Annotated in this window: 48 protein-coding genes and 3 pseudogenes (1 of these 51 cut by a window edge); 29 read left to right on the top strand and 22 right to left on the bottom strand. The window is 73.2% G+C overall.

All coding sequences use genetic code 11. From position 1 onward, the window contains the following. The first annotated feature begins 55 nt into the window (after positions 1-55). Positions 56-562 carry a hypothetical protein gene (locus ACN9M0_RS32300; protein WP_366040333.1) on the top strand — a complete coding sequence of 169 codons (507 nt, stop codon included), beginning with the start codon at positions 56-58 and terminating at the stop codon, positions 560-562. A gap of 25 nt (positions 563-587) precedes the next feature. Here the strand turns inward: ACN9M0_RS32300 and ACN9M0_RS32295 are convergent, their stop codons facing one another. The 3 genes from ACN9M0_RS32295 to xylB all read right to left on the bottom strand — a co-directional run bounded on the left by ACN9M0_RS32295 (position 588) and on the right by xylB (position 2981). After that, a complete protein-coding gene (locus ACN9M0_RS32295; protein WP_366040332.1) occupies positions 588-1085 on the bottom strand; it encodes a DUF1877 family protein in 498 nt (165 codons plus the stop codon). Positions 1086-1189: 104 nt separating this feature from the next. Further along, positions 1190-1417 (bottom strand): hypothetical protein, encoded by a 228-nt coding sequence (locus ACN9M0_RS32290; RefSeq protein ID WP_366040331.1) that lies wholly within the window; start codon positions 1415-1417, stop codon positions 1190-1192. Between the two features lie 85 nt (positions 1418-1502). Next, positions 1503-2981, bottom strand: a complete 1479-nt coding sequence (gene xylB / locus ACN9M0_RS32285) for a xylulokinase (RefSeq protein ID WP_366040330.1) — start codon at positions 2979-2981, stop codon at positions 1503-1505. Positions 2982-3131: 150 nt separating this feature from the next. Here xylB and xylA point away from each other — a divergent pair, with 150 nt between their 5' ends. After that, positions 3132-4298, top strand: coding sequence for a xylose isomerase (gene xylA, locus ACN9M0_RS32280; protein ID WP_426404669.1), 1167 nt, complete (start codon positions 3132-3134; stop codon positions 4296-4298). A 10-nt stretch (positions 4299-4308) separates the two neighbouring features. Here xylA and ACN9M0_RS32275 read toward each other — a convergent pair whose 3' ends face one another. Further along, positions 4309-5379, bottom strand: coding sequence for a LacI family DNA-binding transcriptional regulator (locus tag ACN9M0_RS32275; protein ID WP_426404668.1), 1071 nt, complete (start codon positions 5377-5379; stop codon positions 4309-4311). Between the two features lie 93 nt (positions 5380-5472). Then, positions 5473-5808, bottom strand: a complete 336-nt coding sequence (locus ACN9M0_RS32270) for an L-rhamnose mutarotase (RefSeq protein ID WP_366040327.1) — start codon at positions 5806-5808, stop codon at positions 5473-5475. A gap of 149 nt (positions 5809-5957) precedes the next feature. Between ACN9M0_RS32270 and rhaI the strand changes: the two genes are divergently transcribed. From rhaI to ACN9M0_RS32240, 6 genes are all read left to right on the top strand, one after another. Continuing rightward, complete coding sequence (gene rhaI / locus ACN9M0_RS32265) at positions 5958-7124, top strand: L-rhamnose isomerase (protein ID WP_426404667.1); 1167 nt, start codon at positions 5958-5960, stop codon at positions 7122-7124. Positions 7125-7327: 203 nt separating this feature from the next. Further along, a complete protein-coding gene (locus ACN9M0_RS32260; RefSeq protein WP_426404666.1) occupies positions 7328-9373 on the top strand; it encodes a bifunctional aldolase/short-chain dehydrogenase in 2046 nt (681 codons plus the stop codon). After that, the gene (locus ACN9M0_RS32255) at positions 9370-10869 is read left to right on the top strand and encodes a rhamnulokinase (RefSeq protein ID WP_426404665.1); all 1500 of its coding nucleotides are present in this window, start codon (positions 9370-9372) and stop codon (positions 10867-10869) included. The genes ACN9M0_RS32260 and ACN9M0_RS32255 overlap by 4 nt, the downstream gene beginning before the upstream one ends. Continuing rightward, the gene (locus tag ACN9M0_RS32250; RefSeq protein WP_426404664.1) at positions 10869-11585 is read left to right on the top strand and encodes a (Fe-S)-binding protein; all 717 of its coding nucleotides are present in this window, start codon (positions 10869-10871) and stop codon (positions 11583-11585) included. Before ACN9M0_RS32255 ends, ACN9M0_RS32250 begins: the two co-directional genes overlap by 1 nt. Further along, positions 11582-13006 (top strand): LutB/LldF family L-lactate oxidation iron-sulfur protein, encoded by a 1425-nt coding sequence (locus ACN9M0_RS32245; RefSeq protein ID WP_366040322.1) that lies wholly within the window; start codon positions 11582-11584, stop codon positions 13004-13006. Before ACN9M0_RS32250 ends, ACN9M0_RS32245 begins: the two co-directional genes overlap by 4 nt. Positions 13007-13067: 61 nt before the next feature. Next, on the top strand, positions 13068-13703 hold the full coding sequence (locus tag ACN9M0_RS32240; protein ID WP_366040321.1) for a LutC/YkgG family protein: 636 nt from the start codon (positions 13068-13070) through the stop codon (positions 13701-13703). Positions 13704-13753: 50 nt separating this feature from the next. Here ACN9M0_RS32240 and ACN9M0_RS32235 read toward each other — a convergent pair whose 3' ends face one another. Genes ACN9M0_RS32235 through ACN9M0_RS32220 form a run of 4 tightly spaced genes read right to left on the bottom strand, consistent with a single transcriptional unit; the run spans position 13754 to position 17965 of the window. Beyond that, the gene (locus ACN9M0_RS32235; protein ID WP_426404663.1) at positions 13754-14779 is read right to left on the bottom strand and encodes a LacI family DNA-binding transcriptional regulator; all 1026 of its coding nucleotides are present in this window, start codon (positions 14777-14779) and stop codon (positions 13754-13756) included. A 29-nt stretch (positions 14780-14808) separates the two neighbouring features. Beyond that, complete coding sequence (locus tag ACN9M0_RS32230) at positions 14809-15723, bottom strand: carbohydrate ABC transporter permease (protein WP_366040319.1); 915 nt, start codon at positions 15721-15723, stop codon at positions 14809-14811. Beyond that, the gene (locus ACN9M0_RS32225; protein ID WP_366040318.1) at positions 15720-16652 is read right to left on the bottom strand and encodes a carbohydrate ABC transporter permease; all 933 of its coding nucleotides are present in this window, start codon (positions 16650-16652) and stop codon (positions 15720-15722) included. Before ACN9M0_RS32225 ends, ACN9M0_RS32230 begins: the two co-directional genes overlap by 4 nt. Next, positions 16649-17965, bottom strand: coding sequence for an ABC transporter substrate-binding protein (locus tag ACN9M0_RS32220; RefSeq protein ID WP_426404662.1), 1317 nt, complete (start codon positions 17963-17965; stop codon positions 16649-16651). The genes ACN9M0_RS32225 and ACN9M0_RS32220 overlap by 4 nt, the downstream gene beginning before the upstream one ends. A 209-nt stretch (positions 17966-18174) precedes the next feature. On the opposite strand from ACN9M0_RS32220, the gene ACN9M0_RS32215 reads away from it, so the two are divergent. Together ACN9M0_RS32215 and ACN9M0_RS32210 are read left to right on the top strand one after the other, a co-directional pair. Next, positions 18175-20208, top strand: coding sequence for a beta-galactosidase (locus ACN9M0_RS32215; RefSeq protein ID WP_426404661.1), 2034 nt, complete (start codon positions 18175-18177; stop codon positions 20206-20208). A gap of 171 nt (positions 20209-20379) precedes the next feature. After that, positions 20380-21963, top strand: coding sequence for an arabinogalactan endo-beta-1,4-galactanase (locus ACN9M0_RS32210; protein ID WP_399701747.1), 1584 nt, complete (start codon positions 20380-20382; stop codon positions 21961-21963). Positions 21964-22019: 56 nt separating this feature from the next. Here the strand turns inward: ACN9M0_RS32210 and dgoD are convergent, their stop codons facing one another. The 5 genes from dgoD to ACN9M0_RS32185 form a co-directional block, all read right to left on the bottom strand. Continuing rightward, complete coding sequence (gene dgoD, locus ACN9M0_RS32205) at positions 22020-23165, bottom strand: galactonate dehydratase (protein ID WP_366042580.1); 1146 nt, start codon at positions 23163-23165, stop codon at positions 22020-22022. Beyond that, positions 23162-23914: an SDR family NAD(P)-dependent oxidoreductase gene (locus tag ACN9M0_RS32200; protein WP_399701744.1), complete on the bottom strand. Its 753-nt coding sequence runs from the start codon at positions 23912-23914 to the stop codon at positions 23162-23164. The genes dgoD and ACN9M0_RS32200 overlap by 4 nt, the downstream gene beginning before the upstream one ends. Before the next feature lie 37 nt (positions 23915-23951). Continuing rightward, positions 23952-24938: a sugar kinase gene (locus tag ACN9M0_RS32195; protein WP_366042578.1), complete on the bottom strand. Its 987-nt coding sequence runs from the start codon at positions 24936-24938 to the stop codon at positions 23952-23954. Then, entirely contained in the window at positions 24935-25609 is a 675-nt protein-coding gene (locus ACN9M0_RS32190) for a bifunctional 4-hydroxy-2-oxoglutarate aldolase/2-dehydro-3-deoxy-phosphogluconate aldolase (RefSeq protein ID WP_366042577.1), read from the bottom strand. Before ACN9M0_RS32190 ends, ACN9M0_RS32195 begins: the two co-directional genes overlap by 4 nt. A 151-nt stretch (positions 25610-25760) precedes the next feature. Then, positions 25761-26720 (bottom strand): SMP-30/gluconolactonase/LRE family protein, encoded by a 960-nt coding sequence (locus ACN9M0_RS32185; protein WP_426404660.1) that lies wholly within the window; start codon positions 26718-26720, stop codon positions 25761-25763. 152 nt (positions 26721-26872) lie between these two features. Here ACN9M0_RS32185 and ACN9M0_RS32180 point away from each other — a divergent pair, with 152 nt between their 5' ends. Continuing rightward, positions 26873-28147, top strand: coding sequence for an ROK family protein (locus ACN9M0_RS32180; protein ID WP_426404659.1), 1275 nt, complete (start codon positions 26873-26875; stop codon positions 28145-28147). Positions 28148-28310: 163 nt separating this feature from the next. Here the strand turns inward: ACN9M0_RS32180 and ACN9M0_RS32175 are convergent, their stop codons facing one another. Continuing rightward, positions 28311-29084 carry an IclR family transcriptional regulator gene (locus ACN9M0_RS32175; RefSeq protein ID WP_366042574.1) on the bottom strand — a complete coding sequence of 258 codons (774 nt, stop codon included), beginning with the start codon at positions 29082-29084 and terminating at the stop codon, positions 28311-28313. A 163-nt stretch (positions 29085-29247) separates the two neighbouring features. On the opposite strand from ACN9M0_RS32175, the gene ACN9M0_RS32170 reads away from it, so the two are divergent. Together ACN9M0_RS32170 and ACN9M0_RS32165 are read left to right on the top strand one after the other, a co-directional pair. Continuing rightward, positions 29248-30402, top strand: a complete 1155-nt coding sequence (locus tag ACN9M0_RS32170) for a mandelate racemase/muconate lactonizing enzyme family protein (RefSeq protein WP_426404658.1) — start codon at positions 29248-29250, stop codon at positions 30400-30402. Next, positions 30399-31433, top strand: coding sequence for a zinc-dependent alcohol dehydrogenase (locus ACN9M0_RS32165; RefSeq protein ID WP_426404657.1), 1035 nt, complete (start codon positions 30399-30401; stop codon positions 31431-31433). The genes ACN9M0_RS32170 and ACN9M0_RS32165 overlap by 4 nt, the downstream gene beginning before the upstream one ends. A gap of 101 nt (positions 31434-31534) precedes the next feature. Here ACN9M0_RS32165 and ACN9M0_RS32160 read toward each other — a convergent pair whose 3' ends face one another. After that, on the bottom strand, positions 31535-31837 hold the full coding sequence (locus ACN9M0_RS32160) for an antibiotic biosynthesis monooxygenase family protein (RefSeq protein ID WP_366042571.1): 303 nt from the start codon (positions 31835-31837) through the stop codon (positions 31535-31537). 136 nt (positions 31838-31973) lie between these two features. Between ACN9M0_RS32160 and ACN9M0_RS32155 the strand changes: the two genes are divergently transcribed. Continuing rightward, positions 31974-32207, top strand: a complete 234-nt coding sequence (locus ACN9M0_RS32155; RefSeq protein ID WP_426404656.1) for a substrate-binding domain-containing protein — start codon at positions 31974-31976, stop codon at positions 32205-32207. Here ACN9M0_RS32155 and ACN9M0_RS32150 read toward each other — a convergent pair. Continuing rightward, a complete protein-coding gene (locus ACN9M0_RS32150; RefSeq protein WP_426404655.1) occupies positions 32197-34407 on the bottom strand; it encodes a glycosyl hydrolase family 95 catalytic domain-containing protein in 2211 nt (736 codons plus the stop codon). The two genes, ACN9M0_RS32155 and ACN9M0_RS32150, sit on opposite strands and share 11 nt — an antisense overlap. Before the next feature lie 383 nt (positions 34408-34790). Here ACN9M0_RS32150 and ACN9M0_RS32145 point away from each other — a divergent pair. Both ACN9M0_RS32145 and ACN9M0_RS32140 read left to right on the top strand, forming a co-directional pair. Continuing rightward, a pseudogene (locus ACN9M0_RS32145) lies at positions 34791-37648 on the top strand (glycoside hydrolase family 3 C-terminal domain-containing protein). Between the two features lie 61 nt (positions 37649-37709). Next, complete coding sequence (locus ACN9M0_RS32140) at positions 37710-37853, top strand: nuclear transport factor 2 family protein (protein WP_426404654.1); 144 nt, start codon at positions 37710-37712, stop codon at positions 37851-37853. 2 nt (positions 37854-37855) lie between these two features. On the opposite strand, the gene ACN9M0_RS32135 is transcribed toward ACN9M0_RS32140, so the two are convergent. Together ACN9M0_RS32135 and ACN9M0_RS32130 are read right to left on the bottom strand one after the other, a co-directional pair. Beyond that, positions 37856-38323, bottom strand: coding sequence for a pyridoxamine 5'-phosphate oxidase family protein (locus ACN9M0_RS32135; protein WP_426404653.1), 468 nt, complete (start codon positions 38321-38323; stop codon positions 37856-37858). A gap of 29 nt (positions 38324-38352) precedes the next feature. After that, positions 38353-38628: pseudogene (locus ACN9M0_RS32130) on the bottom strand (Cmx/CmrA family chloramphenicol efflux MFS transporter); the annotation flags it as partial. Here ACN9M0_RS32130 and ACN9M0_RS32125 point away from each other — a divergent pair. Then, the gene (locus tag ACN9M0_RS32125; protein WP_426404652.1) at positions 38531-39226 is read left to right on the top strand and encodes an MBL fold metallo-hydrolase; all 696 of its coding nucleotides are present in this window, start codon (positions 38531-38533) and stop codon (positions 39224-39226) included. The pseudogene ACN9M0_RS32130 and the gene ACN9M0_RS32125 overlap by 98 nt on opposite strands. 115 nt (positions 39227-39341) lie before the next feature. Here the strand turns inward: ACN9M0_RS32125 and ACN9M0_RS32120 are convergent. After that, positions 39342-39605 (bottom strand): annotated as a pseudogene (locus ACN9M0_RS32120) (alpha-xylosidase); the annotation flags it as partial. 130 nt (positions 39606-39735) lie between these two features. Here ACN9M0_RS32120 and ACN9M0_RS32115 point away from each other — a divergent pair. From ACN9M0_RS32115 to ACN9M0_RS32060, 12 genes are all read left to right on the top strand, one after another. After that, entirely contained in the window at positions 39736-40386 is a 651-nt protein-coding gene (locus tag ACN9M0_RS32115; protein WP_426404651.1) for a GntR family transcriptional regulator, read from the top strand. A gap of 2 nt (positions 40387-40388) precedes the next feature. Next, positions 40389-41291, top strand: coding sequence for a dihydrodipicolinate synthase family protein (locus ACN9M0_RS32110; protein ID WP_366038980.1), 903 nt, complete (start codon positions 40389-40391; stop codon positions 41289-41291). Between the two features lie 50 nt (positions 41292-41341). Further along, on the top strand, positions 41342-43072 hold the full coding sequence (gene araD / locus ACN9M0_RS32105; protein ID WP_426405357.1) for an L-arabinonate dehydratase: 1731 nt from the start codon (positions 41342-41344) through the stop codon (positions 43070-43072). A gap of 81 nt (positions 43073-43153) precedes the next feature. Beyond that, on the top strand, positions 43154-44050 hold the full coding sequence (locus ACN9M0_RS32100) for a carbohydrate ABC transporter permease (RefSeq protein ID WP_366038979.1): 897 nt from the start codon (positions 43154-43156) through the stop codon (positions 44048-44050). Beyond that, on the top strand, positions 44047-44961 hold the full coding sequence (locus ACN9M0_RS32095) for a carbohydrate ABC transporter permease (protein ID WP_366038978.1): 915 nt from the start codon (positions 44047-44049) through the stop codon (positions 44959-44961). Before ACN9M0_RS32100 ends, ACN9M0_RS32095 begins: the two co-directional genes overlap by 4 nt. A 26-nt stretch (positions 44962-44987) precedes the next feature. Next, positions 44988-46178 (top strand): Gfo/Idh/MocA family protein, encoded by a 1191-nt coding sequence (locus tag ACN9M0_RS32090; RefSeq protein ID WP_426404650.1) that lies wholly within the window; start codon positions 44988-44990, stop codon positions 46176-46178. After that, a complete protein-coding gene (locus tag ACN9M0_RS32085) occupies positions 46175-47095 on the top strand; it encodes a PmoA family protein (RefSeq protein WP_426404649.1) in 921 nt (306 codons plus the stop codon). Before ACN9M0_RS32090 ends, ACN9M0_RS32085 begins: the two co-directional genes overlap by 4 nt. Beyond that, positions 47092-48639: a family 43 glycosylhydrolase gene (locus ACN9M0_RS32080; RefSeq protein ID WP_426404648.1), complete on the top strand. Its 1548-nt coding sequence runs from the start codon at positions 47092-47094 to the stop codon at positions 48637-48639. The genes ACN9M0_RS32085 and ACN9M0_RS32080 overlap by 4 nt, the downstream gene beginning before the upstream one ends. A gap of 61 nt (positions 48640-48700) precedes the next feature. Beyond that, positions 48701-50041 (top strand): ABC transporter substrate-binding protein, encoded by a 1341-nt coding sequence (locus tag ACN9M0_RS32075; protein WP_399697068.1) that lies wholly within the window; start codon positions 48701-48703, stop codon positions 50039-50041. After that, positions 50038-50844 (top strand): rhamnogalacturonan acetylesterase, encoded by an 807-nt coding sequence (locus tag ACN9M0_RS32070; protein ID WP_366038971.1) that lies wholly within the window; start codon positions 50038-50040, stop codon positions 50842-50844. The genes ACN9M0_RS32075 and ACN9M0_RS32070 overlap by 4 nt, the downstream gene beginning before the upstream one ends. After that, positions 50841-52139, top strand: coding sequence for a pectate lyase family protein (locus ACN9M0_RS32065; RefSeq protein WP_426404647.1), 1299 nt, complete (start codon positions 50841-50843; stop codon positions 52137-52139). The genes ACN9M0_RS32070 and ACN9M0_RS32065 overlap by 4 nt, the downstream gene beginning before the upstream one ends. 19 nt (positions 52140-52158) lie before the next feature. Then, positions 52159-53286, top strand: coding sequence for a pectinesterase family protein (locus ACN9M0_RS32060; RefSeq protein ID WP_399697064.1), 1128 nt, complete (start codon positions 52159-52161; stop codon positions 53284-53286). Between the two features lie 16 nt (positions 53287-53302). On the opposite strand, the gene ACN9M0_RS32055 is transcribed toward ACN9M0_RS32060, so the two are convergent. Then, positions 53303-54805, bottom strand: a complete 1503-nt coding sequence (locus ACN9M0_RS32055; RefSeq protein ID WP_426404646.1) for a carboxylesterase/lipase family protein — start codon at positions 54803-54805, stop codon at positions 53303-53305. Between the two features lie 91 nt (positions 54806-54896). Then, positions 54897-56091 carry the 3' portion of a rhamnogalacturonan lyase B N-terminal domain-containing protein gene (locus ACN9M0_RS32050; RefSeq protein ID WP_426404645.1) on the bottom strand. It continues 473 nt past the right edge of the window, so the window shows 1195 of its 1668 coding nt (coding positions 474-1668); its start codon lies beyond the right edge, outside the window; it ends in the stop codon at positions 54897-54899.

The raw sequence follows: 56091 nt of genomic DNA, 5'->3' as shown, positions 1-56091 counted from the left end.
CGGTGCGGCCGTCCGGACGACGTCGGGGCCCCGGTGCGGCGGCAGGCTGGACGGCATGATGAAGCTCAAGGCCCTTCCGGGTGTCCCCCGTTGGGCCGCCGTCGCCGCCCACGCCGTTCCGCTGATCGTCCTGCCGTCCGGCCTCTGGCGCGTCGCCCTGACGTTCGGCGCGCCGGTGGCCCGCCTGGAAGACCCCAGTCTCGGCCTGGACGTCTACATGCTCGGGCTGACCGCGCTCGCCGAGCTGCTCGCCTTCCTGACGCTCGGCCTGGTCCGCGAGTGGGGCGAGGTGTTCCCCCGCCGGCTGCCGTTCGTCGGCGGCCGCCCGGTCGGCGCCCGGGGCGCGACCTTCGCCGCACTGTCCGGGGCGTTCGGACTCGTGGCCCTCACCTGCTGGTTCGTGTACGTGGCGTACGCGGGCGGCGAGAAATCCCCCGTCAGCCACACCGACAGCCCCCTCCAGCAGACCCTGCTCTACGTCTGCTACGTCCCGCTCGTCGCCTGGGCTCCGCTGCTCACGGCGGTGGCGGTCGCGTACCACCGTCGCCGCGCGGCCCGTTGAGGGAGCCCCGGCAGGTGATGACGTTTCACGCCCACACCACCTTGACCACGGCGTGACCCGATGAAGCCGCCCGCGTGTAGAACCCCTGAAGGGACTCGTGACGGTCGAGGTACTCCTTCCTGAAGAGCGCCTCGTCCGGGCCGCGGAACCCGAGTCTCGTACCGGCGGCGTTCCACAGCTGGCCGAAGGAGACCGCCGCGAGGAAGTCCGCTGCCCGTGACACCTCGGGCGGGTCCATGAAGATCATGGGCGGGTCGGAGAGGTCGGCGTCGGCGCTGTGGGCCACGGGGCGGCCGCCGTAGATCGGCAGCGACCAGGGGCCGTCGGCGTCTGTACCCACGGGATCGGCTGCGGCGTAGAGGTCGTTGACGGAGTTCCAGGACTTCGAGATCGCGTCGGCGACACCTGCCGCGTACTCGTCCTCCAGGTTGTCCCAGGCCTCGGACATGTACGCCGTGAGCCAGGTGTGGTCGTCCTGGATCTCGGATTCCGCGACGGCGCGGAAGTGTAGGTAGATGCTCACCGCTGCAAGTCCCCTGGTTCGACGGCCCGGTGGTCGGACCGAACGGACCGAACCTAGGGGCCGACACTGACAGCGAGCCTCCCTGCCACGGCGGGCAAGGCTCCTCAGGGCCGGCCGTTCCGGCGGACGTAGTTGTCGCTCGCCGTCGGCGGGGAGTTGTGCGCGCCCAGGCCGAAGGAGACCCGGTCGGTCTTGGCCTGGCGCAGGGCTTCCTGTTCCTGGCGCATGCCGTCGACCGTGTCCGCGCGGCCGCCGCCCCTGCGGAGGAGGGTGACGGTCAACAGCACCCCGATGCCGCCCAGTACGCCGAACAGGACCAGTAGAGCGATCATGATGTCTCCCCCGTCGTTCTCCGCAGGGTAACCCGGGGATCGCGGGCGGCACAGGGCTTCGCGGGTCGTATGTCGGGGCTCGTCGTCAGCTCAGCAACGCCGGCGTCGCCGCCGCGAGTACGGACGCGATCCGGTCCCAGGCCTTTTCGTCGCGAGGGACCGGCGGCAGGAGCGTGCCCCCGCCCGTGCCCCAGGTGGTGGCCAGGGCCACCGGGTCGGCGCCGGTGACGGCGCCCGCCGCGAGGGCGGCGGCGCCCAGGGCGACGAGTTCGTCGGCCGCGGGGACGACCAACGGGCGGCCGGAGAGCCTGCGGACGGTCTCGGTCCAGGCCCGGCCGCGCGCGCCGCCGCCGATGAGGCGCAGCGGGCGGTCCCGTACGGCGGGCTCGGTGGGATCGAGGCCGCAGGCGGCGAGGAGTTCGTCGAGGGCCCGGAGCACGGTGAAGGCAGCGCCCTCGTAGGCCGCGCCGAGGACCGCCCGGGGGTCGGTGTCGTGCCGGAGGCCGGTGACGAGTCCGGCGGCGTGCGGGAGGTCGGGGGTGCGTTCGCCGTCGAGGTACGGCAGGACGACGACCTCCCCGCCGGGTGCGGCGTCCTCGCGGTCGAGGCCGAGGAGCGTGGCGAACCGGTCCACGGCGAGCGTGCAGTTGAGGGTGCAGCCGAGCGGGAGGTACGTGCCGTCGGTGGCGGCGAAGCCGGCGAGTCCGGGTGCGGCGGGGCGGGCGCGGGTCGCGGCGAAGACGGTGCCGGAGGTGCCGAGGCTGACGACGGGGTGGTCGAGGAGGCCCGCGCCGCCGAGCCCGAGGCCGACGGCGGCGGCCATGTTGTCGCCGGTGCCGGCGGCGACGGCGACCGTGCGGGGCAGGCCGAGGGCCTCGGCGGCGGCCGGGGTGAGGGTGCCGACGCGGGTGGCGCCGGAGGGGGCGACGGCCGGCAGGAGGGCCGGGTCCAGGCCGATGAGGTCGAGGACGTCCGGGTCGTAGGCGCCCGTGGCGGTCCCGTACCAGCAGGTGCCGGAGGCGTCCCCGGGGTCGGTGACGGCGACTCCGGAGAGGCGTTCGGTGAGGTGGTCGTGCGGGAGGCGGACGCCGGTCGTCGCGTCGGCGTGGTGCGGCTCGTGCTCGCGCAGCCACTGCCATTTGGCGGCGGTCATGGAGGCGACGGGGACCGAGCCGGTCCGCGCCGGCCAGGACGCGGGACCTCCGAGGCCTGCCGCGAGGGCGGCCGCCTGGGGCGCGGAGCGGGTGTCGTTCCAGAGGAGCGCGGGGCGGACGGGGCCGCCGTCGTCGCCGAGGGTGACGAGGCCGTGCTGCTGGCCGGCGACCGCGATGCCGGTGACGGAGGCCGCCGGGACGCCCGCGTCCCGTACGGCCGCGCGGACGGCCGCGGCCAGGGCGGTCCACCACTCCCCGGGGTCGCTCTCGCGCGCCCCGGCGGAGCCGGTGACGGTGTGCGGGGCGCGGCCGAGACCGAGGAGCTCGCCGGTGTCGGCGTCGACGGCGGCGGCCTTGGTGGACTGCGTGGAGCTGTCCACGCCGATCACGACGTTGCGGCTCGCGGGCATGCCCTTACCTCATCTCCCGATCGCTGGGCGCGATCTCTCGGCTCGATGTCTCGGCTCGATGTCTCAGCTCGTGGGACTGGCGCCGGGCGGCCCCGTCCCGTATTAGTTATCTCAGAAAACAAATCCGACTGCCAGTAGCAGGGAGACGCCATGACGGACTTCTCACCCACCCCCGAGGACCGCTTCACCTTCGGCCTGTGGACCGTCGGCTGGCAGGGCCGCGACCCCTTCGGCGAGGCGACCCGGCCCGCCCTCGACCCCGTGGAGTCCGTCGAGCGGCTCGCCGCCCTCGGCGCGTACGGCATCACCTTCCACGACGACGACCTGATCCCCTTCGGGTCGCCCGACGGCGAGCGCGACGCGATCGTCAAGCGCTTCCGGGCCGCCCTGGACCGCACCGGCCTCGTGGTCCCCATGGCGACCACGAACCTCTTCACGCACCCCGTCTTCAAGGACGGCGCCTTCACCGCCAACGACCGGGACGTGCGCCGTTTCGCGCTGCGCAAGACCCTCCGGAACATCGATCTGGCCGTCGAGCTCGGCGCCACCACCTACGTCGCCTGGGGCGGCCGGGAGGGTGCCGAGTCCGGCGCCGCGAAGGACGTGCAGGTCGCGCTGGACCGGATGAAGGAGGCCTTCGACCTGCTCGGCCAGTACGTCACCGAGCAGGGCTACGACCTGCGCTTCGCGATCGAGCCCAAGCCGAACGAGCCGCGCGGCGACATCCTGCTGCCCACCATCGGGCACGCGCTCGCCTTCATCGAGCGCCTGGAGCGCCCCGAGCTCGTCGGCGTGAACCCGGAGACGGGCCACGAGCAGATGGCCGGGCTGAACTTCCCGCACGGCATCGCGCAGGCGCTCTGGGCCGGCAAGCTGTTCCACATCGACCTGAACGGCCAGTCGGGCATCAAGTACGACCAGGACTTCCGCTTCGGCGCGGGCGACCTGCGCCAGGCGTTCTGGCTGGTGGACCTGCTGGAGACGGCCGGATACGCGGGCCCGCGCCACTTCGACTTCAAGCCGGTGCGCACCGACGGCTTCGACGGGGTGTGGGAGTCCGCGAAGAACTGCATGCGGAACTACCTGATCCTCAAGGAGCGCGCGGCCGCCTTCCGGGCCGACCCGGACGTCGTGGCGGCGCTCGCCGCCTCCCGGCTGCCCGAGCTCGCCGTGCCCACGGCCGCCGACGGTCTCGCGGGGCTGCTCGCCGACCCCACGGCGTACGAGACGTTCGACCCGGACGCGGCGGCGGCGCGCTCGATGGCCTTCGAGCACCTGGACCAGCTGGCCCTGGAGCACCTGCTCGGGGTCCGCTGATCCGCCGGTTTCAGCGCCCCGCGAGTGTCGAGCGGCGGACGACCAGTTCCGGCTGGAGCACCACGTGCTCGTGCAGGTGGTCGGCCGCCCGCTCGCCGGTCTCCGCCAGGAGCAGTTCGGCGGCCTTCGCCCCGAGGGTCAGCGCCGGCTGCCGTACGGAGGTCAGGGGTACGGTCGCGGCCGCGGCGAACTCGATGTCGTCGTAGCCGACGATCGCCATGTCCTCCGGCACCCGCACCCCCGCCGCGTACAGCGCCTGGAGCACGCCCAGGGCGAGCAGGTCGTTGGCGCAGAAGACGGCCGTCGGGCGGTCGGCGAGCCCGAGCAGCCGCGACCCGGCGTCCCGTCCGGAGGCCACGTCGAGGCGCTCGGCCGGGAGTTCCCGGAGCGCCGAGGCGGGCAGCCCGGCCTCGGCGAGCGCGAGCAGGGCCCCTTCGCGCCGGTCGCGGACCTGCTGGAGGTGGGCGGGGCCGCTGACGTACGCGAAGGAGCGGTGGCCGGTCGCGGTGAGGTGCCGGATCGCGAGGGAGCCGCCGACGACGTCGTCGACGGAGACCGAGCAGCCGGCGTCGTCGCCCGCCACCCGGTCGACGAGCACGGACGGAATGCCGTGGCGGCGGAACGCGCGGAGGTTGTCCCCGCTGGGGTCGGCGGGGGTGACCAGGACGCCGCGGACGCGCTGTTCGGCGAAGAGGGAGAGGTAGTCGGCCTCGTCGGCGGGGTTCTGGTCGCTGTTGCAGACCATGACGCCCAGGCCGGCCGCCCGGGCGGTGCGCTCGGCGCCCCGGGCGATGTCGACGAAGAAGGGGTTGCCCATGTCGAGGACGAGCAGCGCCATGATGCGGCTGCGGCCCGCCCTGAGCTGGCGGGCGGACTCGCTGCGCACGTAGCCGAGGCGTGCGATGACCGCCTGCACGTGCCCGCGCGTGGCGGGTGAGACCCGGTCGGGCTGGTTGATCACGTTGGAGACGGTGCCGACGGAGACGCCCGCCTCGCGCGCCACGTCCTTGATGCCGACGACACCTGTGCCGCCGGCCCCCGCACCGCCGCCGTGCCCGCTCGTCCGCGCGGTGTCCGTCATCCGTCCCACCTGGTCCGTCCTGCCCCTGCCGCCCTGTCCGGGCGGGGTCCCGCCCCGTGATTTCATCCTATGCGCCCGGTCTCCCGCGGCCTTTCACGCGAGGTGGAACACCTCGGTCAGCGGCCGCATGGCGGCATCCGGCGCCCGTCCGTCGAGCTCCTCGAAGAACTCCGCCATCTCGGCCTGCCACCGGGCGTTGACCTCGGCGGCCTCCATCGCGGCGCGGGCCCGGTCGAAGTCCGGGGTCTCCAGGTAGCCGACGAGCAGCCCGTCCTCGCGGAGGAAGAGGGAGTAGTTGTGCCAGCCGGCGGCGGTGAGCGCCGCGAGCATGTCGGCCCAGACGTGCCGGTGGCGTTCCCGGTACTCCTCGATCCGCTCGGCCCGGACCTTCAGCAGGAAGCAGACCCGCTGGGTGTTCGCCGTCGCCATCCGGCCCCCTCGACTGAAATGTTTCATTTCCGTGGACCCGGACGCTAGGTCGCGAGCGCTCGCCCGGTCAAGAGTCTTGACGACACCCTGCACGATGGCTAGCTTCCAGCGTTGACTGAATCGATTCATTTCAAGGCTCCGAGGTGGACATGACCGACATCGCTGCCGTGAAGGCCGCGCTCGCCGCCCAGCGGATCGAGACGCCCTCCTGGGGCTACGGGAACTCCGGGACCCGGTTCAAGGTGTTCGCGCAGCCGGGCGTGCCCCGGAACCCGTACGAGAAGCTCGACGACGCGGCGCAGGTCCACGCCCACACCGGCGTCGCCCCGCGGGTGTCGCTGCACATCCCCTGGGACCGGGTCGACGACTACGCCGCACTCGCCGCGTACGCGAAGGAGCGCGGCGTCGAACTGGGCGCGATCAACTCCAACACCTTCCAGGACGACGACTACCGGCTGGGGAGCGTCTGCCACCCCGACCCGGCCGTGCGCCGCCGGGCCGTGGACCACCTGCTCGACTGCGTCGACATCATGGACGCGACCGGCTCGGCGGATCTGAAGCTCTGGTTCGCGGACGGCACCAACTACCCCGGGCAGGACGACGTCACCGCCCGGCAGGAGCGGCTCGCGGAGTCCCTGGCCGAGGTGTACGCGCGGCTCGGCGAGGGGCAGCGGATGCTCCTGGAGTACAAGTTCTTCGAGCCCGCCTTCTACACCACGGACGTGCCGGACTGGGGCACCGCCTACGCGCACTGCCTCAAGCTCGGCCCGAAGGCGCGGGTCGTGGTGGACACCGGCCACCACGCGCCGGGCACCAACATCGAGTTCATCGTCGCGCTGCTCCTGCGGGAGGGCAGGCTCGGCGGCTTCGACTTCAACTCCCGCTTCTACGCGGACGACGACCTGATGGCCGGCGCCGCCGACCCCTTCCAGCTCTTCCGGATCATGCACGAGGTCGTCCGGAACGGCGGCCTGGATCCCGCCACGGACGTCGCCTTCATGCTCGACCAGTGCCACAACGTCGAGGCGAAGGTCCCGGCGGTGATCCGCTCGGTCATGAACGTCCAGGAGGCCACCGCCAAGGCGCTCCTCGTCGACACCGACGCACTCGCCGTCGCCCAGCGGTCCGGGGACGTGCTCGCCGCCCACGCCGTCCTGATGGACGCCTACGACACCGACGTACGCCCCCTGTTGCGCGCGCTGCGCGAGGAGCGGGGACTCGACCCCGATCCGGTCGCCGCCTACCTGCGCTCCGGACGACAGGAACGCATCGCCGCCGAACGCGTCGGCGGCGCCCAGGCCGGCTGGGGCGCGTAGGGCCTGTCCGGCGGATCAGGGTCGGCCAGGCCGCGGCGTCTGGTGCGGTACATCGCAAGGCGCCGGAGCGCCTCGATAGCGGAGCTATTGGGGCGTTTCAGCAATGCGGCGAGGTGCCGTGCCAGGCGTCGCGGACCCGGCCGTGATCCGCCGGACAGGCCCCAACCGCTCCCCCACACATTCCGACCCCCCGAAGGAACTCCATGACCTCCGCCACCCCTCCCGAAGTCACCGCCCTCCTGGACAGGGCCCACCGGCTCGGCTCCGATCCCCGCACCACCAACTACGCGGGCGGCAACGCCTCCGCCAAGGGCACCGTCACCGACCCCGTGACCGGGGGCGAGACCACCCTCATGTGGGTCAAGGGCTCCGGCGGCGACCTCGGCACCCTCACCGAGGACGGCCTCGCCGTGCTCCGCCTCGACCGCCTGCGCGCACTCGCCGAGGTCTACCCCGGGGTGGAACGCGAGGACGAGATGGTCGCGGCCTTCGACCACTGTCTGTACGGCAAGGGCGGCGCGGCCCCGTCCATCGACACCGCCATGCACGGCCTGGTGGACGCGCCCCACGTCGACCATCTGCACCCGGACGCGGGGATCGCGCTCGCCTGCGCCGCCGACGGCGAGAAGCTGACGGCCGACTGCTTCGGCGACACGGTCGTGTGGGTGCCGTGGCGGCGGCCCGGTTTCCAGCTGGGCCTGGACATCGCCGACGCCCAGCAGGCCCACCCCACGGCGATCGGCTGCGTCCTGGGCGGGCACGGGATCACCGCCTGGGGCGGCAGCTCGGAGGAGTGCGAGCGCAACGCGCTGCACATCATCCGTACCGCCGAGGCCTTCCTCGCCGTGCGGGGCGGGCCAGAGCCGTTCGGGCCGGTGGTCGAGGGGTACGGTCCGCTGCCCGAGGCCGAGCGGCGGAAGCGGGCCGCCGCGCTCGCCCCGTACGTCCGCGCCCTCGCCTCCCAGGACCACCCGCAGGTCGGCCACTTCACCGACTCGGGGCCGGTGCTCGACTTCCTCTCCCGCGCCGAGCACCCCCGGCTCGCCGCCCTCGGGACCTCCTGCCCCGACCACTTCCTGCGGACCAAGGTCCGGCCGCTGGTCCTGGACCTTCCGCCGGGCGCGCCCCTCGACCGGGCGGTCGACCGGCTGCGGGAGCTGCACACCGCCTACCGAGAGGAGTACGCCGCCTACTACGCCCGGCACGCCACCGGGGACTCCCCCGCGATGCGCGGCGCCGACCCGGCGATCGTGCTCGTGCCCGGCGTGGGCATGTTCTCCTTCGGCCGGGACAAGCAGACCGCCCGCGTGGCGGGCGAGTTCTACGTCAACGCGATCCAGGTGATGCGAGGCGCCGAGGCGGTCTCCTCGTACGCGCCGATCGAGGAGTCGGAGAAGTTCCGCATCGAGTACTGGGAGCTGGAGGAGGCCAAGCTGCGGCGGATGCCGAAGACCCGGCCGCTCGCGACCCGGGTTGCTCTCGTGACGGGAGCGGGCAGCGGCATCGGCCGGGCGATCGCGCACCGGCTCGCCGCCGAGGGGGCCTGCGTGGTGGTCGCCGATCTGAACGCGGCGAGCGCGGAGGCGGTGGCGGAGGAACTGGGCGGACCCGACCGGGCGGTGGCCGTCGCCGTGGACGTCACGTCGGAGGAGCAGATCGTCGCGGCGTTCCGGACGGCGCTGCTCGCCTTCGGCGGGGTGGACCTGGTCGTCAACAACGCCGGCGTCTCGATCTCCAAGCCGCTCCTCGACACCACCGCGAAGGACTGGGACGTCCAGCACGCCATCATGGCCCGGGGCTCGTTCCTGGTCTCCCGGGAGGCGGCGCGGGTCATGACGGCCCAGGGACTCGGCGGCGACATCGTCTACATCGCCTCCAAGAACGCCGTCTTCGCAGGCCCGAACAACATCGCCTACTCCGCCACCAAGGCCGACCAGGCACACCAAGTGCGGCTGCTCGCCGCCGAGTTGGGTGAGCACGGCATCCGGGTCAACGGCGTCAACCCGGACGGCGTGGTGCGGGGCTCGGGCATCTTCTCCGGGGGCTGGGGTGCGCAGCGGGCGGCCACGTACGGCATCGAGGAGGACCAGCTCGGCGCGTTCTACGCGGGGCGGACTCTGCTCAAGCGGGAGGTGCTGCCCGAGCACGTGGCCAACGCGGTGTTCGCGCTGACCGGCGGCGACCTCAGCCACACGACCGGCCTGCACGTCCCGGTCGACGCGGGCGTCGCCGCGGCCTTCCTGCGATGAGCGCCGGTTCCACTTCGGCAGGCCGGGGCGTCTTCGCCGCGGCCGACCTCGGCGCCACCAGCGGACGGGTGATGCTCGCCCGGGTCGGCCCCGACCGGCTCGACCTCTCCGAGCTCCACCGCTTCCCCAACACCCCCGTCCTGCTGCCCGACGGGCTGCGCTGGGACGCCCTCGCCCTCTTCCAGGGGATCCTGGACGGCCTGCGCGCGGCCGCCCGGGCGGGTGGCGGGGTCGACTCGGTGGGCGTGGACACGTGGGCGGTGGACTACGGGCTCCTCGACGCGGACGGCGCGCTGCTCGGCGCGCCGTACCACTACCGCGACCGGCGTACGGAGGGTGCGGCGGAGGCGGTACGGGGGAAGGTCGGCCCGGCCGAGCTGTACCGGATCAACGGGCTCCAGCACCTGCCGTTCAACACCGTCTTCCAGCTCGCTGCGGCGGCCGACGGCGCCCAACTGGGCGTGGCACGCACGCTGTTGCTCATGCCGGACCTGATGGTCCACTGGCTGACCGGGACGGTCGGCGCGGAGGAGACCAACGCGTCCACGACGGGCCTCTTCGACGCCCGCGCCGGCACCTGGTCGAAGGAGCTGACCGGACGTCTCGGGATCGATCCCGGACTGCTCCCCCCGCTGCGGGCCCCTGGCGATCCGGCGGGTGAACTCCTCGCCCACGTCGTCGAGTTCACCGGGCTTCCCGACCGGACGCCGGTGACGACCGTCGCCTCGCACGACACCGCGTCCGCCGTGGTCGCCGTCCCCGCGACGGCCCCCGACTTCGCGTACATCTCCTGCGGCACCTGGTCGCTCGCGGGTCTGGAGCTGGACTCCCCGGTCCTGACCGAGGCGTCCCGGGCGGCGAACTTCACCAACGAGCGCGGGATCGACGGCACGGTCCGCTTCCTGCGGAACATCATGGGCCTGTGGCTCCTGGAGGAGTGCCGCCGCACGTGGGAGCGCCAGGGCCTGTCCACCGATCTCGACGGACTGCTCGCGGACGCGGCGCGCGCGGAGCCGTTCGCGGCGGTCGTCGACCCGGACGCGCCGGAGTTCCTCGCCCCGGGCGACATGCCGGAGCGGATCCGGGGGTACTGCCGGCGCACCGGGCAGGCCGCGCCCGACACCCCCGGGGCGGTGGTCCGCTGTGTCCTGGAGAGTCTGGCCCTGGCCCATCGGCGCACCCTGCGGCGGGCCGCCGAGCTGGCCGGGCGGGAGGTCGCGCGGGTGCATCTGGTGGGCGGCGGAGCCCGTAACGCGCTGCTCTGCCAGTGGACGGCGGACGCGACCGGGCTGCCCGTCGTCGCGGGCCCCGTGGAGGCGACCGCCCTAGGCAACGTCCTCGTCCAGGCGCGCGCCGCCGGTCTCGTGGGTGACCTCGGCTCGATGCGTCGGCTCGTGGCGCGGAGCCGTCCCCTGCGACACTACGTACCGCAGGGCGACGGCGCCGCCTGGGACCGGGCCGCCGCCCGTCTCGAACCGTCCCCGAGGAACAGCTGATGCGTGTCGCTCTCTTCGTCACCTGCGTCAACGACGCCGTCTTCCCCACGACGGGCGTGGCCACCGTCCGGCTCCTCGAACGGCTCGGCGTGGAGGTCGACTTCCCGGCGGCGCAGTCCTGCTGCGGGCAGCCGCAGTTCAACACCGGCTACCGCGCGGAGACCGAGCCGCTCGTCCGGCGCACGGTCCGGGCCTTCGAGGGGTACGACCACGTGGTCACCCCGTCGGGTTCGTGCGCGGCGATGGTCCGCCACCACTACCCGTCGTTCGGTGCGGAGGCCGGGGCCCTGGCGCCGCGCGTGTACGAGCTGACGGAGTTCCTGGTGGACGTGCTCGGCGTGACGGACGTCGGCGCGTACTTCCCGCACCGGGTGACGTACCACCCGTCCTGTCACGGCCTGCGGCTCCTCGGGCTCGGGGAGCGGCCGCGGCGGCTCCTGGAGGCGGTGAAGGGCCTGGAGCTCGTGGAGCTGCCGGGGGCGGAGGAGTGCTGCGGCTTCGGCGGCACCTTCGCGGTGAAGAACCCGGACGTGTCGGCGGCGATGGGCGCCGACAAGATCGCGAACGCGCTGTCCACGGGCGCGGAGGTGCTGTGCGGCGCGGACAACTCCTGTCTGCTGCACGTGGGCGGCATGCTGAGACGGCAGGAGGCGCCGCTGCGGGCGCTGCACCTGGCGGAGATCCTGGCGAGCACGGAAGAGGAGCCCTGGGCGTGAGCGGAACCTTTGTCGGTATGCCGGCCTTCCCGGAGTCGGCGCGGGCGGCGGTCAAGGACACGACTCTGCGCGCCAACCTGCGGCACGCGACCCACACCATCCGGGACAAGCGGGCGCGGGCGGTGGCCGAGCTGGACGACTGGGCCGCGCTGCGCGAGGCCGGCAAGCGCATCAAGGACGAGACGCTCCGTCACCTCGACACGTACCTCCTCCGGTTGGAGGAGTCGGTGACGGCGGCGGGCGGCACCGTGCACTGGGCGGCCGACGCGGCGGAGGCGAACCGGCTCGTCACCGAGCTGGTGAAGGCGACCGGCCGGACCGAGGTGGTCAAGGTCAAGTCCATGGCCACCCAGGAGATCGGGCTCAACGAGCACCTGGAGGCCGAGGGCATCGCCGCGTACGAGACGGATCTCGCGGAGCTGATCGTGCAGCTCGGCGAGGACCGCCCCTCGCACATCCTGGTTCCGGCGATCCACCGCAACCGCGGCGAGATCCGCGACATCTTCCGGGACAAGATGGGGAGTTGGGGCCGCCCGGCTCCGGAGGGGCTGAGCGACACGCCCGCCGAGCTCGCGGAGGCGGCCCGCCTCCACCTCCGGGAGAAGTTCCTGCGGGCCGAGGTCGGGATCTCGGGGGCGAACTTCATGGTCGCCGAGACCGGCACCCTCGTCGTCGTCGAGTCCGAGGGCAACGGCCGCATGTGCCTGACCCTGCCCGAGACCCTCATCTCGGTCGTCGGCGTGGAGAAGGTGGTGCCGACCTGGCGGGACCTGGAGGTGTTCCTCCAGACGCTCCCCCGCTCCTCGACGGCCGAGCGGATGAACCCGTACACGAGCATGTGGACGGGGACCACCGACGACGACGGGCCGAGCGCCTTCCATCTCGTCCTCCTGGACAACGGGCGCACCGACGCCCTCGCCGACGAGGTGGGCCGGCAGGCACTGCGCTGCATCCGCTGCTCGGCCTGCCTCAACGTCTGCCCGGTGTACGAGCGGGCCGGGGGTCACGCGTACGGCTCGGTCTACCCCGGTCCGATCGGCGCGATCCTCACCCCGCAGCTGCGGGGCACGGCGAGCGAGGTCGACGCCTCGCTGCCGTACGCCTCCTCGCTGTGCGGCGCATGCTACGAGGTGTGCCCGGTCGCCATCGACATCCCCGAGGTCCTGGTGCACCTGCGCGAGCGGGTGGCCGAGGAGGGCGGGCGGGGCCACCGCCTGGAGCGGGCGGCGATCAAGGCCTCCACCTGGGTCCTGGACCACCCCGGCGTGCTCGCCGCGGGCGAGCGGCTCGCGTCCGCGGCCCGCAAGGCGCTCCCGAAGCGGCTGCCGGGCCCCGGCGCCCGCCAGTGGACCGACCACCGCGACCTGCCCGAACTGCCCGCCGAACCGTTCCGCGACTGGTGGAGGAAGAACCGCACATGACCGAGGCGCGCACCGAACGTCGCGCGGCGGACCGAGCAGGAAACCCGAGGAAGGACCGCTCATGACCGACTCCCGCGCACGGATCCTCGCCCGGATCCGCGCCGCCGTCGCGGACGCCCCCGCCGCTCCCGCCGTCGCCCGCGACTACCGGACCAGTCACACCCCGGACGACCCGGCCGGCGTTCTCGACCTGCTCCACGAGAACCTCGCCGACTACCGGGCCCACGTCCACCGCACCGCACCGGACGGCGTCGCCGGGCTCGTCGCGCGGCTCCTCGCGGAGCGCGGGGCGCGCAGCGTCGCCGTCCCGCCCGGGCTGCCCGAGGAGTGGCTCGCCGCCACCGAGGCCGTACGGCGGTTCGACGAGCCCCGCCTGACCCCGTACGAACTGGACGGCACGGACGCCGTGGTGACGGGGTGCGCGGTGGCGGTCGCCGAGACCGGCACGATCGTCCTCGACGGCGGCCCCGGTCAGGGCCGCCGGGCGCTCACCCTCGTCCCGGATCTGCACCTGTGCGTGGTGCGGGCCCCGGAGCAGGTGGTGGCCTCCGTACCGCTCGCGATGCCCCGGCTCGACCCGGCGCGGCCGCTGACGTGGATCTCCGGGCCGTCGGCGACGAGCGACATCGAGCTCGACCGGGTGGAGGGCGTCCACGGGCCGCGGACCCTCGAGGTGATCCTGGTGACGGGCCGGTAGGGCGAACGGCCGGGCCCGCGAAGGTCCCGGCCGTGTCGACAGGACGGCTTCTACGCCGACTCGCGGCGGACGAGCTCGGTCGGCAGGATGACCGTCGCCGGGTCCTCGCCCGCTATCCGCGCCAGGAGCGTGCGGACCATCTCGGTGCTGATCCGGTCCCAGGGCTGGCGGATCGTGGTGAGCGAGGGGCGGGAGGAGAGGGCCGCCGGGGAGTCGTCGAAGCCGCCCACGGCGATGTCCTCGGGGACCCGCTTGCCCGCTCGGGCGAGGGCGTCGAGGACGCCCTGCGCCATCAGGTCGGAGGCGACGAAGACGGCGTCGATGTCCGGGGCGCGCTCCAGGAGGGCGACGGCGGCGTCCTCGCCGCTGGCCCGGCTGTAGTCGCCGGTGGCGATCAGCGTCTCGTCGACGGGCAGGCCGTGCTCGGCGAGCGTCTCGCGGTAGCCGTCGAGGCGCTCCACCCCGCCGGGGGTGTCGAGCGGGCCGGTGACGGTGGCGATCCGGCGCCGCCCGGTCGCGTACAGGTGGCGCACCATGTCGCGGGCGCCGTCCCGGTCGTCGGCGGCGACGTAGCCGATCTTGGCGGTCTGGCCGAGGGGCTTGCCGCAGGCGACGACGGGGACGCCGGCCTCGTGCAGCCGGGCCACCACCGGGTCGCCGGAGTGGCTGGAGACGAGGAGGACGCCGTCGACATGGCCGGCCTCGATGTAGCGGAGGTTGCGGCGGCGTTCGTCCTCGGTGCCGGCGATCATCAGGAGGAGCGGGATGTCCTGGGCGGCGAGGGCCTGGGTGCAGGCCCTCAGGAGGACGTTGAAGTTGGGGTCCTCGAAGAAGCGCTCCTGCGGCTCGGTGAGGAGGAAGGCGACCGAGTCGGACTTGCCGGTGATCAGCGAGCGGGCGTGCCGGTTGACGACGTATCCCGTTCTTCGGATCGCGGCGTCGACGGCCGCCTTCGCCGTCGGGCTGACGTAGTGGCCGCCGTTGAGGACGCGGGAGACGGTGCCGCGCGAGACTCCGGCCTCTCGGGCCACGTCGTGGATGGTCGCCGGGCGGCGCCTGCTCGCTGCTGTGCTCATGCTGTGTGTTTCCCCTCGATCCCCTGTGGTCAGGACTTTACGGCGCCAGAAAGCAGGTCGAGGCTCCAGAAGCGCTGGATGACCAGGAACAGGGCGATGAGCGGGGCGATGGCGAGGAGGGCTCCGGTGATGACGAGGGTGTAGAGGGAGGGCTGGCTGGCGCCTTGCTTGAGGAGGGTGAACAGGCCCACGGTCATGGGGAACTTCTCGTCGTCGCCGAGCATGATGAAGGGCAGCAGGAAGTTGTTCCAGATGGCGACGAACTGGAAGAGGAAGATCGTCACCAGGCCCGGGGACATCATGGGGACGGCGATCCGCAGGAAGATCCGCCACTCGCCCGCGCCGTCCATGCGGCCCGCCTCGACGAGCTCCATGGGGATGGCGGCCTCGGCGTAGATGCGGCCGAGGTAGACGCCGTACGGGGAGAGGATCAGCGGCAGCAGCACGGACGCGTACGTGTCCGTCAGATCGGCCTCGGCCATGAGCAGGTACTGCGGGATGGCGAGGATGACCGGCGGCATGAGGACGCCGGTGAGGATCAGGTTGAAGAACGCCTCGCGGCCGCGGAAGCGGTACGTGGCGAAGGCGTAGCCGGCGAACGCGGAGACCACCGTGGACAGGACGGCGCCGAGGCCCGCGTAGAAGACGGAGTTGCCCATCCAGCGCCAGTAGATGCCCTCGCGGTACGCGTCGAGGTCGGCGAGGTTGTCGGCGAAGCCGTCGCCGGGCAGGAAGGTGAAGGTGGAGAAGAGGTCCTGGCCCGACTTGGTGGCGGCGACCACGACCCAGGCGACGGGGAGCAGGCAGTACAGCGCCCCGAGGACGAGGGCGGCGGTGGGGAGCAGGGCCGTGCGGCGGGGGCGGGGAGGGCCCTGGGAGGTGCCGGGGGTGGTGCCGGCGGCCGGGGCGGTCGCGCGGAGCGGCGGGGAGGCGAGCCCGGTCATCGGCTGGCTCCTTGTGTGGTGCGGCGGTTGGAGACCCGGAGGAGGGCGAAGGAGAGCGCGAAGGTGGCGAGGGCGAGGACCACGGCGGTGGCCGAGGCGGCGTAGATGTTCCCGCCGGTGAAGGCGTCGCTGTAGACCTTCATGAGGGGGCTCCAGGTCGAGGGGATGCCGTTGGTGAGCGGCTTGAGCGTCATGGGCTCGTTGAAGACCTGGAGGGTGGCGATGATGGAGAAGAAGAAGGTGAGCACCAGGGAGGGCGCCACCATCGGGATCTTGATGCGGAGCGCGATCTGCAGTTCCGAGCAGCCGTCGAGCTTGGCCGCCTCGTACACCTCGGCGGGCAGGGAGCGCAGCGCGGTGTAGATGACGATCATGTTGAAGCCGGTGCCGCCCCAGATCGCGATGTTCGACATCGCCAGGTAGAGCGGGCCGCCGTCCATGAGGTCGGGCTGCGGGAGTCCGAAGGCGTCGAGGAGGTAGAGGAAGGGGCTGACGTCGGGAAGGTAGAGGAAGCCCCAGAGGAGCGCCGCGATGACGCCGGGGACGGCGTACGGCAGGAAGATCGCGAGCCGGGCGAAGGAGCGGGCCCGGACGCGCTCGGAGTCGAGCAGGAGCGCGAAGAACAGGGCGAGGCCGAGCATGACGGGGACGACGATCGCGCCGTAGCCGAGGACGCGCAGGGCGCTGTGGAGGAACTCGGAGTCGGTGAGGGCGGAGGTGTAGTTCTCCAGGCCGGCCCAGACCTCGTTCCTGGCTCCCTTGCCGAGCCCGAGGCCCTTGATCTCGATCTTGTGGAAGCTGAGCCAGAGGGCGTAGCCGATGGGCAGTGCGAAGAACAGGGCGAAGAGGAGGGCGGCGGGGAGGAGGAAGCCGTACGGGGCCGCCTTGACCCCGTACGACCGGCGCACGCCCTGGCGGGGCTGCGTCACTTGGCGACTCCGAAGCCCTGCTTCTTCAGGTCCGCGACGGTGGCGTCCCGCACGGTCGTGAGGGCGGTGCCGAAGCCGGACTTCGCCTTGGCCGCCTTGCCGAACTCGTCCTTGAAGGAGGTGTAGGCGACGTTCACGTTGGGGCCCCAGGCGGCCGGCGCGGTGGTCTTCGCGATCTCGGCGGCGCGGGTGTAGAAGTCGGGCTGGTTGGCGAAGTAGTCGGGGGCCTTGGCGAGGGCGCCGCTGGTCTGGGCGGCGGTGGCGGCGGGGTAGATGCCGCTCTCCTTGACGAGGGCGGCGAGGGCCTTCGGGTCGGTGTTCAGCCAGACGGCGAACTTCGCGGCGGCGTTCTTGTGCGGGGAGTCGGAGGTGACGGCGGTGGAGGAGCCGCCCCAGCTGCCGGTGGCGTTCGCGCCCTTGGTCCACTGCGGGAGGGGGGCCATGGCCCACTTGCCCTTGCCGTCGGGGGCGGCGGTGGTGAGGGTGCCGGGGGCCCAGACGGCGCTGACCCAGGCGAGCTGCTCGCCGGTGTTCATGGCCTTGTTCCAGGCGGGGGTGTACATCGGCTGGTTGTCGATGGCGCCCTCGGCGACCAGGCCGCCCCAGAAGTCGGTGACCTTCTTGGTGGCGGCGTCGTCGATGCCGACCTTCCAGTTCTCGCCCTCGAAGGTCCACCACTTGGCGCCGGCCTGCTGGGAGAGGCCGGCGAAGAGGCCGGCGTCGTTGGCGGAGAAGGTGGTGAGGGACTTGCCGGGGGCCTTCTTCTTCAGGGTGCGGGCGGTGGCGGCGAACTCGTCCCAGGTGGTGGGGACGGAGAGGCCGTACTGCTTGAAGAGGTCCTCGCGGTAGAAGAACATCAGCGGCCCGGAGTCCTGCGGCAGGGCGTAGACGGCCTCGCCGCCGAAGGTGGTCTGCTGCCAGATGCCGGGGGCGAAGGCGTTCTTGACGCTCTCCGGGACCTCGGTGGCGATGTCGGCCAGGGAGTCGTTGCTGACGAGGGTCGGGAGGGCCTGGTACTCGGCCTGGACGAGGTCGGGTCCCTTGTGCGCCTTCGTCGCGGTGATGACCTTGGTGACGAGGTCGTCCCCGGAGGCCTGCTTCTGCACGGTGACCTGGATGTCGGGGTGCTCGGCGTTCCAGAGGGCGGCGACCTTGTCCATGCCGGGCGCCCAGGCCCAGTAGGTGAGCAAGACGGGGCCGGAGTCGGCGCCCGCCTTGCCGTCCGAGTCCGAGGAGCCGCAGGCGGAGAGCGCGGTGGCGCCGAGGAGGACGGCGGTGGCGGCGGCGAGACCGCGGCGCGTGATGTGAGGCATGGGGTACTTCTCCCTGACCGAAAAAGGGGCCTCTCCCTCGAGCGGGAGGGCCGGTCATGCATCTGTGAGCGTTCACAGTAGAGAAACGTTCCAGACACTTGTCAATGGTTGTTCGTGTGCGGTTATGTTGCGTTGCCACATCGAGATCGAGTGTGTGCACGTTCCCAAGGAACCAAAGCTTCCAACTTTCGAGGTTTCAGGAGAGACTCATGCCGCAGACCACTCCCAAGGGCCTGCACCGGCTCGCGTTCGGCGGGGACTACAACCCCGAACAGTGGCCGGAAAGCGTCTGGCAGGAGGACGTCCGGCTGATGCGGGAGGCCGGCGTCACCATGGTGAGCGTCGGGATCTTCTCCTGGGCCCTGCTCGAACCGGAGCCGGGCCGGTACGACTTCGGCTGGCTCGACCGGCTCCTCGACCTGCTGCACGAGAACGGCGTCCGCGTCGACCTGGGCACCCCCACCGTGGCGCCGCCCGCCTGGTTCTACCGCGCCCACCCCGAGGCCCTGCCCGTCACCGCCGAGGGCGTCCGCTTCTCCTACGGCTCACGCGGGGCGATCTGTCACAGTTCGACCGCCTACCGCACGGCCGCCGCCGGGATCACCACCGAACTCGCCCGCCGCTACGGCAGCCACCCGGCGCTCGCCCTCTGGCACGTCCACAACGAGTACGGCGTCCCCGTCAGCGCCTGCTACTGCGACAGCTGCGCCGCCCACTTCCGCCGCTGGCTCCACGAGACGTACGGCTCGGTGGACGCAGTGAACGAGGCCTGGGGCACCGCCTTCTGGGGGCAGCGCTACGGCTCGTACGAGGAGATCGACCCTCCCCGCGTCACCCCCACCGTCGGCAATCCGGCCCAGCAGCTCGACTACCGCCGCTTCGCCGACGCCACCATCCGGGAGAACTTCCGGACGGAGCGGGACATCCTGCACGAGCTGGCCCCCGGCATCCCCGTCACCACCAACTTCATGACCGCCCTCAGCCAGTGCGACTCGCTCGACTACTGGGCCTGGGGCCGCGCGGTCGACCTCGTCACCAACGACCACTACCTCATCACCGACGGCCGCCGCACCCACGTCAACCTCGCCATGGCCGCCGACCTCACCCGCTCCGTCGCCGGCGGCGCGCCCTGGCTGCTCCTGGAGCACTCCACGTCCGGGGTGAACTGGCAGGCCCGCAACCCGGCCAAGCGCCCGGGCGAGATGGCCCGCAACTCCCTCGCGCACGTCGCCCGCGGCTCCGAGGGCGCGATGTTCTTCCAGTGGCGCCAGTCCCGGCGCGGCGCCGAGAAGTTCCACTCCGCGATGCTCCCGCACGGCGGCACCGACACCCGGATCTGGCGGGAGGTCGTCGCCCTCGGAGCCGGCCTGAAGGCCCTGGAGGAGGTACGCGGCAGCCGGACCGTCCCGGACGTCGCCATGCTGTGGGACTGGCACTCCTGGTGGGCGCAGAACCTGGAGTGGCGGCCGAACGAGGCCCACGAGGCACGCGAGCGCGCCGACAGCTTCTACGAGACCCTCTACGACCGGCACCTCACCGTCGACTTCGCCCACCCCGAGTCCGACCTCTCGGCCTACCCGCTGGTCGTCGTCCCCGCGCTCTACCTCACCACCGAGGCCGCCGGGCAGAACCTCCGCGAGTACGTCGAGAACGGCGGCACCCTCGTCGTCTCCTACTTCTCCGGGATCGTCGACGAGCACGACGCCGTCCACCCCGGCGCACACCCGGGCGCCCTGCGCGAGGTCCTCGGCCTCACCGTGGACGAGTGGTCCCCGCTCCTGGACGACCAGCGCGTGACCGTCGCCGGCCCGGACGGCGCCACGCTCACCGGTGACGTGTGGACGGAGTTCGTCCGGCCGCGCGGGGCCGAGACCGTGTGGACGTACGCGGACGGCCCGGCCGCCGGCGGCCCCGCCGTCACCCGGCACCGGCTCGGCCGGGGCACCGCCTGGTACGTCTCCACCCGGCTGGACGCGGCCTCGCTCGACGCGATCCTCGCCGCCGCCTGCGAGGACGCCGGGGTCGCCCCGCGCGCCGCGCTCCCCCACGACGTGGAGGTCGTGCACCGCGCCGGGGACGACGGGCAGTGGTACGTCTTCGTCCTGAACCACTCCGCCGCGGACGCCGAGGTGCCGCTGGACGGCTCCGGCACGGAGCTCCTCGGCGCCTCGGGCGGCGAACCGGTCGACGGCAAGCTCACCGTCCCGGCCGGCGCCGTCCGCGTCGTACGCCTCGACGCCTGACCGCAGCCCCTCCCCCACCCCACCCGGGGCCCCTGGACTCCCCGGGGGCGGCCCGCACCCCGCTGCGCCGCCCCCGGGTGAGCCGTACCACCGCACGGCTCCACCGCACAGCACCACCGCAAGGAAACACCGCACGACACTCACATCCGCCACCGTCGAAGGGACTCGACGATGCACCCCACCACCAGAAGCCGCTTCCGCCCGCGCGTCGCGGCCGTCGCCGCCGCGCTCGGCGCCCTCCTCCTGGCCCCCCTGCCCGCCGCTCAGCAGGCCGAGGCCGCCGCCACCCTCACCAACACCGGCTTCGAGGCCGACGGCACCGGAACGGCCACCCCCTCCGGCTGGTCCACCTACTCCGCCGCCGGCCAGAACGCGGCCTCCTTCACCGAGGCAGGAGGCCACAGCGGCGGCTACCGCCTCACCCACTGGTCCTCCGCCGCGTACAAGGTCGAGACGTACCAGTACCTCTCCGGTCTCACCGACGGCGACTACACGCTCAGCGCCTGGGTCCGCTCCGGCGGCGGGCAGAACTCCGCGTACCTCGCCCTGCGCAACTGCGGCTCCGCCGAGCAGCGCACCGACCTCCCGGTGACGTCGAGCGGCTGGATACGGATCGTCACCCCGGTCAAGGTCGTCGGCGGGGGATGCACGATCAGCGTCAACTCCGATGCGAACGCGGGCAACTGGATCAACGTCGACGATCTGACCTTCACCTCCGGCACGACCGGGCTCACCGTGAAGGGCGTCGATCTCTCCGCGCTCAAGAAGAGCGAGGACCTCGGCGGGACCTACAAGTCGAGCGCCGGCGTCACCGGCGACCCGGTCGCCCTCCTCAAGAACTCCGGCGCGAACTACGGCCGCCTCAAGGTGTGGGTGAACCCGGCGGACGGCTACAACGACAAGGCCCGCGTGCTGGCCACCGCGAAGCGGATCAAGGCGCAGGGCATGAAGCTCCTCGTCGACTTCCACTACTCCGACATCTGGGCCGATCCCGGCGCGCAGACCAAGCCCGCCGCCTGGTCCGGCCACTCGTACACCCAGCTCAAGACCGACGTGTACGACCACACGTACGACGTCCTCAACGCCCTCAAGGCGCAGGGCACCACCGCCGACATGGTGCAGATCGGCAACGAGATCAACACCGGCATGCTGTGGCCGGAGGGGTCGACCAGCAACTGGTCGCAGCTCGCCGGCCTGCTCAAGTCCGGCATCTCCGCCGCCAAGGCGGTCTCGTCGAGCACCCAGATCGCGCTGCACCTCGCCAACGGCGGCGACAACACGCTCTACCGCACGTGGTTCGACAACGCGACGGCGCAGGGCGTGAGTTACGACGTGATCGCGCTGTCCTTCTACGGCTACTGGCACGGCGCGCTGTCCTCGCTCCAGGCCAACCTGGACGACATCTCGGCGCGTTACGGCAAGAAGGTGATGGTCGCGGAGACCGCGTACCCGTTCCGCCTCGACAGCGAGGACGCCCACGAGAACATCATCGACCTCTCCTCCGAGCTGGTCTCCGGCTACCCGGCGAGCAGCTCGGGCCAGTCCGCCTGGCTGCGGGACGTCATGAACGTCGTCGAGGCGGTGCCGAACGGCCGCGGCCTCGGCGTCGTCTACTGGGAGCCGACCTGGACGGCCGTCGCGGGCAACGGCTGGGACCCGGCCGACGCCTCCTCGGGCAACGGCTGGGAGAACCAGGCCCTGTTCGACTACGACAGCAGGCTGCTGCCTGCGGCGGGCGTGCTCGCCCACCGCTGACCCCGTGCGACCGAGGGGCGGGCTCGTTCACGAGCCCGCCCCTCTCCCGTTTCCCGCTACCACTCGGCCAGCGAGCCGTCGTCCCGGCGCCAGGCCGGGTTGCGCCAGCGGTGGCCCACCTCGGCGGCCCGCTCGACCGCCTTCTCGTCGACCTCGATCCCGAGACCCGGACCGGTCGGCAGGGCCACGTGCCCGTCCTCGTACCGGAAGACCGTGGGGTCGACGAGGTAGTCGAGCAGGTCGGAGCCGGTGTTGTAGTGGATGCCGAGGCTCTGCTCCTGGATCAGGAGGTTCGGCGCGGCGAAGCCCACCTGGAGGCAGGAGGCCAGCGCGATCGGGCCCAGCGGACAGTGCGGGGCGAGGGACACGTCGTACGCCTCCGCCATCGCGGCGATCCTGCGCACCTCCGAGATGCCGCCCGCGTGCGACAGGTCGGGCTGCGCGACCGCGATGCCCTGGTCGAGGACCTTCTTGAAGTCCCAGCGGGAGTAGAGGCGTTCGCCGGTCGCGATGGGGATCGAGGTCGAGCGGACGATGTCGCCGATGTGGTCGCTCATCTCGGGGACGACCGGCTCCTCCACGAAGAAGGGCAGGTACGGCTCCAGGAGCGGCAGGACCCGGCGGGCCATCGGCGCGGTGAGCCGGCCGTGGAAGTCGATCGCGATGTCGAACTCGTCGCCCACCGCCTCCCGGATGGAGGCGACCCGGTCCACGATCGCCTGGGTGGCGGCCGGGGTGTCGATGAGCCGCAGCTGCGCCGAGGCGTTCATCTTGATGGCGGTGAAGCCCTCGTTCTTGCGGGCCAGGGCCTCGCTCGCGACCTCGTCGGGGCGGTCGCCGCCGATCCAGCTGTACACGCGGGCGCGGTCGCGGACGTTGCCGCCGAGGAGCTGCCAGACGGGGACGCCGAGCGCCTTGCCGGTGATGTCCCAGAGGGCCTGGTCGATGCCGGCGACGGCACTGGAGAGGACCGGGCCCCCGCGGTAGAAGCCGCCCTTGGTGAGGACCTGCCAGTGGTCCTCGATCTTCATCGGGTCCTGGCCGATCAGGTAGTCGGAGAGTTCGTCGACGGCGGCGGCGACCGTGTGGGCGCGGCCCTCGACGACGGGTTCGCCCCAGCCGGTGATGCCCTCGTCGGTCTCTATCTTCAGGAAGCACCAGCGGGGCGCGACGAGGTGGGTGCGCAGGGCGGTGATCTTCACTTGGACTCCTTCTTCACGGTCCAGCCGCCGTCGACGACCAGGTTGGTTCCGGTGATGTAGGCGGCGTCGGCGGAGGCGAGGAAGGCGACGGCGGCCGCGACCTCCTCGGGCCGGCCGAGCCGCGCGAGGGCGGTGGCGTCGGCGGAGAGCCGCCGTCCCTCCTCGTCGACGTCGTTCCACACGTCGGTGAGGATCGGGCCCGGCAGCACGGAGTTGAAGCGGACCTCGGGCCCGTACTCGACGGCGAGCTGGCGGACCAGCGCGCACATCCCGCCCTTCGCGGCGGCGTACGCGGCGTAGCCGGGCAGGCCGAAGTCGGCGTGCACGCTGGAGGTGGCGACGAGGCTGCCGCGCTCGGCGCGCAGGTCGTCGAGGAAGACGCGGGTGGCGAAGTAGAGGGCCCGCAGGTTGACGGCCATCTCCCGGTCCCAGGTGGCGACGGGGAGTTCGTGGGCGGCGGCCGCGGTGTGGACGAAGGCGTTGCTGTGGAGGACGCCGACCGGGCCGAAACGGCTGTGGGCCTCCGCGCGCAGCGCCTTCCAGTCCGACTCGGAGGAGACGTCGCAGCGGACGTAGGCGGCTCGGCCGCCGTCGGCGCGGATGGCGGCGGCGACGGCCTCGCCCGCCTCGTCGGCGATGTCGGAGACGATCACCGCCGCGCCCTCGGCGGCGAGGCGGGCGGCGCTGGCGGCGCCGATGCCGGAGGCCGCGCCGGTGACGACGGCGGTCTGTCCGGAGAAACGGTTCATGGGAGTGGGTTCCTGGTGTTCCTGTGTACGGGTGGGGTCAGCGGGAGATGTCCTGGGCCGCGAGCAGGCCCAGTTCCTCGCGGCGCGGGAGGCCTTCCCAGTCACCGGGGACGGAGACGGCGAAGGCGCCGCAGAGAGCGGCGACGCGGAGGCGTTCCGGTGCCGGGGAGCCGTCGAGGACGGCGGCGAGGTAGCCGGAGACGAAGGCGTCTCCGGCGCCGACGGGGTCGACGGCGGTGACGGGGACGGCCGGTCGGTGGTGCGGCTCGTCGTCGACGACGGCGAGGGCCCCCTCGGCGCCGAGCTTCAGGACGGCCTGCCGGGGGCCGAGCCGGGTGAGGGCGCGGGCCATCGCCTCGGGCCCGTCCTCGGGCACGAAGAGGGCGGCCTCCTCGGGGCCGGCGAAGACGATGTCGGCGTACGGGAGGAGGCGGGCGAGCACCTCGGCGGCCTCGGCGCGGGTCCAGAGCCGCTCGCGGTGGTTGACGTCGAAGGAGACGGTGACCCCGGCGGCGCGGGCGAGCGCGACGGCGTGCTCGACGGCGGCGCGCGCGGTGGCGCTCAACGCCGGTGTGATGCCGGTGACATGGAGGATCCGGGCGCGGGTGATCCGCTCCTCGTCGAGGTCCCCGGGGGCGAGCCGGGAGCCCGCGAGACCGGCCCGGTAGTAGGTGACGCGGAGCCGGTCGGCGGTGCGGCGCTCACGGAGCATCAGGCCGGTGGGGGCCTCCGGGTCCGTACGCGCGGCGGAGACGTCGACGCCCTCGGCGCGCAGTCCGGCGAGGACCATCGCGCCGGTCGCGTCCGCGCCGACCCGGCCGGTCCAGGCCGCCGGGTGGCCGAGGCGGCTCACGCCGACGGCGACGGTCGCCTCGGCACCGGCCCAGCCGAGGCGCAGGGCCGCACCGGAGGCGAGCGGCCCGGGCTCGGTGGCGGCGACGACGGCCATGGCCTCGCCGAGGGTGACGAGGGCGGGGGTCGGCGGGGCGGTGTCGGGCGCCGGCCCTCCCGTCGTCGCGCTCATGCGCGGATCCCTTCCAGGAAGGCGGCGGCCCGCTCGGTCAGGGCCGTGAGGGAGCCGCCCTCGCAGGCGTCCCCGACGAGGGGGCCGCCGATCCCGAGGGCGGCGGCCCCGGCGGCGAGGTAGGCGGGGGCTTCGGCCGCGCCGATGCCTCCGGTCGGGACGAGGGGGACGTCGGGCAGCGGGGCGCGGACGGCCTTGAGGTACTCCGGTCCGCCGGTGGCGGCGGGGAAGAGCTTCACCATGGTGGCGCCCGACCGCCAGGCGGTGAGGATCTCGGTCGGGGTGTACGCGCCGGGGAGCACCGGGACGCCCAGGCGGACGGCCTCGGCGATGACCTCGGTGGAGGTGGTCGGGGTGATGAGGTAGGTGGCTCCGGCCTCGACGGCCGCCTGGGCTTCGGCGGGCGTGGTCACCGTGCCGGCGCCGAGGGCGAGTCCGGGCGGGGCGTCGGCGGCGTACTCGCGCAACGCGTCGAGGACACCGGGGGTGGTGAGGGTGAACTCGGCGGCGCGGACGCCGGACGCCCGGAGGGTGTCGGTGACTTCGGCGAAGCGGGTGGCGGAGGCGGAGCGGAGGATGGCGATGACGGGGACGGCGTCGAGGGCGGCGCGGAGCCCGTCGTGCGCGGCGGATCCCTCGTACCGACGGGGTGTCCGGGGCGGGGTGGTCATGCTCGGTCCTTGGTGCGTAGGGGTTCGGTGGACGGCGCGCGGGGTGCTGCGCGGGCCGGCGACTCGGCGCGCGGAGTCCGCGCGGGCCGGCGACTCGGCGCGCGGAGTCCGCGTGGACCGGCTCGGCGCGCGGAGTCCGCGTGGGCCGGGGTCAGTGGTCGGCGTACGGAGTGTTGGGGAGGCCCGTCGCGCCGGGGCGGCAGACGAAGAGGCGGCCCGCGTCGGGTTCGGCGCGCAGGCGTTCCTCGTCGAGGCCCACGGACGCCGTCGTGACGACCAGCACGTCGAGCCCCGGTCCGGCGAAGGCGCAGCTCGTCACGTGCGAGGCGGGGACCTCCACGCGCGCGTGGAGGGTGCCGTCGGCCTCGAAGGCGAGGACTTCGCCGCCTCCCCAGACGGCGACCCAGACGCGGCCCTCGCTGTCGACGGTGAGGCCGTCGGGGACGCCCCGGTCGAGGACCGCGAAGGGGCGGCGGTCGGTGAGGGCGCCGGTCTCCGTGTCGTAGGCGAAGACGTCGACGCGGCCGGTGGGGCTGTCCGCGTAGTAGAGGCGGGTGCCGTCGGGGCTCCAGCCGAGGCCGTTGGAGATGGTGACGGAGCCGAGCAGGGTGACGAGCCCGTCTCCGTCGAGGCGGTAGAGGGCGCCGGCGCCGGGGCTCTCGTCGTACGCCATGGTGCCGGCGAGGAGCCGGCCCGCGGGGTCGACTGCGGCGTCGTTCATGCGGCGGGCCAGGCCGTCGTCGGGGAGGACGGGCGCGGCGCGTTCGACGGCCTCGGTGACGGGCCGGCCTTCCGCCAGGTGCAGGACGGAGGTGCCGGCGGCGGCGAGGAGTGCTCCGGAGGCGCAGGGGAGGACGGCCCCGACGGGCCGGTCGAAGCGGAGGGTGCCGACGGGCGCGAGGTCCGGCAGGCCCTCGCCCGGCGCGGCCCCCGGTAGCCCCTCGCCCTGCGCGGCCTCCGGCAGGGTCTCGCGCGGGGTGAGGGCGGCCCGGTGGACGAGGCCTTCGGGGATGTCCACCCAGAGCAGTTCCTGGCGCCGGGGGTCCCAGACGGGCCCTTCCGTCAGGCGTCCGGGCAGGGGGGAGCAGGGTACGGCCCTGAGGTGGTGCATCTGGCCTCCTCGGTCGGCGACTGGTGCGGCGCGAGAAAAACTACGGGTTCGTCTAACGGTTGTAAATAACCTGCCCTCCTCTTCTTCCAACCCTTTGAATAAGATCTGGGGGACGGGCGGTGTACGGGCAGGCCGAGCGGAGGACAGCACAGATGATCAAGCGGACGTCGCAGGAGATTCGCCGCCTCAATCGCTTCGAGGTCCTGCGGCGCTTCTACGCGGGACCGGGCGCGATGAGCCGCCAGGACCTCGCGGCGGCGACCGGCCTGTCCTTCGCGACCGTCGCCAACCTCACCGCCGAGCTCCTGGAGGCCGGTGTCCTCGTCGAGGCGGGCCACGAGGACTCCAGCGGCGGCCGGCCCCGCGCGCGGCTCGCCGTCAACGCCGAGCGGGGCGCGCTGATCGGCATCGACATCGCGGAGACCTCGGTCCACGCGGAGCTCTTCGACCTGGCCCTGGAGGTCCGGCACTCCGTCGAGCGACCGCTCCCCCCGGGCGACGTCCGGCCCGCCGACGTGGTGGAGCAGCTCGCCGCATGCGTCGAGGAACTCCTGCACGGCGCCGGCGTGCCCCGCGAGCGGGTGCTCGGGGCCGGGGTGAGCGTGCCGGGCATGGTGGAGCGCGAGGGCGGCGTCTCGTCGTACTCCCCGTACTGGTCCTGGCGCGAGGTGCCGCTGCGGTCCCTGCTCGACGAACGCCTCGGGCTGCCCCTCTGGCTCGACAACCCGCTGCGCGCCAGCACGGTCGCCGAGCTGTGGTTCGGCGCCGGGCGGGAGGTCGACGACCTGGTGGTGCTCACCCTGCGCGCCGGCGTCGGCGCCGGGATCGCGATCGGCGGCCAGCTCTACCGGGGCTTCACCAACAGCGCCGGCGAGTGGGGGCACACCTGCCTCGCCGTCGACGGCCGGCTGTGCACCTGCGGCAACCGGGGCTGTGTGGAGGCGTACGTCAGCACGCGGGGGATCGCCCAGACCTGGCGCGAACTCGCCCCCGGCGACGAGCGGGCGACGGGGACGGACGACGCGGCGACGGTCGCCGCCCTGGCCCGCGCGGCCGCGGAGCAGGACCCGGTGGCCGAGGCGGTCATCGACCGGACCGCCCGCCACCTCGGTGCGGCGGTGGCCAATCTGATCAACCTGCTCAACCCCCGGGTGCTCGTCCTCGGCAACCAGGTCGTGGACCTGCTCGGCGAGCGCCTGCTGAGCGCCACGTACGAGGCGGTCGCCCGGCACGTCCTGCCGCTGCCGCACCGGGCCGCGACCCTGCGGCGCAGCGCGGTGCCGCACAACGCGGTCACGCGGGGCGCGGCCGCCTTCGCCCTGGAGGGCTTCCTCGACGACCGGGAGGTCTTCGGCCCGGTCAGCCGCATGCGCCAGCCGCGCGAACGCCGGGACACGGGACGCGCGGCCGCTGATGTGGAGGCGTGAGCCGACACCGGCGCGGGTGCCGAAGCCGATGCCGACGGCGGCGCCGGTCGGTGCATCAGCGAAGGTACGAGCGTCCGCGCCGGTCCGAGCATCAGCACTGGTACGAGCGTCCGCGCCGGTGCGTACACCAGGGCAGGTACGAGCGTCCGCGCCGGTCCGTGCGTCAGCGCACCGCGCCCCGGTGCCCCAACCGGGCCGAGAGTTCGCCGGCTCCCTGGACCGCGAGGGCGGTGAGTTCGTTCTCGCGGTCCTCGCTCCAGCGGTGCACCGGCACGGAGACGGACAGCGCCGCGACGACCCGGCCGAAGCGGTCCCGTACCGGCGCGGCGACGCAGCTGACGTCGGGGTTGGACTCCTGCTGCTCGACGGCGACGCCGAGGATCCGGATCTCCGCGAGCGCGGCCCGCAGCACGTCCGGGCCGGTGAGGCTGTGCGGCGTCATGGCGACGAGTTCGCGCTCTTCGAGCCGCTCGTCGAGCTCGTCCTCGGGCAGGGTGGCGAGCAGCATCTTGCCCACGGCGGTGCAGTGGGCGGGGAGCCGCCGGCCGGCCGCCGAGACCATCCGCACCGCGTGGGTGGAGTCCACCTTGGCGATGTAGATGACGTCCATGTCCTCCAGGACGGCCACGTGGACGGTCTCGCCGCAGGTGTCGGCGACCTCGCGGGCGACCTGGTGCCCCTCGGCCGCGAGGTCGAGCTGCTCCGCGTACCGGCTGCCGAGCTGGTACGTACGGACGCCGAGCCGGTAGCGGCCGGGCTGTTCCGGCACCGGGACGAGGTAGTTGCGGGCGGTCAGGGTGGTGACCAGCTCGTGGGTGGTGGTGCGCGGCAGCTGGAGCCTGCGGGTGATCTCGGGTGCGGACAGCGTGCCGTCGCCCTGGAGGAAGAGCTCCAGTATGTCGAACGCCCTGGTCACCGCGGGTACGAGTCGTCCCATGGCCCCCACCTCACCCTCACACTGTTCGATATTCCGGACCACGATCGAAATCGCGGACAGAGACTAGCGTGGGCGCGCTCCCGTCGGCACCCCCGCCGCCCCCGCCTCGGTCACGCCGCCCTCCCGCAGAGTGGCGTTCGACATTCCGAACGGAGCAATCACCGTGCGCATCACGGGAATCACCACTCATGTCGTCGGCACGCCCTGGCGCAATCTCACCTATGTCCTGGTCCACACCGACGAGGGGCTGACCGGCGTCGGCGAGACCCGCATGCTCGGGCACACCGACGCCCTGCTCGGCTATCTCCGTGAGGCGGAGGCCAACCACATCGCGGGTTCGGACCCGTTCGCCGTCGAGGATCTCGTCCGGCGGATGAAGTACGGCGACTTCGGGCGGGCCGGCGAGATCGTCATGTCCGGGATCGCGGTGGTGGAGACGGCCTGCTGGGACATCAAGGGCAAGGCGCTCGGCGTGCCGGTCTGGCAGCTGCTCGGCGGGAAGGTCACCGACCGGGTCAAGGCCTACGCCAACGGCTGGTACACCACCGAGCGCACCCCGGAGGCCTACCACGCGGCGGCCCGCGCGGTCGTGGCGCGCGGCTACCGCGCCCTGAAGATCGACCCGTTCGGCGACGGCCACTACGAGCTGGACGCCGCGCGCTCGCGGGAGTCGGTCGCGCTGATCGAGGCCGTCCGTGACGCGATCGGCCCGGACACCGAGCTGATGGTGGAGATGCACGGGCGCTTCTCCCCCGCCACGGCCGTCCGGCTCGCGCGCGAACTGGCCCCGTACCGGCCCGCCTGGCTGGAGGAGCCGGTGCCGCCGGAGAACCTCAAGGCCCTGCGCAAGGTCGCCGACAAGGTGGACCTGCCGATCGCGACGGGTGAACGGATCCACGACCGGATCGAGTTCCGCGAACTGTTCGAGTCGCAGGCGGCCGACATCGTCCAGCCCGATGTCGGGCACATCGGCGGCATCCTGGAGGCCAGGAAGCTCGCCGCCACCGCCGAGACCCACTACGTCCTCGTCGCCCCGCACAACGTCGGCGGCTCGGTCCTCACCGCCGCCAGCCTCCAACTCGCGTCCTGCACCCCCAACTTCAAGGTTCTGGAGCACTTCAACGACTTCGCCGACGCGGAGATCAAGAAGGTGGTGCGCGGGGCGCCCGAGGTCGACCCGGAGACCGGCTGCTTCGCGGTCTCCCACGCGCCCGGCCTCGGCGTCGAGCTCGATGTGGACGCGGCGGCCGAGTTCCCTCAGCAGCGGGCCCGCTTCGACCTGTGGGCCGAGGGCTGGGAGAAGAGGCAGCCGAAGTGAGCGCGCGCTCCGGCACGGTGACGGGTCGTGCCGTCCTCGTCGACCGGCCCGGTGAGCACCGGCTCGTCGTACGCGAGACCCCCGCGCCCGGCCCCGGCGAGGTCCGGGTGCAGGTCGCCGCCGCCGGGATCTGCATGAGCGACCGCGAGCTGTACGAGGGCCGCCGCGCCCCCGGTTACGTCCGCTATCCGGTGGTCCCCGGCCACGAGTGGTCGGGCACCGTGGAGGCCGTCGGCCCGGGCGTCGACCCGGCGCTGGTCGGCCGGCCGTGCGTCGCCGAGGGCTTCCGGGCCTGCGGGACGTGCGAGCGGTGCCGGTACGGGGAGACCAGCCTGTGCACGGCCGGGTACGCGGAGACGGGTTTCACCGAACCGGGCGCCTTCGCCGACCACCTGGTGGTCCCCGCCCGGCTGCTGCACCCGCTCCCGGACGGGGTGGACCTCCGGGCCGCGGCCCTGCTCGAACCGGCCGCCGTCGTCGCCGCCGCGGTACGTGCCGGTCGGCCGCGCCCCGGCGAGCGGATCGCCGTCGTGGGCGCCGGAACGCTCGGCCTGCTCGCCGTCCAGCGGCTCGCCGCCTCCTCCCCCGCCGAACTGACCGTCGTGGACCCCCGTACCGAACGGGCGGTGCAGGCCATGGAGTTCGGCGCCGAACGGGCTGTCACCCCGAAGGAGGCGGAGGACGCGGCGGGGCGTTTCGACCTGGTCGTCGAGACCGCCGGGGCGCCCACGACCGCGGCCTCCTCCTGCCTCCTGGCCCGCAAGGGCGGCCGGGTGGTGCTCACCGGCATGTTCGGCGCGGGCGCCACCGGCATCGACCCGGTCCACCTGTCCGTCAGCCAGCTGGAGATCCGCAGCGTCTTCGGCGCGTCCTCCGCCGCCTGGGCCGACGCGGTCCGCGCCCTCTCCGTGGGGCTGCTCGACCCGGCCGCGCTCGTCACCCACGAGTTCCCGCTCGAACGGTTCGGGGAGGCGCTCGCCCTGGTGGGCGGCGGCGATCCGGGCACGGGCAAGGTCCTGCTGCGCCCCTGAAGCCCCCTTGCCTCCCCGCACGCCCTCCCCGACCCCGCTCGGCTCGCGGGCCCCGGGCGCCCTTGTCCGCTTCGGGAAGACCCCCGCTGACGCACCGTCCTTCAGTCGGCGTCCGGTTCGGCGAGCAGGTCGTCGACGATGGCGAGGCGCGTCTCGGGGAAGTACTCCGCGATCGCCTCGCGCATCATCGCCTCGCCCTCGGGATCGGGGGTCCCGCACTTCTCCCGGGTCTCCCGGTCGGGCCAGCGCGCGTACGCCACCCAGGTGCCGTCGTCCGCCCGGTGGAGCCGGGAGCCGTGGCTTCCGCACTCCTGGTGGATCGCCAGGGTCACCCGGTGCCAGCCGTCGAGGAGCAGCTGCTCCTTGCCCGGGCGCACCCGCCACCGGTAGATCACCGCGAACATCTCTCCGCCCCCCTCGTCCCGCCGGCAGCCCGCGCCGCCCCCGGAGCACAAGCGAACTACACCGACCAGTTCACCGTCAAGACTGAACGGTTCGGTAGACAGCCGCGCGAGCCTGACGTCGAAGCGCTTCGATCCCGTGCCGGAGGACGTGTCGGTGGTCTCGGTCTGCGCCGGTCAGATCGCCGCTCAGGCCTCGGTGGCGCTCAGTTCGGTGCCGATCCCGGCGCAGGAGCTGGGCCGCCGGGCCGTGGAGCGGCTGATCGCCCGCCTCGCCCGGCCCGGCGACGAGGGGGTCACCGGGGTCGAGCTCCTGGCGCCGGCCCTGACCGTACGGGACAGCTCCGGCCCACCGCCCGGCCTCAGGAACTGACGGTCCGCTCCTCGCCCGCGCGCAGCACGAGCCGGGTCGCCCCCGCCGGGGTCCTGAGCTCGATCTCCGCGTCCCGGTCGGGGCGGAGGACCGCGCGGTACGCACCCGGTGACCAGCTCAGGTCGACGCGGGCGCCGAACCGGGTCCGTACGCCGGTGAGGCGCCCCTCCGGACAGCGGTCGGGCCGCGCGGGCAGCAGGACGAGCCGGCCGGGCGTGGACTGCACGAGGGCCTCGATGAGCAGCGCGGGCAGGGTGTGTGCGGCGTCGGCGTTGTAGACGTCACGGCCCGGGTAGTGCGCGCTCATGAGGGAGGCGTGGAAGTAGTCGCCCGCGAGGACCCGGCCGAGGGCGTCGTCGGTGCGGGCGGGGTCCCGGAGGCGGGCGGCGACCAGGCCGTGGTGGAGGTGTCCGTGGGCCGAGTCGTTCTCGCTGCCCCGGAGTTCGAGGGCGCGACGCGCGGCCTTCGCGAGGTCGGGGGTGTCGTACGGGTTGATCTCGTCGAGCGGCCAGACCGGGTACAGATGGCTGAGGTGCCGGTGGTCGTAGCGGTCTTCGAGGCCGGGCCTCGCCCATTCGGCGAGCGCCCCCTCCTCGTTGACCCGGTACGGCGGGAGGCGGTCGGCGAGCGCGCGCAGGCGGTCGGCGTCGGACGCCGGGGCGCGGTCGGCGGCGGCGCGCAGCGCGCGCCGGGCGGCGGCGATGTCCATGGTGGCGTCGATCGCACCCCAGCTGCCGCCGCGCGGCCGGTTCTCCGGCGAGTACGAGGGGACGACGACGATCCGTCCGTCGGGTCCGGTGCGGGTGAGGAAGTCCTCGTAGAAGAGGGCGAGTTCGGCGAGGGCTGCGGTGGTCGCCGGGTCGCGGCGGCCGGTCGCCTCCTCGTGGTCGAGGAGTGGTTTCAGGAGCCAGTCGGCTCCCGCGGTCCACAGGTGCAGGGGGTATTCGAGGCTGAAGTGGTACGAGTGCCCCGACTCGCCGTCCGTGTGGGAGGGGGCGACGATGCCCCGGGCGCCGAAGATCGCCTTCGCGTTGTCCCGCCAGTCCGGCAACTGGTCCTGGATCAGCGCCGCGTGGGCCTCCGTCACCTCGGGCAGGTCGGCGGCGACGGCGGACGAGGTCTGGAGGTTGAGGTTGGCGTTGGTGGTGTAGGCCCCGGACCAGGCGGTGTTCCAGTCGCCGGTCCACAGGCCGGTGAGCCGGGGCGGGCGGGCGCCGGAGGAGGAGAGCAGGTGGTAGCGGCCGGCGGCGAAGAGCCGCTCCAGGAGGGCGGGGCTGCCGGGCCTGCGGAGAAGGGTGGAGCCCGGGAGGTCCCGCTCCGCCGGGTTCGCGCCGAGGTCGAGGGTGACGCGCCGGTAGGCGGCGGCGTGCAGGGCGGTGTGCCGGGCCAGGAGCCGGGCGTGGAGCCCGGCGAGGTCCGGGTCCGGGTCGCCGAGCAGGAACCGCAGTTCCTCCGTCTCCTTCTCCGCGTCGAGTTCGCCCTCGTGGCGGCGTACCCGGGTGAGGAGGAGCAGCTGCCGGGCGCCTTCGACGCGGATGCCGGAGGCGGTGACCGTGGTCCGGCCGGTGTCGGTGAGCAGGAGGGTGAGGCCGGTGTATCGGAGCGGGCTGCCGGGGTAGCGGGCCTGCAGGGTCAGGACGGTCTCGCGGCGGGCGGTGGCGACGCCCCGGCCGGTCATGAGGTCGGCGGGGACGCCGGGCAGCCGGTGGTCGAGGTCGATCTCGACGGCGGGCCCGGGCCCCGTGACGTACTGGACGAGGACGTCGTCGGCGCGGGAGACGAAGACCTCGCTGCGCCGCTCCCCGCTCAGGCCGGTGACCACCCCGGTGGTGAAGTCCACCGACCGGCGGGTGGGGAGGGCGGGTCCGCCTGGCGCGCGCCGGATCCGCGTCCGGAAGCCGGGGTGGAAGGGCCGCACCCAGCGCAGTGGCCGCCCGTCGGTGAACCGCTCGGCCGCCGTCACGTCCCCGGCGAGCAGGGCGTCCTGGAGGGCCGGGAGGGCGGCGGCGAGCCGGGGCGGCGCGGTGTCGGCGGGCGGGTTGTTCGGCCGTACGAGGCTGTGGTGGGTGACGATCACCTCGTCGTCCTCGGGGTCGCCGGGGACCAGGGCGCGGTGCCGGCCGTTGCCGGCGAGGAAGGCGTCCTCCCAGCGGGCGGCGGGCACGGGCTCCCAGGTCCCGTGGACGGGGCCGTGTGTCACGGGGCCAGCTCCAGGACGCCCCGTGGAGACGGCGTTCGGCGTCATTGCGTCAACCCTTCATGGCACGCGCCAGGACAGGCGGCGACCGAGGTGTCGCCGGGCGGCTGCGGTGGTGGAGGTGGAGCGGGCGGGGCGGAACCCCGGGCGCTGTCGACCCGTGGAGTTGAAGCGCTTCGACAATACTGCGAGGCTAAGTGGCCGTCGCAGGCGTGACAAGAGTCGCTCCCGAACATCTCGGGCTCCGGGGCACTTTGCCGATCCGCCCACACGACTGCCGCACACGGGAGGCGACCCTCACCGCGCCCTTGACACCCACTCTCCGCGCACGGAGCATCGAAGCGCTTCGAAACCCTCGCTCCTCCTCTCTGCCAAGGGACTCGCACGTGACCGCACACCGGCCGCCTTTCCGTGACCCGGCCCTCCCCGTGGTCCGCCGGCTCGACGACCTGCTCGACCGGCTCACCGCCGACGAACGCCTCGCGCTGCTCCACCAGTTCACGCCCGGCGTCGAGCGCCTCGGGCTCGCCGCCTTCCGCACCGGCCAGCAGGCCCTGCACGGCGTCGCCTGGATGGGCCCGGCGACCGTCTTCCCGCAGGCCGTGGGACTGGTGGCGACCTGGCACCCCGAGCTCGTGCGCCGGGTCGGCGAGGCGGTGTCCCGGGAGGCCCGGGCGATGCGCGCCAAGGACGAGCGGGCGGCCTGAACGTCTGGGCGCCGACGGTGAACCTGCTGCGCAACCCGCTGTGGGGGCGCGGCGAGGAGGGGTACGCGGAGGACCCGGCGCTGACCTCCGCGATCGCCGTCGCCTATACGCGGGGGCTGCGCGGCGACCACCCGGTCCACTGGCGTACCGCACCCGTCCTCAAGCACTGGCTCGCGCACAACAACGAGGCCGCGCGGGACACCTCCTCGGCCTCCGTACGGCCCCGGGTGCTGCACGAGTACGACCTGCGGGCCTTCCGCGGGGCCGTCGAGGCGGGCGCGGTCGCCGGGGTGATGCCCGCGTACAACCTGGTCAACGGCCGGCCGAACCACCTCTCCCCGTACCTGGAGGAGGAGCTGCGCAGCTGGACGGACCAGGAGCTCCTGGTCTGCTCGGACGCGGGAGCCCCGTCCAACCTGGCCGACTCCCAGGCGTACTTCGCGACCCACGAGGAAGCGGTGGCGGCGGCTCTGCGCGCCGGGGTCGACTCCTTCACCGACCACGGCACGGACGCCTCGGTCATCCTGGGCCGGCTGCGCGGGGCCCTCGATCGCGGGCTGATCGGCCAGGAGGACGTGGACCGGGCGGTGCGGCGGCAGTTGAGCGTGCGGTGCCGGCTCGGCGAGTTCGACCCGGAGCCCGGTCCGTACGCGGACGAGGACCGGTTCGACACGCCGGAGCACCGGGAGCTGGCCCGCGAGGCGGCCGAGGCGGCGCTCGTCCTGCTGAGGAACGAGCCCCGGGGCGGGGAGGGTCCGCTCCTGCCCTTCGCGGACGACGGGCGCCGGATCGCGGTGGTCGGTCTCCTCGGCGACGCCGGCAAGCTGGACTGGTACAGCGGGACGCTGCTCCACCGCTCCTCGCCCCTCGACGGGCTGCGGGAGCGGTTCGGCCCGGACCGGGTGGACTTCGCCGAGGGCGTGGACCGGGTGCGGCTGCGCACCGCCTCCGGCACCCGGGTGCGCGTCCCGGACGCGGGGGCCGGGCACGCCGTACAAGACACCGGGGTCGCACTCGACCCGGCGCTGCTCGCGGGCCGCGCCGACCTGCCGCCGCTGACCGCCGACGCCGAGGGTTCGGAACTGGCCCTGATCGACTGGGGCGGCGGGGTGCTGACGCTGCGCGCCCCCGACGGCCGGTACCTGTCGGTGGCCGGGGACGGCTTCGTCCGCGCCTCGGCGGACGAGCCCGGCGGCTGGGTCGTCCAGGAGACGTTCCGGCTCGAAGCCCACGACGGTGCTCACCTCCTTCGGCACCTCGGTACGGGTGGCTACGTCTCTGTCGCCGCCGACGGCGTGAAGGTTGCCGCCGGCCGGGAATCCGCCGAGGCGTTCTCCGTGGAGACGGTCGAGCGGGGCGAGGAGGCGGTCGCCCGGGCCGCCGCCGGAGCGGACGTGGTGGTCGTGGTCGCCGGGAACGACCCGCACGTCGACGGCCGGGAGACCGAGGACCGTACGACGCTCGGCCTGCCCGCCCACCAGGACCGGCTGTGGCGGGCCGCGCACGCCGCGAACCCCCGGACCGTCCTCGTGCTCGTCTCCTCCTACCCGTACGCCGTGCCCGAGGCGGCCGCCACGTTCCCGGCGGTGCTGTGGACCGCGCACGGCGGGCAGGCGGCGGGCACGGCGCTCGCCCGGGTCCTGGCGGGTGACGTCTCCCCCGCGGGCCGGCTCCCGCAGACCTGGTACGCCGCCGACGCGGACCTGCCGGGGAGGCTCGACTACGACGTGATCGGCGGCCGTCAGACGTACCTGTACTTCGACGGGACGCCGCTCTTCCCCTTCGGGCACGGCCTGTCGTACACGTCCTTCGCGTACGAGGAGCTGTCGGCGGCCGTCGACGGGGAGACGGTACGGATCGGCTGCACGGTCACCAACACCGGTGCCGTCGCCTCGGACGAGGTGGTCCAGGTGTACGCGCGGGCCGTGACGCCCTTTGTACCGCGCCCGCACCGCGAACTGGTCGCGCACGAGCGGACGTCGCTCGCCCCCGGCGCCTCCGCCACGCTCTCCTTCACGCTGCCGTTCCGAGCCCTCGGGTACTGGGACGTGGCGCACGGGCGGTGGACGGTGGAGCCCCGGGCGTACGACATCCAGGCGGGCGCGTCCAGCGCGGACATCCGGCGCACGGTCCGCGTCGAGGTGGCCGGCGAGGCGCCGGGCCCGCGCCCGGTCCTGGTGGACGGGCTCGCCGCGGCGGACTACGACGAGCAGTCCGGCACGGTCATCGTGGACCGCACGAAGGTCGCGGGCGACGCGGTGACCCCCGCCGAGCCGGATGCCGGAGGCGAACTCCTCTACCGCTCCTGCGACTTCGTCGACGGGGTCACGGAGGCCGCCGTGGCGGTCGCGGGCGAGGACGCGGTCGAACCGGCCCTCGCCGACGGCACCCCGCCGGCCCGGATCGAGGTCGCGCCGACGGGTGGCCCGTACGCATACCGCACGCTGGTCGCCCCGCTGCACCTCCAGGACGTCACGGACCTCCGGGTCCGGCTGCACGGGCAGGTACGCCTCGCGCACATCGGTTTCGCCGGCTGAACGGTCTGCGGTCGGGGGCCCGGCACCGGTTCGGTCCGGTGCCGGGCCCCGGCGACGAGGCATGCGCGGCCATGCCACAGGCGACCCGGTCCACTTCCGCGCCGCGTTCCTGCCCAGCGCCCGCATCAAGGGCATCCGGGACGGCGCGTTCCAGGTGGACGGCGGCCGGCTCGTCGCCGACAAGGCCTACCACCGCCACTCCTGAGCTCAGGCCCCGTCCGCCCAGACGCCGTCCCGCATGATGTGCCGCCCCACGATCTCGGGCTCCTCGATCCATGCCTCCACCGCGACCGGCCGGACCCGGAACCAGACGTACGCGGGGCCGGACGTACGAGGGTCCCACCCCGTCTTCGCGGCGAAACCCTCGATCGCCGCCACAGGTACGTCGTCGCTCGGGGGGGTGGTGACCTCGCCGTCCATGAGGACGACGTCCCGGGTGTCGCCGAAGGCGAGCCGGGTACGGCCCCCGGCGACGAGGTTCCGCCCGGTGGGGTTGGTCCGGCGGGTGCACAGCCAGACGGCCTCGCCGTCCCAGAGGAACGCCAGCGGCACGAGATACGGCCGTCCGTCACCGTCGGCCGACGCCACCCAGATGTCCACCTCCTTCTCCAGCCGCGCGAGCACGTCCATCTTCCGCTGCGCGGCGTCGCGCAGCGTCCCCTCGTTCTCGGCCATGCGCCCGACCCTACTCGGGCGGTGGGGAGGACCAGCAGGGCGACGGCGACGAGGGCCGCGCTCACCCAGAGCGGACCCCGGTCGCCGGCCGCCGTGCCGAGGGCCGGCGCGGCGAGGAGCGGTCCGAGGACGGCGCCGGTGTTGAGCGCGGCCGTCGCGTAGGCGCCGGCCAGCGCCGGTGCTCTGTCGGCCTCGTACAGGACACGCGTGATCAGAGTGGCGCCCACCGCGAACGACAGCGCGCCCAGGACGAACACGAGGACGAGAACGGCGGCCGGCCACGTGGACGCCGGGATCGGTCCGGCGGACAGCCCGGCCGGCTCGTGGGCACCCGTGCCCGGCGTGCTCCCCGCGGCGGGCATCGACCCGGCCGAGGTCGACACCGTGGTGCTCACACATCTACACACCGACCACGTCGGCTGGGCGGTCGTGAGCGAGGCGGCCGTGCCGTCAGCGGGCGGCGGAATGGACGGCAGGACTTCGACCGGCGATCGCCGACCTTATTTCCCGAACGCCGAATACCTGCTCCAGCGGGCCGAGTTCGACGCCGTCGACACGCTCAACCCGCAACTTCGCGGGACCCTCACCGACCCGCTCGCCGCCGCCGGCAGACTTCGGATCCTCGACGGGGACACGCCGCTGCGCACCGGGCGCGCGGTCGCTACACCCGGCCACACGCCCGGACACCAGAGCGTGCTGGTCGCCGACGGGCGCGAGCTGGCGCTTGTCACCGGCGACCTCCTGGTGCACGCGCTCCAGCTGCTCCACCCCGAGCTCGCCTACGCGCACGAGGCCGACCCCGAGGCGGCCCGGCACTCGAGGAATCGCATGCTCAGCCACGGAACCGCCACCACGCTGCACCTGGCGACGCCGCATCTGACGGAGCCGTTCCTCTCGGCGTGATCGCGGCGGTTCGGTACCGGTCAGGCCGCGAGGGCGGGCCCCGCACAGCCGAAGGACCAGGGCGGCGGGAGGGCGGGGCGGCCGGTGAGGGACGTGTAGCGGGTCAGTACGCCTGTCCGTCCTGGTGGACGGTGCCCGCGCCGGTGCCCGCGCCGTCGAGGGCGAAGTCGGGGCCGCGGTGGGCCTTTCCGGCGTGGTGGGTGACGCGGGGCCCCGTGACGCCCTCGGCGGGTGCGCGGCACTCCACGGCCAGGAGGGCCGGGTTCAGGATGTCGCCGCGGCCGGTGACGCGCTTGACGGAGGCGTGGGCCGTGAAGCGGTCGGCTTCCGGGAGCAGATCGCGGACTTCGGTGGCGTACGAGGCGTGGACGCCCCACCGTCACCGGACCCGGAACTCAGAAAGCGCTTGCGCGATCCATTGACGAAACACGAACGCCCCCTTAGCTTCATGCCCGTTGCACTTCGTACGTCATATATGAGACGCGATACACGAGATCTGAGAGTGCTCCATGGCCTTCGCCCCCAGTCCCATCCCCTCCCGCACCCAGTACGTCCTGGAAGCGATCAAGCACGACATCCTCACCGGGGGTCTCAGACCCGGCCAGGCGCTCGTGGAGACCGAACTCGCCGCGCGCTTCGGGGTCTCGAAGACCCCGGTCCGCGAGGCGCTCAAGACCCTCGCGGGCAGCGGGCTCGTGGTGATGAGCCAGTACAAGGGCGTCACGGTCCGGATGGTCGACGCGGACATGGCCCGCGCGGTCTACGACGTGCGCCTGCTCCTGGAGCCCGAGGCCGTCCGCCGCGCCGTCGCCTCCGGAGCCCCGCTCGACGCGGCGGACGACGCCCTGCGCCGCGCCGCCGGAGCCGAGGACCCTGCCGAACGGTCCCTGGCCAACCGGGACTTCCACCGGGCGCTCTACCTGCCCTGCGGCAACCCGCTGCTCGGCCGGATGCTCGACGAGGTCCGCGACCAGGCCGCCCTGGTCTCCACGGTCGCCTGGGCCGCCGTCCCCTCCTGGGACCGCGAGGCGGCCGAACACGAGGAGATCCTGCGGCTCGCCGTCGCGGGCGACGTCGACGGGGCCGGCCGGGCCGTGCACGACCACATCGCCTCGTTCGTCGAGCGCGCCTTCCCCTCCTCCCCCCTGGACAGCGAGTGAGCATGCAATTCGAGACGATGAGGGCCGCCCTCGCCGACGTCGTGGCCATCCCGGTCACGCCGTTCGCCGAGGACGGCTCCGTGGACACCGCCGCCCACCGCGCGCTCCTGCGCCGGCTGCTCGACGGCGGCGTCCGCACCCTCACCCCGAACGGCAACACGGGCGAGTTCTACGCCCTCACCCCCGAGGAGCGCCGCTCCCTCACCGAGGCGACCGTCGAGGAGGCCGGCGGCCGGGCCGCGATCCTGGTCGGCGTCGGCCACGACGTGCCGACCGCGGTGGAGGCCGCCCGGCACGCCCGCGCCACCGGCGCCCACATGGTGATGGTCCACCAGCCCGTCCACCCGTACGTCTCCGAGAGCGGCTGGGTCGACTACCACCGGGCCATCGCCGAGGCCGTGCCCGAGCTGGGCGTCGTCCCCTACCTCCGCAACCCGCTCCTGAGCGGGGCCCGGCTCGCCGAACTCGGCGCCGCCTGCCCCAACGTCGTCGGCGTGAAGTACGCAGTCCCGGACGCGGCCCGGTTCGCCGGCTTCGCGCGGGACGCGGGCCTCGACCGGTTCGTGTGGGTGGCGGGGCTCGCCGAGCCGTACGCGCCCGCGTACTTCGCGAGCGGCGCGACCGGCTTCACCTCCGGCCTGGTCAACGTCTCCCCCGCGCTCTCCCTGGAGATGCTCGACGCCCTGCGGGCGGGCGACTACCCGACCGCGATGAAGGTGTGGGAGAGGATCCGCCGCTTCGAGGAGCTGCGCGCGGCCAACGCGAGCGCCGACAACGTGACCGTGGTCAAGGAGGCCCTGGCCTCGCTCGGCCTGTGCCGCCGGGACATCCGTCCGCCGAGCCGGGAACTCCCGGACGCGGAGCGGGCCGAGGTCGCCGCGATAGCCGCGGGGTGGCCGGCGTGACGGGCGCGACGGGCGCGACGGGCCGGGAGATGCGCCCCGAGGCCCCGGCCATGCCGAGCCCGGGCAGGCGCCCCGAAGAGCTCCGCAGCCACCAGTGGTACGGCACCGACGGGTTGCGCTCGTTCAGTCACCGCGCCCGCACCCGGCAGCTCGGCTACCTGCCCGAGGAGCACCTCGGCAAGCCGGTGATCGCGATCCTCAACACCTGGTCCGACATCAACCCCTGCCACGTGCATCTGCGCGACCGGGCGCAGGCCGTGAAGCGGGGCGTGTGGCAGGCGGGCGGCTTCCCGCTCGAATTCCCGGTCTCCACCCTGTCGGAGACCTTCCAGAAGCCGACCCCGATGCTCTACCGCAACCTCCTGGCGATGGAGACGGAGGAGCTGCTGCGCTCGTACCCGGTGGACGGGGCGGTGCTGATGGGCGGCTGCGACAAGACGACCCCCGCGCTCCTGATGGGCGCGGCCTCGGTCGACCTGCCGACCGTGTTCGTCCCGGCGGGACCGATGCTGCCGGGTCACTGGCGCGGCGAGACGCTCGGTTCCGGCACGGACATGTGGAAGTACTGGGACGAGAAGCGGGCCGGGACGATCGGCGACTGCGAGCTGGCCGAGCTGGAGAGCGGTCTCGCCCGCTCCCCCGGCCACTGCATGACGATGGGGACGGCGTCCACGCTCACCGCCGCCGCGGAGACCCTGGGCGTGACCGTGCCGGGTGCCTCCTCGGTGCCGGCGGTGGACTCGGGGCACGACCGGATGGCGGCGGCCTCGGGGCTGCGGATCGTGGAACTCGTACGCCAGGACCTGCGGCTCTCGCGGATCCTGACGGCGGAGGCGTACGAGGACGCGGTCGCGGCGGTGCTCGCGCTCGGGGGGTCGACCAACGCGGTCATCCATCTGATCGCGATGGCCGGCCGGTCGGGGGTGAAGCTGACCCTCGACGACTTCGACCGGATCGCGCGGACCGTTCCGGTGCTCGCGAACCTGCGGCCCGGTGGGCGGTATCTGATGGAGGACTTCCACTTCGCGGGCGGGATGACGGGATTCCTGTCCCGGCTCACCGACGTGCTCCACCTGGACCGGCCGACCGTCTCCCACGCCACCCTGCGCGAGCAGCTCGCCGGGGCGCTGGTCCACGACGACGAGGTGATCCGGGAGCGGTCGCGGCCGCTGGCCGCCGAGGGCGGGGTCGCGGTCCTGCGCGGCAACCTCTGCCCGGACGGCGCCGTCATCAAGCACATCGCGGCCGAGCCCCATCTGCTCCGGCACACCGGCCCGGCGGTCGTCTTCGACGACTACCGGACGATGCAGCGGACCATCGACGACCCGGCGCTCGGCATCACGGCCGAGCACGTGCTCGTGCTGCGCGGCGCCGGCCCGAAGGGCGGTCCTGGGATGCCGGAGTACGGCATGCTGCCGATCCCCCGGTACCTCCTGGAGCAGGGGGTGCGGGACATGGTCCGGATCTCGGACGCCCGGATGAGCGGGACGAGTTATGGGGCGTGTGTGCTGCACGTGGCGCCCGAGTCGCATGTCGGCGGACCCCTTGCCCTCGTCCGTACGGGCGATACGATCACCCTCGACGTCGCGGCACGCTCCCTCCACCTGCACGTCCCGGACGAGGAGCTGGACCGCCGCAGGGCCGCGTGGGCACCGCCGCCGGCCCGGTACGAGCGCGGCTACGGCGCGCTCTACATGGAGCAGATCTCCCAGGCCGACACCGGCTGCGACTTCGCTTTCCTGGCCCGGCCGGGAACCACCCCCGATCCGTACGCGGGCTGAGCCCGGAGCCCACCAGAAGCATCTTGTCCGAAATCTCGAACGTCGTTCGCGAAGCGCTTCACCGAGAACGGAGCCGCCGTCATGGCCTCAGCTGTGACCCCCGCACGCCGAGCCGCCCTGCCGTACCTGCTGATCGCCCCCGCCGGCCTGCTGATGCTGGGCTTCATCGCGTACCCGGTGCTCAGCGTCTTCTACTACAGCCTGCAGAACCACAACCCCACCAAGCCCTGGCGGAACGGCTTCGCCGGCCTGGACAACTTCACCCGGATCCTCACCGACGACCCGCGTTTCTGGGGCACGTTGACCTTCAGTCTCCAGTGGGTCGTCGTGGAGGTGGCCCTCCAGCTCCTCTTCGGGCTCGCGCTCGCCCTCATCGTGAACCAGACCTTCGCCGGCCGGGCCCTCGGCCGGGCCCTGGTGTTCTCGCCGTGGGCGGTCTCGGGCGTCCTCACCTCGGCGATCTGGGTGCTGCTCTACAACTCCCAGACCGGCATCAGCCGTTACCTCGCGGACCTGGGCCTCGGCACGTACGGCACGTCGTGGCTCTCCGACACGGCGACCGTCTTCCCGGCGGCGATCGTCGCCGACCTCTGGCGCGGGGTGCCCTTCTTCGCGATCCTCATCCTCGCCGACCTCCAGTCCGTGCCCAAGGAGCTGTACGAGGCGGCCGAGGTCGACGGGGCGAGCAGGCTCCGGCAGTTCCTGCACATCACGCTCCCCCATCTCCGGGACGCGATCGTCCTGTCCACGCTGCTGCGCGCGGTGTGGGAGTTCAACAACGTCGACCTGCTGTACACGCTGACCGGCGGCGGCCCGGCGGGCGAGACGACGACCCTGCCGCTGTACATCGCCCACACCAGCGTCGACGCGCACAACTTCGGTTACGCCTCCGCCCTCACCACGGTGGCGTTCGTGATCCTTCTCTTCTGCTCGATGGTCTATCTGCGCCTGAGCAAGTTCGGAGGCGACGGCAAGTGACAGCCGAGTCCACCCTGAGCGCGGCTCCCGCCGCCCCGGCCGCGCAGGCCCCGCCGCCCGGCCGGACCCCGCCCACCGCCGCCCGCGCGAAGCGGCGGGCCTGGGACGAGGCGCCTCGATGGCAGATCTACCTGCCGCTCGGGATCTACCTCCTCTTCACCCTCGTCCCCTTCTACTGGATCCTGCTGTTCGCCGTGCGTCCGGCCGGTTCCACCTCGCTGCTGCCCTGGCCGATGACGACGGCGCACTTCGAGAAGGTGTGGACCGAGCGGAACTTCGCCGTCTTCTTCCAGAACAGCCTGCTGATCGGCGTGGCGGTGCTCATCAGCACCACCGTCGTGGCCCTGGCCGGCGGTTACGCCCTCGCCCGCTTCGACTTCCGGATCAAGAAGGGCTTCATGCTGGCCCTGCTCTGCTCCCAGTTCGTGCCGGGGGCCCTGCTCCTCGTCCCGCTGTTCCAGATCTTCGCCGAGCTGCGGATGATCAACTCGCTGGGCAGCGTCGTCATCGCCGAGACGGTGTTCCAGCTCCCCCTGTCGATGATCCTCATCAGCGGATTCATCAGGAACGTGCCGTACTCCCTCGAAGAGGCGGCCTGGGTCGACGGCTGCAACCGCTTCCACGCCTTCCGGATCGTCGTCCTCCCGCTCCTGCGGCCCGGACTCGTCGCCGTCGGCTCCTTCGCCTTCGTGCACGCCTGGAACCACTTCCTCTTCGCCCTGATGTTCCTCAGCAGCCAGGAGAAGCAGACCATCCCGGTCGGCCTCAACACCCTCATGGGCGCCGACAGCGTCGACCTCGGCGCACTCGCCGCGGGCGGCGTCATCGCCGCCGTCCCCGTGGTCGTCGTCTTCGCCTTCATCCAGAAGTGGCTGGTCACCGGCTTCAGCGCCGGAGCCGTGAAGGGATGAACAGCGACCGTATGAACAAGGAAGACATGAACACCGCACGCACCCCGCTGCCCCCCACCACCGCACGCACCCCGCTGCCCGTCGTCCTCGCCGGCGCCCGCGGCCACGGCCGCAGTCACCTCCTCAACATCCGCCGCCTCGAAGAGCTCGGCCTCGTCCGCCTCGCCGGGGTCTGCGAGCTCCGCCCGCTCGACGCGGCCGAACTGGACGGCGTCGGCGACCCGGAGCAGTCCGCCGACTTCGAGGCGCTCCTCGCCTCCACCGGCGCCCGGATCGCCGTGCTCTCCACCCCCATCCAGACCCACACCGACATGACGCTCGCCGCCGCCCGGCACGGGGCGCACATCCTCCTGGAGAAGCCGCCCGCCCCCTCGTACGCCGAGTTCCGCCGGATGGCCGACGGTGTCGGGGCCGCCGGGGTGGCCTGCCAGATCGGCTTCCAGTCGCTCGGCTCGCACGCGGTGCCCGCGATCCGCCGGATGGTGGAGGAGGGCGCGATCGGCGAGCTCCTCGGTGTCGGCGCGGCCGGGGCATGGGTCCGCGACGAGGCCTACTTCCGGCGCGCGCCCTGGGCGGGACACCGGCGGCTCGACGGTGTGGACGTCGTCGACGGAGCCCTCACCAACCCCCTCGCGCACGCCGTCGCCACGGCGCTCGCGCTCTCCGGCTCCAGCCGCGCCGAGGACGTCGGGCACATCGAGGCGGAGCTGCTGCGCGCGAACGCCATCGAGTCCGACGACACCTCGGCGGTACGGGTCGTGACCACGGCCGGCACCCCTGTCACGGTCGCGGCGACGCTGTGCGCCGAGAAGCCGGCGGAGCCGTACGTGATCGTCCACGGCAGCCAGGGCCGGATCACCTTCTGGTACCGGCAGGACCGGGTCCTCGTGCAGCGCGCGGGGCACGGCCCGGTGGAGACCGAGTACGGCCGGACCGACCTCCTGGAGAACCTGGTCGCGCACGTCACCGAGGGCGCGCGGCTGTGGGTGCCCCCGGCGGAGACGGGTGCCTTCATGCGGGTCGTCGAGGCGGTACGGACCGCTCCCGAGCCCCTGGACGTCCCCGCCGCCCACTGGCACACCGAGCCCGGCGAGAGCGCGCCGCGCCGGGTCGTCGACGGCGTCGACGCGCTGGTCGACGCGAGTGCCGACGCCCTCAGGCTGTTCTCCGAACTCGGCGCCCCCTGGGCCCCGTCGACCCGGGCGGAGGCCCGATGAACCCGGAAGCCGCCACGGTCCTGCGCTGCGCGGGCCGGGTCGTCGCCCGCTACACCACCCGGCCCGAGTCGGCCGCCGACCACTCCCCCCGGCCGTTCCTCCACCCCGTCACCACCCTCGCCGGACTCCCGGTGACCGAGACCGCGCCCGAGGACCACCCGCACCACCTGGGGGCGGGCGTCGCCGTGCCCGACGTCGCGGGCCACAACTTCTGGGGCGGGCGCACCTTCGTGCGCGGCCGGGGCTCCGTCGAGCTCGACAACCACGGGGTGCAGCGGCACGACGGCTTCAAGCTGTGCGACCCGGACGGTTTCGTGGAGGAGCTGAGCTGGACGGCCGGCGGCGAGCGGCTGCTCCGCGAGCACCGGACGGTGGCGGCCGCCGCCCTCACCGACTCCGCCTGGGCGCTGGACCTCACCTTCTCCCTCACCAACGTGTCGGGGCGGGACCTTTCGATCGGCAGCCCGGCGACGAACGGCCGCCCGGGCGCCGCGTACGGCGGCTTCTTCTGGCGCGCGCCGAAGGAGCCGACGGCGCCGGTGGTGTTCGCGGCGGGCCCCACCGACTCGGGCCCCGACGGCTCGGGCGCGGGCCGCTCGGGCGCGGGCCGCTCGGGCGCGGACGGCTCGGGCGCGGACGGCGAGACGGCGGTGCACGGTGTCACGGCCGACTGGGTGGCCCTGGCCGGGGACGGCTGGACCCTGGTGTTCGCCGGGGCGACCGCGCAGACCCGATGCGACCCGTGGTTCGTGCGCGCCGCCGAGTACCCGGGGGTGGGCTCCTCCCTCGCGTACGACGCACGGCTCCCGGTGGCTGCCGGGGAGACCTTCGTACGCCGGGTGGTGACCGTGGTCGCCGACGGCCGGCTCGACCGGGCGGGTGCCGCGGCCCTGGTCCGCAAGGCGGTGGCCTCGTGAGCGGCTCCCCCCCCCGGAGGGCCGGTGACCTGGGCGACGGCACGTACCGCAATCCGGTCCTTGCGGCCGACTGGTCGGACCCGGACGTCCTGCGGGTCGGCGAGGACTACTACCTGACCGCGTCCAGCTTCGGCCGCGCCCCCGGGCTGCCGCTCCTGCACTCCCGGGACCTGGTCAACTGGACGCTCGTCGGGCACGCCCTGGAGCGGCTCGAACCGGCCGCCGCGTTCACCGCGCCCCGGCACGACCGCGGGGTGTGGGCGCCGTCGTTCCGCCACCACGACGGCCGGTTCTGGATCTTCTGGGGCGACCCGGACCACGGGATCTTCCAGGTCAACGCCCCTTCGGTGCGCGGCCCGTGGACGGCGCCGCACCTGGTGAAGGCGGGCCTCGGCCTGATCGACGCCTGCCCGCTGTGGGACGAGGAGTCGGGCGAGGCCTATCTCGTGCACGCCCTGGCCAAGTCCCGCGCCGGGTTCAACAACCGGCTGATCGGGCACCGGATGAGTCCGGACGGCAGCAAGGTCCTCGACGAGGGCCGGGTCCTGGTCGACGCCGACCGGATACCCGGCTGGTTCACCCTGGAGGGCCCGAAGCTGTACCGGCACGACGGGCGGTTCTGGATCCTGGCGCCGGCCGGGGGCGTGGCCACCGGCTGGCAGGGCGCGTTCCGCTCGCGGTCGTTCTTCGGCCCGTACGAGGAGCGGATCGTCCTGGCGCAGGGCGACACGGATGTCAACGGCCCGCACCAGGGCGGCTGGGTCCGCACCCAGCGCGGCGAGGACTGGTTCCTGCACTTCCAGCAGTCGGGTGCGCACGGCCGGCTCGTCCACCTCCAGCCGATGCGCTGGGGCGCGGACGGCTGGCCGGTGCTGGGGGACGACGGGGCGCCCGTCCGATTCCACCGGAAGCCGGACCTGCCGGAGCAGCCGCCCGCGCGCCCCGCGGTGGACGACACGTTCCCCGGCGGGCGGTTCGGCCGGCAGTGGCAGTGGACCGCGAACCCGGCCGAGGGCTGGGCCAGTCAGCACGCGGGCGACGGCCTGCGCCTGGGCTGTGTGCGTACGGAGCACCTGGACGATCTGCGGCACGTGCCGCACGTGCTCACCCAGCGGCTGCCCGCCGGGGCCCTGACCGTCGAGGTCGGGCTGCGGCTGGACGGCGAGGCGCCAGGGGCCCGCGCCGGCCTGGTCGTCCTGGGCGACGCGTACGCCTGGATCGGCCTGGAGCGGGCCCCGGACGGCACGGTCCGGCTCGTGCACCGCTTCGCCCCGGCCAACGCGGAGCGCGAACGGGACGCGGCCCACTCCCGGCCGCTGTCCGGTGACCGGGTCCTGCTGCGGATCGAGGTCACGGCGGACGCGCGCTGCCGCTTCTCGTACGCGGTCGACGACGCCGCGGCCCCGGTCCGGCTCGGGCCGGAGTTCGCCGCCACGCCCTGGCGCTGGGTCGGCGCGCTCCTCGGCCTGTTCGCGGGCGCCCCGGTGGGCGCGGGGCACGCCGGGACGGCCGTGTTCTCCGCCTTCCGCGTCACCCCCGCCTGACGTTCCCCCTGAACTCCCCACATCCCCATCACCCGCAAGACCCGAGAGAAGAGAGCCGACGATGACCATCTTCCCCGGCGGACGGCGCAGAGCCGCCCTCGCCCTCGCCCTGTCCGGAGTCCTCGCCCTGACCGCCACCGCCTGCGGTGACGACGGCAGCGGCGCGGGCGGCGACAAGGGCACGGAGGGATCGGGCAAGGGAAAGATCACCTTCTGGGACAACAACGGCGGTGTCCGCACCGAGGTCTGGAAGGAGATCATCGCGGACTTCGAGAAGGCGAACCCCGACATCGACGTGGAGTACGTCGGGATCGCCTCCAAGGAGGTCCAGTCCAAGTACGACACCGCCATCCAGGGCGGCGGCCTGCCGGACGTGGGCGGCGTCGGCGCGGCGATGCTCGCCGGGATCGCCGCGCAGAACGCCCTGGAGCCCCTGGACGCCCGCATCGAGGACAGCGCGCTGAAGGGAAAGCTCAACGCGGGCATGGTCGCGAGCGTGAAGTCGGCGGGCGGTCAGGGCAAGCTGTTCACCGTCCCCACCTCCGCCAGCAACGGCGTGCTGTACTACCGCACCGACCTGTTCAAGGCCGCGGGCCTGCCGGAGCCCACCACCTGGTCGAAGTTCTACGCGGCGGCCGACAAGCTGACCGCCGCCGACAAGAACCGCTTCGGCTACACGATCCGCGGCGGCGCGGGATCCATCGCCCAGGCGCTCGACGCCATGTACGGCCAGAGCGGCATCACCAGCTTCTGGAACGGCGACACGACCACGGTCAACGACCCGAAGAACGTGGCCGCCCTCGAGAAGTACGCCGCGCTGTTCAAGAAGAACACCCCGGCCGCCGACGTCAACAACGACTTCACCAAGATGGTCGCGCAGTGGGACAGCGGCGAGATCGGCATGCTGAACCACAACCTGGGCTCCTACCAGGACCATGTGAAGGCGCTCGGCACGGACAAGTTCCGGGGCATCCCGAACCCGACGCTCGACGACGGCACCCGCGTCCAGGTCTCCAACCCGGTCGACGGCCTCGGTCTCTTCTCGTCGAGCAAGAACAAGGCCGCCGCCTGGAAGTTCATCGAGTTCGCGGCCTCCCACGCCTCCAACAGCAAGTGGAACAGGTCGGCCGGCGCGATCCCCGCCAACACGGAGGCGGCCGCCGACCCGTGGCTCGCGGAGGCCGAGCCGACCAAGCTCGGCGCCGAGGTCCTCTTCAGCGGCAAGGCCACGATCGTGGAGCTGCCGTACTACCTGCCGGACTGGAACACGATCTCCAAGGCCGACAACGAGCCCGGCTTCCAGAAGGTCCTGCTCGGCAAGTCCACCGCGAAGGAGTTCCTCGACCACCTCGCCGAGCAGCTGAACGCCGCCCAGGCCGAGTGGAAGCAGCAGAAGCAGTGAGCGTCGGCCGCCGCGCGGTCGTCACGGCCGGGGCGGGCCTCGCGCTCGCCCTGGCCGGGGCCCCCGCCGCCCGAGCCCAAGGACACCCCCGCATGCGCACCGTCTTCCTCGCCGGCGACTCCACGGCCGCCCAGAAGTACGCCGACGCCGCACCGGAGACCGGGTGGGGCATGGCGCTCCCCTTCTTCCTGCACCGGGAGATCGCGGTCGCCAACCACGCGGTCAACGGACGCAGCACCAAGAGCTTCCTCGACGAGGGCCGGCTCGATCCGATCCTGGCGGCGCTCCGCCCCGGCGACCTGCTCCTGATCCAGTTCGGCCACAACGACGAGAAGGTCGCCGACCCCACCCGCTACACCGAGCCCTGGAGCACCTACCAGGACAACCTGCGGGTCTTCGTCGAGGGCGCGCGCTCCCGGGGCGCACTGCCGGTGCTCGCCACGTCCGTGGAGCGGCGGAAGTTCGCCGTGGACGGCACCGCCCTGCGCACCCACGGCGCCTATCCGGCGGCGATGCGGGAGGTGGCCGTGGAGTCGGACGTAGCGCTGCTCGACATCGAGGCGCTGTCCCTGGCGCTGTGGCAGCGGCTGGGTCCGGAGGCCACGAAGACGTACTTCAACTGGACGGCGACCGAGCAGGACAACACGCACTTCAACCCGCCGGGCGCGATCGAGGTGGCCCGGCTGGTCGCCGCCGAACTCCTGCGCACCCACGTCCTCGCGCCGCGTGAGACGCGCCGCCTGGACGACGAGATACCCACCGACCGGATCACCTGGCCCGCCCCCGAGGAGAACCTCGCATGAACCGTCGCAAGCAGCTGGGAGTGGTGGCCGCGACCGCCCTCGTCCTCACCGTCACCGCGCCGGTGGCCGGTGCGCAGACCGGTGCCGCGCACTCCGGCGACCCCGCCCGCGCGATCCTGCCGGCCGGTGACGGCTGGGCCGCCGCCGGCAGCGGCACGACCGGCGGGTCCGCCGCTGCCGCGTCCCGCGTCTTCACCGTCACCACCTGGGAGGAGTTCCGGAACGCGCTCTCCGCGCCCGGGACGGAGCCCCGCATCGTGAAGGTGGTCGGCAAGCTGAACGCGACCGCCGCCGGCTGCGCCGCCTTCGAGGCTCCCGGCTACGACTTCGCCCGGTACCTCGCCGACTTCGACCCGGCCGTCTGGGGGTACGAGGACGAGGTCAGCGGCCCCCAGGAGGAGCTGCGTGCGGCCTCGGCGACGGCGCAGGGCCTGGCCATCAAGGTGAAGGTGCCCGCCAACACCACGATCGTCGGGGTCGGGAGGCACGCGGGGATCACCGGCGGCAGCCTCCAGGTGACGGGCGTGGACAACGTCATCGTGCGCAACCTCACCCTGGAGTCCCCGCTCGACTGCTTCCCGCAGTGGGATCCGACGGACAACGACCACACGGGCGCGTGGAACTCCGAGTACGACAGCCTCGTCGTGTACGGCTCCTCCCACGTCTGGATCGACCACAACACCTTCACCGACGGGGCCCACCCGGACAGTTCGCTGCCCTCGTACTACGGGGAGGTGTACCAGCAGCACGACGGCGAGCTGGACGTCGTGAAGGGCGCGGACCTCGTCACCGCCTCCTGGAACGTCTTCACCGACCACGACAAGACGCTGATGATCGGCAACAGCGACGGCGCGGGCGCCACCGACCGGGGCAAGCTGCGCGTCACCCTCCACCACAACCTCTTCGACGACGTGGTGGAGCGGGCGCCCCGGGTGCGCTTCGGCCAGGTCGACGCGTACAACAACCACTTCGTGGTGACGGGTTCGGCGTACGTGTACAGCCTCGGTGTCGGCCAGGAGTCCCAACTGGTCGCCGAGAGGAACGCGTTCACGCTCGCCGCGGACGTCCCCGCCGGGCAGATCCTGAAGAAGTGGAAGGACGCGCCGGTCACCACCGCCGGCAACTACGTCAACGGCAGCCCGGTCGACCTGCTCGCGGTCCACAACGCGCAGTACCCCGCCGAGCAGCTCCGCGCCGACGCGGGCTGGACGCCCGTCCTGCGCACCCGTGTCGACCACCCGAAGGCCGTCCCCGCCCTCGTCGACCACCACGCGGGCGCCGGCCGCCTCCGCTGAGACCCCCAGGAGGACCCGCATGCCCGCGCACCCCACCGGAGCCGACGGCCCCGGACGCCGCACCCTGCTCACCGCCGGCCTCGGCGCCGCCCTCGCCCTGGCCCTGCCGGCCGGGACCGCGAGCGCCGCCGCCCCGGCTCCCTTCGGCCGCCTCGGCTCGCCCGCCGACCGGCTGACCCCTCGGACGCTCTACGTCGACGCCGGCGGCCTGGGCGACCACACCACGGTCCAGGCGGCCGTCACCGCGGCCGACGGACCCGGCTGGACGCTGGTGCTCGCCCCCGGCACGTACCGCGAGACGGTCGCCGTGAGCCCCGCCCGTACGGACATGACCTGGATCGGCGCGAGCGGGGACCCCCGGGACGTCGTCGTCGTGTACGCCAACGCGGCCGGCACGCCCAGGCCCGGGGGCGGCACCTACGGCACGACCGGCTCCGCGACCACCACCGTCCAGGCGGACGGCTTCACCGCCCAGGGGGTCACCTTCGCCAACGACTTCCTCCGCACGGACCTCCCCGGGAACCCCGGCACGCAGGCGGTCGCGCTCAAGGTGCAGGGCGACCGGTCGGCCTTCTTCCACTGCCGGTTCCTCGGCCACCAGGACACCCTGTACGCCGACTCGACGACGCTCGGGTCCGTGGCCCGGCAGTACTTCGCGCACTGCTACGCGGAGGGCGACGTCGACTTCGTCTTCGGCCGGGCCCGGGCGGTCTTCGAGCACTGCCACTTCCGTACGCTGCTCCGCCCGGACCTGGCGGCGGCCCCGTACGGCTTCGTCTTCGCCCCGTCCACGGCACGGACGAACCCGTACGGCTTCCTCGCCGCCCGCTGCCGGATCACCAGCGAGGCCCCGGACGGCTTCTACAAGCTGGCCAGGCCGTGGGTGCCCGGTTCGGACCCCACGGCCTGGCCCTCGCTCGTGATCCGGGACAGCGTCCTCGGCCCCGGGATCGACGCCGACGCGCCGTACGCGAACATGCGTGACGTCTACCCGTGGCAGGACCAGCGGTTCGCCGAGTACCGCAACACCGGCCCCGGCGCCGGGATCACGGTCCCGGAGAACCGTCCCCAGCTCGATACCGGCGCGGCCGCGTCCGCGACCCGGACCGTGTATCTGGGCGACTGGACACCCCGGCAGCCCCGCTGACGGGTGGCGCGTCCGTTCACGGGCGCAGGAGGGGAAAGCCCGCCTGCGCCCACAGCGCACGGGGGGCGGCAGGCGCGTCGCCCTCGTCGTCCTCGTCGGTCCGCCACACCTGCGCCTGCCCGGTGGAGTCGTCGAACGACGGCCAGCCCGGGTCTCCGGTGGTGGCGAAGCCGGCCCAGGCGCGCACCATCCGGCGGGCCAGATCACGGTCGGCGGAGCTGGAGGCGCCGCCGATGAGGAAGGCCACGCAGTCCTTGTCGACGTTGCCGAAGGCGAAGGGGATGTCCGCGCAGTGCCAGGCCCGCACGTCCCGGTGCGGGCCGGTGCGGCGGCGGTCGAAGCGCGACAGGAACGCCCGTCCGCCGCCGCGGGCGTGATGCTCGACGAGCCGGTGGGCGTACTCCCCGAAGAGGAGGTCGCCGAAGACCGCCAGGTAGACGTCGAGCACCGGGGCGTCGGGCAGCGCGGCGCGATAGCCGGCCACCAGCCCGTCGGGTAGCCCGAAGTCCTCCGCGAACCTCGCCAGTTGCTCTGCGGTGGTGACCTTCGCGCTGCTGCCGACGGCGTCGAGCAGCCGGTACTCCTCCGTGGTGTGGCAGACGAGGAGGTCCACGTCCCGGCCCGCACCGGTGGCAAGGCCCGTGAGGGGGTCGACGGGCAGGACGTCCCCGTCGAGGACGGGGGCGTAGAGCGAGGGGTCGTAGTGGCGGGATCCGGAGGCCGGGTCGCGCCGGTACGCCTCGACGACCTGGTCGGAGGCGGCGACCAGGGCCTGCGGGCTCGCGGCTGCCAGGCCCTCGGGGGTGGCCGGGCAGCCCGCCGCGGCGGCGACCTCACGCGTGGTCGCCGCGGCGAGGGCCGGCGGATAGTGCGGGCTGGCGGGGCTGTGGACGATGGCGCGGTGGAACAGGCCGCGCGCCCGGTCCATCACCATGAGGCAGGCGACCGACGCGGCCCCCGAGGACTGGCCCGCGACCGTGACGTTGCCGGGGTCGCCGCCGAACGCGGCGATGTTCTCCCGCACCCAGCGCAGGGCCGCGACCTGGTCGAGCAGGCCCCGGTTGTCGGGGAAGGAGACTCCTCCGGCGGCGGGGACGTGCCCGAAGCCCTCGAAGCCGAGCCGGTAGTTGACGGTGACCACGACCAGACCGGCCCGGGCCAGGGCGTCGCCGTCGAAGTCGGGCTGGGCCGAGGAGCCGAAGGTGTAGGCGCCGCCGTGGATCCAGACCAGGACGGGCAGGGACCCGCCGTCCGGGGCCGGGGTCCAGACGTTGACGGTGAGGACGTCCTCGTCGCCGGGCGACCACACGGGCGAGCCGGGCAGCTCCGCCGACTGCGGGGCGACGGGGCCGAAGGCCGTACAGTCCCGCACGCCGCTCCAGGGGGCCGCCGGGGCGGGCTCTCGGAACCGGCGAGCGCCGAACGGCGGTGCGGCGTAAGGGATTCCGAGCACGGCGACGACATCGCCGGAGGCTCGGAAACCCCGTACCGCACCGCCCGTCGTCTTGAAGATGTCCATGGGCTCAGCTTGTCATCGCACCCCTGACCGGCACCAACACCAAGATCACGACGATTCACGCACCGCCGGTGTCAATGCCGGGACGCGGGCGTCAGGGCAGCAGATCGATGCAGTCGATCGCGGTGCCGGGGCTGAGGAAGCCGGTGCCGGAGGAACCGCTGACGATGTTCAGCTTCAGCACGTTGTACTGGCTCGGGTCCGTCTTCCAGGCGCTGGCCGGGACGACGTACGTGAAGGTGTGGTTGTTGCCCCGGTAGGAGCCGTTGGTCAGCGAGCGGGTCGACGGCTGGGTCGGGGGCGCGGGGATCGTGGAGACCCAGTCGTTGACGGTCACCTGCGGGCGGCCGTTGAGGAAGGCCGTCGTGACGCCGATCCGCAGGGTGCGCGCGGCGGCGGCCTGGGCGGCGGTGAGCCGGAAGTAGACGAGGACGCCGTCGTTGACGTCCTTCCAGAGGTAGCAGGGGAAGGAGCCGGAGACGTCCCCGCCGTCGATGACGACGTTCCCGGTCCAGGGTGCGGCCCGGACGTCGGCGGGGTGGGCGTACGTCATGAGCGCCGCGTTCTTGAACGCGCCGGGGGTGCCGTCCCAGTCGCCGACGCGCCAGAGCGCGGGGGCGGTGCTCGGGTCGTTGGCGAGGGTGAGCGTGTGGAGCGCGGTGGCGGTCCCGGCGGTGACGGTCACCGTGCTTGTGTGGACGGCGAGTTCGCCCTTGTACACGGTGAGGGTGTAGGTGCCGGGCAGCATGCCCCGGCAGGAGAAGGCGCCGGTGCCGGCGGCGGCGCGGGTCCAGTACTGCGCGTCGGCGTTGGCGAAGCCGACGGTGTACGGGTGGTCCGCGTCCATGCCGGCAAGGCCGACGCCCGCGACCCGGCCGCGTCCGGCGGCGCCCACCCAGTTCGGGATGCCGAGCGGGTCCACCCAGGAGGTGTCGTGGTTCGCGGCGATGAGCGCCGGGTCGGGGGTGCCGCCGTCGGTGAACGCGAGCAGATAGGGGCCCTGGAGGCCGAAGCGCATCGCCTCGGTCTGCGACTGGCTGTAGTGGAGGATCTCGTAGAGGCCGACGCCCAGTTCGTTGGAGTGGCGGAGCAGCGACCGGTAGAAGGGCCCGCCGGAGGCCTTCTCGTGGTTGGAGCGGACCATCCAGAGCCCGACGGAGCCGGTGGTGTAGCCGACGTGGTCGTAGTCCATGACGCGGACGCCCGAGTAGTGCTTGGAGCGGGTCTGCCCGTCGGCCCGCTGCCACACGTCCCCGGCCTCGATGACGGTGTCAGCGCCCTCGACCCAG

Source organism: Streptomyces sp. R-07 (genome assembly GCF_049913175.1).
Classification (GTDB): domain Bacteria; phylum Actinomycetota; class Actinomycetes; order Streptomycetales; family Streptomycetaceae; genus Streptomyces.
The sequence above is the reverse complement of the archived record's forward strand: the minus strand, read 5'-3'. Positions and strand labels throughout refer to the sequence as shown.

Bases quoted from the DNA above. Each gene is read 5' to 3' on its own strand.
- ACN9M0_RS32135 (WP_426404653.1), bottom strand. From the start codon at position 38,323: ATGGCCGAGAACGAGGGGACGCTGCGCGACGCCGCGCAGCGGAAGATG.
- rhaI (WP_426404667.1), top strand. From the start codon at position 5,958: ATGACCGACATCGCTGCCGTGAAGGCCGCGCTCGCCGCCCAGCGGATC.
- ACN9M0_RS32175 (WP_366042574.1), bottom strand. From the start codon at position 29,084: ATGGGACGACTCGTACCCGCGGTGACCAGGGCGTTCGACATACTGGAG.
- ACN9M0_RS32220 (WP_426404662.1), bottom strand. From the start codon at position 17,965: ATGCCTCACATCACGCGCCGCGGTCTCGCCGCCGCCACCGCCGTCCTC.
- ACN9M0_RS32065 (WP_426404647.1), top strand. From the start codon at position 50,841: ATGAACCGTCGCAAGCAGCTGGGAGTGGTGGCCGCGACCGCCCTCGTC.
- ACN9M0_RS32190 (WP_366042577.1), bottom strand. From the start codon at position 25,609: ATGACCACCCCGCCCCGGACACCCCGTCGGTACGAGGGATCCGCCGCG.
- ACN9M0_RS32255 (WP_426404665.1), top strand. From the start codon at position 9,370: ATGAGCGCCGGTTCCACTTCGGCAGGCCGGGGCGTCTTCGCCGCGGCC.
- ACN9M0_RS32160 (WP_366042571.1), bottom strand. From the start codon at position 31,837: ATGTTCGCGGTGATCTACCGGTGGCGGGTGCGCCCGGGCAAGGAGCAG.
- xylA (WP_426404669.1), top strand. From the start codon at position 3,132: ATGACGGACTTCTCACCCACCCCCGAGGACCGCTTCACCTTCGGCCTG.
- ACN9M0_RS32090 (WP_426404650.1), top strand. From the start codon at position 44,988: ATGAACACCGCACGCACCCCGCTGCCCCCCACCACCGCACGCACCCCG.
- ACN9M0_RS32180 (WP_426404659.1), top strand. From the start codon at position 26,873: ATGATCAAGCGGACGTCGCAGGAGATTCGCCGCCTCAATCGCTTCGAG.
- ACN9M0_RS32210 (WP_399701747.1), top strand. From the start codon at position 20,380: ATGCACCCCACCACCAGAAGCCGCTTCCGCCCGCGCGTCGCGGCCGTC.
- xylB (WP_366040330.1), bottom strand. From the start codon at position 2,981: ATGCCCGCGAGCCGCAACGTCGTGATCGGCGTGGACAGCTCCACGCAG.
- ACN9M0_RS32260 (WP_426404666.1), top strand. From the start codon at position 7,328: ATGACCTCCGCCACCCCTCCCGAAGTCACCGCCCTCCTGGACAGGGCC.
- ACN9M0_RS32250 (WP_426404664.1), top strand. From the start codon at position 10,869: ATGCGTGTCGCTCTCTTCGTCACCTGCGTCAACGACGCCGTCTTCCCC.
- ACN9M0_RS32215 (WP_426404661.1), top strand. From the start codon at position 18,175: ATGCCGCAGACCACTCCCAAGGGCCTGCACCGGCTCGCGTTCGGCGGG.
- ACN9M0_RS32290 (WP_366040331.1), bottom strand. From the start codon at position 1,417: ATGATCGCTCTACTGGTCCTGTTCGGCGTACTGGGCGGCATCGGGGTG.
- ACN9M0_RS32270 (WP_366040327.1), bottom strand. From the start codon at position 5,808: ATGGCGACGGCGAACACCCAGCGGGTCTGCTTCCTGCTGAAGGTCCGG.
- ACN9M0_RS32235 (WP_426404663.1), bottom strand. From the start codon at position 14,779: ATGAGCACAGCAGCGAGCAGGCGCCGCCCGGCGACCATCCACGACGTG.
- ACN9M0_RS32185 (WP_426404660.1), bottom strand. From the start codon at position 26,720: ATGCACCACCTCAGGGCCGTACCCTGCTCCCCCCTGCCCGGACGCCTG.
- ACN9M0_RS32230 (WP_366040319.1), bottom strand. From the start codon at position 15,723: ATGACCGGGCTCGCCTCCCCGCCGCTCCGCGCGACCGCCCCGGCCGCC.
- ACN9M0_RS32075 (WP_399697068.1), top strand. From the start codon at position 48,701: ATGACCATCTTCCCCGGCGGACGGCGCAGAGCCGCCCTCGCCCTCGCC.
- ACN9M0_RS32100 (WP_366038979.1), top strand. From the start codon at position 43,154: ATGGCCTCAGCTGTGACCCCCGCACGCCGAGCCGCCCTGCCGTACCTG.
- ACN9M0_RS32085 (WP_426404649.1), top strand. From the start codon at position 46,175: ATGAACCCGGAAGCCGCCACGGTCCTGCGCTGCGCGGGCCGGGTCGTC.
- araD (WP_426405357.1), top strand. From the start codon at position 41,342: ATGCCGAGCCCGGGCAGGCGCCCCGAAGAGCTCCGCAGCCACCAGTGG.
- ACN9M0_RS32060 (WP_399697064.1), top strand. From the start codon at position 52,159: ATGCCCGCGCACCCCACCGGAGCCGACGGCCCCGGACGCCGCACCCTG.
- ACN9M0_RS32275 (WP_426404668.1), bottom strand. From the start codon at position 5,379: ATGACGGACACCGCGCGGACGAGCGGGCACGGCGGCGGTGCGGGGGCC.
- ACN9M0_RS32140 (WP_426404654.1), top strand. From the start codon at position 37,710: ATGCGCGGCCATGCCACAGGCGACCCGGTCCACTTCCGCGCCGCGTTC.
- ACN9M0_RS32195 (WP_366042578.1), bottom strand. From the start codon at position 24,938: ATGAGCGCGACGACGGGAGGGCCGGCGCCCGACACCGCCCCGCCGACC.
- ACN9M0_RS32240 (WP_366040321.1), top strand. From the start codon at position 13,068: ATGACCGACTCCCGCGCACGGATCCTCGCCCGGATCCGCGCCGCCGTC.
- ACN9M0_RS32115 (WP_426404651.1), top strand. From the start codon at position 39,736: ATGGCCTTCGCCCCCAGTCCCATCCCCTCCCGCACCCAGTACGTCCTG.
- ACN9M0_RS32300 (WP_366040333.1), top strand. From the start codon at position 56: ATGATGAAGCTCAAGGCCCTTCCGGGTGTCCCCCGTTGGGCCGCCGTC.
- ACN9M0_RS32055 (WP_426404646.1), bottom strand. From the start codon at position 54,805: ATGGACATCTTCAAGACGACGGGCGGTGCGGTACGGGGTTTCCGAGCC.
- ACN9M0_RS32110 (WP_366038980.1), top strand. From the start codon at position 40,389: ATGCAATTCGAGACGATGAGGGCCGCCCTCGCCGACGTCGTGGCCATC.
- ACN9M0_RS32200 (WP_399701744.1), bottom strand. From the start codon at position 23,914: ATGAACCGTTTCTCCGGACAGACCGCCGTCGTCACCGGCGCGGCCTCC.